The 57,157-nt window shown below is 70.1% G+C and carries 50 protein-coding genes (1 of these 50 cut by a window edge); 32 read left to right on the forward strand and 18 right to left on the reverse strand.

The features are described 5' to 3' along the window. Window positions 1-111: 111 nt before the first annotated feature. From ACIBVN_RS30995 to ACIBVN_RS31010, 4 genes are all read left to right on the forward strand, one after another. Entirely contained in the window at window positions 112-1,914 is a 1,803-nt protein-coding gene (locus ACIBVN_RS30995) for an LpqB family beta-propeller domain-containing protein (protein ID WP_397142382.1), read from the forward strand. A 358-nt stretch (window positions 1,915-2,272) separates the two neighbouring features. Continuing rightward, window positions 2,273-2,956, forward strand: a complete 684-nt coding sequence (locus ACIBVN_RS31000; protein ID WP_397142384.1) for a ComF family protein — start codon at window positions 2,273-2,275, stop codon at window positions 2,954-2,956. A 629-nt stretch (window positions 2,957-3,585) separates the two neighbouring features. After that, window positions 3,586-4,254 carry a ribosome hibernation-promoting factor, HPF/YfiA family gene (gene hpf / locus ACIBVN_RS31005; protein ID WP_397142386.1) on the forward strand — a complete coding sequence of 223 codons (669 nt, stop codon included), beginning with the start codon at window positions 3,586-3,588 and terminating at the stop codon, window positions 4,252-4,254. 171 nt (window positions 4,255-4,425) lie between these two features. Next, entirely contained in the window at window positions 4,426-5,124 is a 699-nt protein-coding gene (locus ACIBVN_RS31010) for a response regulator transcription factor (protein WP_344996617.1), read from the forward strand. 128 nt (window positions 5,125-5,252) lie between these two features. On the opposite strand, the gene ACIBVN_RS31015 is transcribed toward ACIBVN_RS31010, so the two are convergent. Further along, window positions 5,253-6,446 carry a winged helix-turn-helix domain-containing protein gene (locus ACIBVN_RS31015; protein WP_397142389.1) on the reverse strand — a complete coding sequence of 398 codons (1,194 nt, stop codon included), beginning with the start codon at window positions 6,444-6,446 and terminating at the stop codon, window positions 5,253-5,255. A gap of 416 nt (window positions 6,447-6,862) precedes the next feature. Further along, on the reverse strand, window positions 6,863-7,123 hold the full coding sequence (locus ACIBVN_RS31020; RefSeq protein WP_349447071.1) for an HGxxPAAW family protein: 261 nt from the start codon (window positions 7,121-7,123) through the stop codon (window positions 6,863-6,865). A gap of 222 nt (window positions 7,124-7,345) precedes the next feature. Here ACIBVN_RS31020 and secA point away from each other — a divergent pair, with 222 nt between their 5' ends. Continuing rightward, the gene (secA, locus tag ACIBVN_RS31025; protein ID WP_397142391.1) at window positions 7,346-10,135 is read left to right on the forward strand and encodes a preprotein translocase subunit SecA; all 2,790 of its coding nucleotides are present in this window, start codon (window positions 7,346-7,348) and stop codon (window positions 10,133-10,135) included. Window positions 10,136-10,199: 64 nt separating this feature from the next. Here secA and ACIBVN_RS31030 read toward each other — a convergent pair whose 3' ends face one another. The 3 genes from ACIBVN_RS31030 to ACIBVN_RS31040 all read right to left on the reverse strand — a co-directional run bounded on the left by ACIBVN_RS31030 (window position 10,200) and on the right by ACIBVN_RS31040 (window position 12,939). Then, the gene (locus tag ACIBVN_RS31030) at window positions 10,200-10,628 is read right to left on the reverse strand and encodes an Rv3235 family protein (protein WP_397142393.1); all 429 of its coding nucleotides are present in this window, start codon (window positions 10,626-10,628) and stop codon (window positions 10,200-10,202) included. A 228-nt stretch (window positions 10,629-10,856) separates the two neighbouring features. Continuing rightward, on the reverse strand, window positions 10,857-12,170 hold the full coding sequence (locus tag ACIBVN_RS31035; RefSeq protein WP_397142395.1) for a PTS transporter subunit EIIC: 1,314 nt from the start codon (window positions 12,168-12,170) through the stop codon (window positions 10,857-10,859). Window positions 12,171-12,198: 28 nt separating this feature from the next. Then, entirely contained in the window at window positions 12,199-12,939 is a 741-nt protein-coding gene (locus tag ACIBVN_RS31040) for a GntR family transcriptional regulator (protein WP_397142397.1), read from the reverse strand. Between the two features lie 114 nt (window positions 12,940-13,053). On the opposite strand from ACIBVN_RS31040, the gene ACIBVN_RS31045 reads away from it, so the two are divergent. The 6 genes from ACIBVN_RS31045 (at window position 13,054) to nagZ (ending at window position 18,163) form a co-directional block, all read left to right on the forward strand. Next, window positions 13,054-14,088, forward strand: coding sequence for an SIS domain-containing protein (locus ACIBVN_RS31045; protein WP_397142399.1), 1,035 nt, complete (start codon window positions 13,054-13,056; stop codon window positions 14,086-14,088). A gap of 32 nt (window positions 14,089-14,120) precedes the next feature. After that, complete coding sequence (locus tag ACIBVN_RS31050; protein WP_185071009.1) at window positions 14,121-14,357, forward strand: glucose PTS transporter subunit EIIB; 237 nt, start codon at window positions 14,121-14,123, stop codon at window positions 14,355-14,357. A gap of 10 nt (window positions 14,358-14,367) precedes the next feature. After that, window positions 14,368-14,808, forward strand: coding sequence for a PTS glucose transporter subunit IIA (locus tag ACIBVN_RS31055; protein WP_397142401.1), 441 nt, complete (start codon window positions 14,368-14,370; stop codon window positions 14,806-14,808). A gap of 83 nt (window positions 14,809-14,891) precedes the next feature. Beyond that, on the forward strand, window positions 14,892-15,152 hold the full coding sequence (locus tag ACIBVN_RS31060; protein ID WP_397142403.1) for an HPr family phosphocarrier protein: 261 nt from the start codon (window positions 14,892-14,894) through the stop codon (window positions 15,150-15,152). Further along, entirely contained in the window at window positions 15,149-16,816 is a 1,668-nt protein-coding gene (gene ptsP, locus ACIBVN_RS31065) for a phosphoenolpyruvate--protein phosphotransferase (RefSeq protein WP_397142405.1), read from the forward strand. Before ACIBVN_RS31060 ends, ptsP begins: the two co-directional genes overlap by 4 nt. 60 nt (window positions 16,817-16,876) lie before the next feature. Next, window positions 16,877-18,163 carry a beta-N-acetylhexosaminidase gene (gene nagZ / locus ACIBVN_RS31070; RefSeq protein ID WP_397142407.1) on the forward strand — a complete coding sequence of 429 codons (1,287 nt, stop codon included), beginning with the start codon at window positions 16,877-16,879 and terminating at the stop codon, window positions 18,161-18,163. On the opposite strand, the gene ACIBVN_RS31075 is transcribed toward nagZ, so the two are convergent. Further along, window positions 18,160-18,969 carry a F0F1 ATP synthase subunit A gene (locus ACIBVN_RS31075; protein ID WP_397142409.1) on the reverse strand — a complete coding sequence of 270 codons (810 nt, stop codon included), beginning with the start codon at window positions 18,967-18,969 and terminating at the stop codon, window positions 18,160-18,162. The genes nagZ and ACIBVN_RS31075 overlap by 4 nt on opposite strands. A 142-nt stretch (window positions 18,970-19,111) precedes the next feature. On the opposite strand from ACIBVN_RS31075, the gene ACIBVN_RS31080 reads away from it, so the two are divergent. The 5 genes from ACIBVN_RS31080 (at window position 19,112) to ACIBVN_RS31100 (ending at window position 22,446) form a co-directional block, all read left to right on the forward strand. Further along, a complete protein-coding gene (locus tag ACIBVN_RS31080; protein ID WP_397142411.1) occupies window positions 19,112-19,756 on the forward strand; it encodes an HAD family hydrolase in 645 nt (214 codons plus the stop codon). 94 nt (window positions 19,757-19,850) lie between these two features. Beyond that, entirely contained in the window at window positions 19,851-20,357 is a 507-nt protein-coding gene (locus tag ACIBVN_RS31085; RefSeq protein ID WP_397142413.1) for a DUF6912 family protein, read from the forward strand. 105 nt (window positions 20,358-20,462) lie between these two features. Further along, window positions 20,463-20,915: a DUF2690 domain-containing protein gene (locus ACIBVN_RS31090; protein WP_397142415.1), complete on the forward strand. Its 453-nt coding sequence runs from the start codon at window positions 20,463-20,465 to the stop codon at window positions 20,913-20,915. An 87-nt stretch (window positions 20,916-21,002) separates the two neighbouring features. Next, a complete protein-coding gene (locus ACIBVN_RS31095) occupies window positions 21,003-21,629 on the forward strand; it encodes an HAD family hydrolase (RefSeq protein WP_397142417.1) in 627 nt (208 codons plus the stop codon). Between the two features lie 109 nt (window positions 21,630-21,738). Continuing rightward, the gene (locus tag ACIBVN_RS31100; protein ID WP_397142419.1) at window positions 21,739-22,446 is read left to right on the forward strand and encodes an HAD family hydrolase; all 708 of its coding nucleotides are present in this window, start codon (window positions 21,739-21,741) and stop codon (window positions 22,444-22,446) included. Window positions 22,447-22,482: 36 nt separating this feature from the next. Here the strand turns inward: ACIBVN_RS31100 and ACIBVN_RS31105 are convergent, their stop codons facing one another. Further along, complete coding sequence (locus ACIBVN_RS31105; RefSeq protein ID WP_397142421.1) at window positions 22,483-24,045, reverse strand: penicillin-binding transpeptidase domain-containing protein; 1,563 nt, start codon at window positions 24,043-24,045, stop codon at window positions 22,483-22,485. Window positions 24,046-24,132: 87 nt separating this feature from the next. On the opposite strand from ACIBVN_RS31105, the gene ACIBVN_RS31110 reads away from it, so the two are divergent. Genes ACIBVN_RS31110 through ACIBVN_RS31120 form a run of 3 tightly spaced genes read left to right on the forward strand, consistent with a single transcriptional unit; the run spans window position 24,133 to window position 27,930 of the window. Beyond that, window positions 24,133-25,050 carry a LysR family transcriptional regulator gene (locus ACIBVN_RS31110; RefSeq protein WP_397142423.1) on the forward strand — a complete coding sequence of 306 codons (918 nt, stop codon included), beginning with the start codon at window positions 24,133-24,135 and terminating at the stop codon, window positions 25,048-25,050. Then, the gene (locus ACIBVN_RS31115; protein WP_397142425.1) at window positions 25,047-25,904 is read left to right on the forward strand and encodes a serine hydrolase; all 858 of its coding nucleotides are present in this window, start codon (window positions 25,047-25,049) and stop codon (window positions 25,902-25,904) included. The genes ACIBVN_RS31110 and ACIBVN_RS31115 overlap by 4 nt, the downstream gene beginning before the upstream one ends. Before the next feature lie 58 nt (window positions 25,905-25,962). After that, complete coding sequence (locus ACIBVN_RS31120) at window positions 25,963-27,930, forward strand: acetoacetate--CoA ligase (RefSeq protein ID WP_397142427.1); 1,968 nt, start codon at window positions 25,963-25,965, stop codon at window positions 27,928-27,930. Here ACIBVN_RS31120 and ACIBVN_RS31125 read toward each other — a convergent pair. Continuing rightward, on the reverse strand, window positions 27,911-29,572 hold the full coding sequence (locus ACIBVN_RS31125; RefSeq protein ID WP_397142429.1) for an alcohol dehydrogenase catalytic domain-containing protein: 1,662 nt from the start codon (window positions 29,570-29,572) through the stop codon (window positions 27,911-27,913). The genes ACIBVN_RS31120 and ACIBVN_RS31125 overlap by 20 nt on opposite strands. Window positions 29,573-29,660: 88 nt before the next feature. On the opposite strand from ACIBVN_RS31125, the gene ACIBVN_RS31130 reads away from it, so the two are divergent. From ACIBVN_RS31130 to rhaS, 5 genes are all read left to right on the forward strand, one after another. Next, window positions 29,661-30,614, forward strand: coding sequence for an AraC family transcriptional regulator (locus tag ACIBVN_RS31130; protein WP_397142431.1), 954 nt, complete (start codon window positions 29,661-29,663; stop codon window positions 30,612-30,614). 121 nt (window positions 30,615-30,735) lie between these two features. Beyond that, window positions 30,736-32,232, forward strand: coding sequence for a sugar ABC transporter ATP-binding protein (locus ACIBVN_RS31135; protein ID WP_397142433.1), 1,497 nt, complete (start codon window positions 30,736-30,738; stop codon window positions 32,230-32,232). Further along, window positions 32,229-33,302, forward strand: coding sequence for an ABC transporter permease (locus tag ACIBVN_RS31140; protein ID WP_397142435.1), 1,074 nt, complete (start codon window positions 32,229-32,231; stop codon window positions 33,300-33,302). Before ACIBVN_RS31135 ends, ACIBVN_RS31140 begins: the two co-directional genes overlap by 4 nt. After that, entirely contained in the window at window positions 33,292-34,275 is a 984-nt protein-coding gene (locus ACIBVN_RS31145) for an ABC transporter permease (protein ID WP_397142437.1), read from the forward strand. The genes ACIBVN_RS31140 and ACIBVN_RS31145 overlap by 11 nt, the downstream gene beginning before the upstream one ends. Further along, window positions 34,272-35,354: a rhamnose ABC transporter substrate-binding protein gene (gene rhaS, locus ACIBVN_RS31150; RefSeq protein WP_397142439.1), complete on the forward strand. Its 1,083-nt coding sequence runs from the start codon at window positions 34,272-34,274 to the stop codon at window positions 35,352-35,354. Before ACIBVN_RS31145 ends, rhaS begins: the two co-directional genes overlap by 4 nt. Window positions 35,355-35,357: 3 nt before the next feature. Here the strand turns inward: rhaS and ACIBVN_RS31155 are convergent, their stop codons facing one another. Both ACIBVN_RS31155 and ACIBVN_RS31160 read right to left on the reverse strand, forming a co-directional pair. Continuing rightward, window positions 35,358-36,023 carry a response regulator gene (locus ACIBVN_RS31155; RefSeq protein ID WP_397142441.1) on the reverse strand — a complete coding sequence of 222 codons (666 nt, stop codon included), beginning with the start codon at window positions 36,021-36,023 and terminating at the stop codon, window positions 35,358-35,360. Next, window positions 36,020-37,309 (reverse strand): sensor histidine kinase, encoded by a 1,290-nt coding sequence (locus ACIBVN_RS31160; RefSeq protein ID WP_397142443.1) that lies wholly within the window; start codon window positions 37,307-37,309, stop codon window positions 36,020-36,022. The genes ACIBVN_RS31155 and ACIBVN_RS31160 overlap by 4 nt, the downstream gene beginning before the upstream one ends. A 134-nt stretch (window positions 37,310-37,443) precedes the next feature. On the opposite strand from ACIBVN_RS31160, the gene ACIBVN_RS31165 reads away from it, so the two are divergent. The 4 genes from ACIBVN_RS31165 (at window position 37,444) to ACIBVN_RS31180 (ending at window position 41,672) form a co-directional block, all read left to right on the forward strand. After that, window positions 37,444-38,361, forward strand: coding sequence for an ATP-binding cassette domain-containing protein (locus ACIBVN_RS31165; RefSeq protein ID WP_397142445.1), 918 nt, complete (start codon window positions 37,444-37,446; stop codon window positions 38,359-38,361). After that, a complete protein-coding gene (locus tag ACIBVN_RS31170; protein WP_397142447.1) occupies window positions 38,358-39,932 on the forward strand; it encodes an ABC transporter permease subunit in 1,575 nt (524 codons plus the stop codon). Before ACIBVN_RS31165 ends, ACIBVN_RS31170 begins: the two co-directional genes overlap by 4 nt. Further along, entirely contained in the window at window positions 39,929-40,705 is a 777-nt protein-coding gene (locus ACIBVN_RS31175) for an ABC transporter permease (protein WP_397142449.1), read from the forward strand. Before ACIBVN_RS31170 ends, ACIBVN_RS31175 begins: the two co-directional genes overlap by 4 nt. 151 nt (window positions 40,706-40,856) lie before the next feature. Further along, entirely contained in the window at window positions 40,857-41,672 is an 816-nt protein-coding gene (locus ACIBVN_RS31180; RefSeq protein WP_397142451.1) for a L,D-transpeptidase family protein, read from the forward strand. Here ACIBVN_RS31180 and ACIBVN_RS31185 read toward each other — a convergent pair. The 5 genes from ACIBVN_RS31185 to ACIBVN_RS31205 form a co-directional block, all read right to left on the reverse strand. Next, a complete protein-coding gene (locus ACIBVN_RS31185; protein WP_397142453.1) occupies window positions 41,669-43,090 on the reverse strand; it encodes an FAD-binding oxidoreductase in 1,422 nt (473 codons plus the stop codon). The genes ACIBVN_RS31180 and ACIBVN_RS31185 overlap by 4 nt on opposite strands. Before the next feature lie 88 nt (window positions 43,091-43,178). Further along, window positions 43,179-44,765 carry an NADH-ubiquinone oxidoreductase-F iron-sulfur binding region domain-containing protein gene (locus ACIBVN_RS31190; RefSeq protein WP_397142455.1) on the reverse strand — a complete coding sequence of 529 codons (1,587 nt, stop codon included), beginning with the start codon at window positions 44,763-44,765 and terminating at the stop codon, window positions 43,179-43,181. Window positions 44,766-44,910: 145 nt separating this feature from the next. Further along, the gene (locus tag ACIBVN_RS31195) at window positions 44,911-45,744 is read right to left on the reverse strand and encodes a ferric reductase-like transmembrane domain-containing protein (RefSeq protein ID WP_397142457.1); all 834 of its coding nucleotides are present in this window, start codon (window positions 45,742-45,744) and stop codon (window positions 44,911-44,913) included. 67 nt (window positions 45,745-45,811) lie between these two features. Next, window positions 45,812-47,305 carry a DUF1996 domain-containing protein gene (locus ACIBVN_RS31200; protein ID WP_397142459.1) on the reverse strand — a complete coding sequence of 498 codons (1,494 nt, stop codon included), beginning with the start codon at window positions 47,303-47,305 and terminating at the stop codon, window positions 45,812-45,814. Further along, entirely contained in the window at window positions 47,302-47,946 is a 645-nt protein-coding gene (locus tag ACIBVN_RS31205; protein WP_397142461.1) for a DUF4142 domain-containing protein, read from the reverse strand. Before ACIBVN_RS31205 ends, ACIBVN_RS31200 begins: the two co-directional genes overlap by 4 nt. A 108-nt stretch (window positions 47,947-48,054) precedes the next feature. Between ACIBVN_RS31205 and ACIBVN_RS31210 the strand changes: the two genes are divergently transcribed. The 4 genes from ACIBVN_RS31210 (at window position 48,055) to ACIBVN_RS31225 (ending at window position 54,608) form a co-directional block, all read left to right on the forward strand. Then, window positions 48,055-48,609 carry a sigma-70 family RNA polymerase sigma factor gene (locus ACIBVN_RS31210; protein WP_344996504.1) on the forward strand — a complete coding sequence of 185 codons (555 nt, stop codon included), beginning with the start codon at window positions 48,055-48,057 and terminating at the stop codon, window positions 48,607-48,609. Further along, window positions 48,609-48,806, forward strand: a complete 198-nt coding sequence (locus tag ACIBVN_RS31215) for a zf-HC2 domain-containing protein (RefSeq protein WP_397142463.1) — start codon at window positions 48,609-48,611, stop codon at window positions 48,804-48,806. The genes ACIBVN_RS31210 and ACIBVN_RS31215 overlap by 1 nt, the downstream gene beginning before the upstream one ends. Before the next feature lie 85 nt (window positions 48,807-48,891). Beyond that, a complete protein-coding gene (locus ACIBVN_RS31220; protein WP_397142465.1) occupies window positions 48,892-49,695 on the forward strand; it encodes a tryptophan 2,3-dioxygenase in 804 nt (267 codons plus the stop codon). A gap of 38 nt (window positions 49,696-49,733) precedes the next feature. Next, a complete protein-coding gene (locus ACIBVN_RS31225; RefSeq protein ID WP_397142467.1) occupies window positions 49,734-54,608 on the forward strand; it encodes an NAD-glutamate dehydrogenase in 4,875 nt (1,624 codons plus the stop codon). Here ACIBVN_RS31225 and ACIBVN_RS31230 read toward each other — a convergent pair. The 3 genes in view from ACIBVN_RS31230 to ACIBVN_RS31240 are tightly spaced (at most 4 nt apart) and all read right to left on the reverse strand, a layout consistent with a single transcriptional unit that may run on beyond the window. Continuing rightward, on the reverse strand, window positions 54,605-55,756 hold the full coding sequence (locus tag ACIBVN_RS31230) for a DUF418 domain-containing protein (protein ID WP_397142469.1): 1,152 nt from the start codon (window positions 55,754-55,756) through the stop codon (window positions 54,605-54,607). The two genes, ACIBVN_RS31225 and ACIBVN_RS31230, sit on opposite strands and share 4 nt — an antisense overlap. Window positions 55,757-55,760: 4 nt before the next feature. Further along, window positions 55,761-56,606, reverse strand: coding sequence for an ABC transporter permease (locus ACIBVN_RS31235; protein ID WP_397142471.1), 846 nt, complete (start codon window positions 56,604-56,606; stop codon window positions 55,761-55,763). Beyond that, window positions 56,603-57,157, reverse strand: the 3' portion of a protein-coding gene (locus ACIBVN_RS31240; protein WP_397142473.1) for an ABC transporter ATP-binding protein. 348 nt of this gene lie beyond the right edge of the window; 555 of the gene's 903 nt are visible here — the last part of the coding sequence; the start codon falls outside the window, past its right edge; the stop codon is at window positions 56,603-56,605. Before ACIBVN_RS31240 ends, ACIBVN_RS31235 begins: the two co-directional genes overlap by 4 nt.

Here is a 57,157-nt window from a genome sequence, read left to right on the forward strand (position 1 = left end):
AACTGTGATCTTGGTCGACACTGTTCTAGCAGGGGCTCTGTTGCTGTTTCCGCCGATTTGACGACACCACGAAATCGCTAACTAAGTGGTCTTGGGACTAGGCGGCTCGCGATGGTCTGGTGGCACGACGCCGTCGCGGCAAGGGGGCGGCTCGCGACGGTGTGGTGGCTCGGCGCCGCCGCGGCAAGGGGGCGGCGGGTGAGAGCGCGGCGGCTCGGCGCGGTGGCCGCGATCGTGGCGGCCATGGTGCTTGCGGGTTCCGGCTGCACCGTGATCCCCGTGACCGGCCCGCTCACCGTCAACGAGACGGGCAGCAGCGACCCGCTGAGCAAGCCGTTCCAGCGCATGATCGCCATCCCGCCCCAGCGCACCTGGGGCCCGGAGGACACCGTCAGGGGCCTGCAGGCGGCCATGGCCGCCTACGCCGACGACCCGAGCATCCTGCCGAAGTACCTGACCCCCGAGGCGCGGGCCAAGTGGAACGCCTCGGGCCCGGTGACGGTGATCGAGGACGGGTACGAGTTCGCGCCGCGCGACGGGACGGGCTCGGTGGAGAAGGTCACGCTCAAGGGCCGATGGGTGGCGAAGATCAAGGAGGACGACTCGTACGTCCCCACGGCCGCCCCGTGGGAGGGCACGTTCGAGCTCGTGAAGGTCGAAGGGGAAGGCTATCTCGTCAAGAGCCTGCCGAACGGGCTGCTCCTCACCAACTCCGACGTGACGCGCGCGTACCGGGCCACGAACCTCTATTACGTGGCGGGACCCGCGCACGACCGGCTGGTCGTCGACCGTGTGCGCCTGCGGCTGAAGCCGACGGAGACCTACGCGCAGACCATCCTGGAACGCCTGCTCAAGAGCCCGACCGCGGCCCTGCAGGGAGCGGTGACGACGAGCTTCCCGCCCGGCACCAAGATCGAGTCGATCAGGTCGGAGGAGCGCGTGATGATCAACCTCTCAGGACCCATCGACATTCTGGACCTGACCGCCGAGGCCGCCCTGAAGGCCCAGATCAGGTACAGCCTCAACAAGAACGAGATCGCCAAGGGCCGCGTCATCGAGATCCAGGTGGACGGGGAGCCGTACTCCATCGACCGGCCCGACTCCGACGACGACTGGCTGGCCGGCGGCAGCGACACCGCGTACTACGTCAGCAAGGGCGCCGTCCACTACATGGGCAAGGACGGGCCCGCGGGCACCGTGCCGGGTCCGGCGGGGGAGCAGCGCGAGGGTTACTCGGCTTTCGCCCTGTCCAAGGACGGGTCGCAGATCGCCGCCAGGACCTCGACCGGCATCTCGGTGGCCGGGCTGGCGGCGGGGGGACGCTGGCAGGAGGTCATCCCGGGCGCGAAGCTGACCCCGCCGACCTGGCACCAGGACGGCTCCCTATGGACCTATGACCAGCAGAATGCCGTCCTGCTGCGGTACAACCCGTCCAGCGGGAGAGGCCCAGAACGGGTGGCGGCCCCCCAGCTGAGGGGGCTGGACGTCACCCAGCTCAGGATCGCCAGGGACGGGGTGCGGGTGGCGGTGGTGACCGCGAAGAACACCGTCCAGATCGGCGCGCTGACGGGCGGGGCGGCGGGGACGATGCTGGGGAACTTCCAGTTCCTGACCACCACTGAGGTGGGGAACAAGATCCGCGACATCGCCTGGAGCGATTCCGAGCACCTGCTCGTGCTGGTGGAGAGCAAGGCCGGGCAGATGCAGCTCAACGAGATCAACGTGGGGGACGGGGAGGTTGTGGGGGTGCCCTTGAAGGATGAGCTGCAGTCGGTGGCGGCGCTGGACGATCGGGTGCTGGCGGCGGCCACGACGGACCAGGGCACCAAGATCATCGAGCTCAACCAGGACCGCCAGACCTGGACCGTCAAGATCGAGTCCGACGCCAGCTCCCCCCTCTTCCCCCTCGGCTGACCCACCTCCCGCCTCCCTGCGCCCTGCGACCCTGTGCCTGAGCCCTGCGCTCGCGCTCCGGTGCCCGCGCTCGCGTCCTGTGCCTGCGTCGCTCCCTCGCGCCCTGCCCGTGCGCCGGTGACCTGCACTCGCCCACGCCGCCGCCTTGCCTTGGGTCTGCGGTTGCGCCCTGCGCCTCTGCTTGCGGCTAGCCCGTGCTTGAACCTTGCCCTGTGCGCTCGCCCACGCCTTGCCCCACAACCGACCGCCCCGTGCTTGCCGGCTCCCCAGCGGGCGCGTGGAACCCTTCGGTGGCGGCGCAGTGGAAGGCGCTGGTGGTGCCGGGAAATTGTCGGTCGCGGGCGGCATCCTGGGTCGCGTGCTGAGCGCCGTACTCGATCTCGTCCTGCCTCAAGCCTGCGCCGGGTGCGGCGCCAGAGGGGCGCGGTGTTGCCCGGCGTGCCTGGCCGAGCTCATCGGCGCCCCGGCGCGGCGGCTGCCTGAGCCGGTACCGCGCGGTCTGCCCGACTGCTGGTCCGCGGCCCCCTACGACGGCGCGGTGCGCAGGGCGATCGTGGCGTACAAGGAGCGCGGCGCGGTGGCGTTGGCGGGGGTGCTGGCGGAGGCGGCGGCGTTCACCGTCGTGAGGGCGATCACCGGCACCGGGGCGTCCTGGGCGGACCGGCCGTTCGCGGTGGTGCCGGTGCCCAGCGGGCGGCGGGCGCGGCGGCATCGGGGGCACGATCCGGTCGGGCGGTTGGCGGTGCTGGTCACGGCGCAGCTGCGGGCGTTCGGCGTGCGGGCCGAGACCTGGTCCGCCCTGAGCCAGGGGAGGCGGGTCGCCGACCAGGCGGGGCTGAGCTCCGCTGAGAGGAGCTCCAACCTCGCGGGGTCACTCCAGGTCCCGGAGACCGCGAAAGGCCCTCCAGCGGCCTGTGCGCTCCTCCTGGACGACATCGTGACGACCGGCGCGACCCTCGTCGAAGCCGCCAGGGCGCTGCGGTCGGCAGGGGTGCGGGTGCCGCTGGCGGTGACCGTGGCCGCGACACGCCGAAGATCTTGAAAAGGATTACGGTCACGGTGCGTAAAGAAAGATCCAAATCATGACCCTCACCTGGAGGTCACATGTCACTTGCCCGAGGGCCGGGGTGGCGCTGTTCAACGGACAGGAGTCCCGCACCCATAAGGGTTGCCGATCGGTTAAATAGGGCATAGAGGGCCATCCGAAGACCTCGGGAAAGTCACGGTACGTGATCCTTTGGCCGATCCTCCGGCTGACATTCTTCCTGGATACGGATAGCGTTCTGACATGGCACCCGTTCGGGTCCGTGGTTGCGCAGGGTCGGGGATCCCGGCTCTGCTAGCCGATGCCAGCCGCAGGCAAAACGGTCCACGTAAGGCGACTCTTTGTCGACCGATCACGGTGCGGCTTAGGGGTAAGTCCTGCCTTCCCGAGGGTCCAGATGTCCCTCGCCAGAAGAGAAGGGCAGTAGTGGCGACAGAGCTGCGAAACCCTCAGCAGGCGGATGTGGGGTCGAAGACCAGGTCGGCCGGGCGGGTGCCGCCTGAGTTCCCGGGGACGCAGAGTCGGAAGAGGGTAACGGTGACAGAAAGGCAGACAGAAGACCTCGTCCGACATGCACGTCGTCGGACGCTCTTGCTCAGTCGTTAGACCGAAAGGGGGGCTGTTGCATGGACATCATCGTCAAGGGCCGGCACACAGGAGTTAGTGATCGGTTCCGAGACCACGTGACGACCAAGCTGGCCAGGATCGAACGTCTGGACAACAAACTCATCCGAGTCGATGTGGAGGTGTCGAAGGAACGCAATCCGCGCCTCGCGGACCAGCGCGAGCGCGTCGAGCTCACCATTCACTCCCGAGGACCGGCCATCCGCGCCGAGGCCTCGGCCGACGACCGATTCGCAGCCCTCGACATGGCACTCGACAAGCTGGAAGGCCGCCTCAGGCGACTGGCCGACCGGCGCAAGGTTCATCACGGCAACCACTGCCCGCCCTCTGTGGCGGAGATCACCGCGACGCTCCCCGACGTCGCCGACCTGGCGCCACGGACGGAGCCCACCGCCGCCAAGCAGCAGGCCGAGCCCGACGAGGACGAGCTGGTGCAGCGCGACCAGCGCTACGACGACATCGTCCCGATAGAGATGGACGGTGAAGGGCCGCTCGTCGTACGGGAGAAGTTCCACAAGGCGGAACCCATGACCATCGACCAGGCCCTCCTTGAGATGGAGCTGGTCGGACACGATTTCTACCTGTTCCGTGACAAGGAGAGCGGCCAGCCGTGTGTCGTTTACAGCAGACGCGGCTACAACTACGGCGTGTTGCGGCTCGTAGAGCCCTGATCGCGCGCTAAAAGATCTTCTCGACCACCCGAGAACCGCGGCCACGTGCCATCATGGCGGTTCAACGGCTCTGGCCCCCCGACGAGGAGGAGACGTGAGCGAGCTCAGTCAGGTTCAGATGAGCGAGCGAAGCGAGGGTAAGGCGGTCGCGAGGCACCCCAAGGAGGCCTCGTGACCGAGTCCGGCGAGGCTCGCCCGTCAGCGAGCGAGCCGATCCGCGTGCTGATCGTTGACGATCACGAGCTGATCCGGCGGAGCCTGGCGCTCGCGCTGGCCGCTGAGCCCGACATCGAGGTGGTCGGTGAGGCGAGCGACGGGCAGGAGGCGGTCGAGTTGGCCGATCGTCTCATGCCCGACGTCGCGCTCATGGATGTTCGCATGCCACGGCAGGACGGGATCGAGGCGACGAAGGGCATCAAGGCCTCCGTCCCGAGCACCCGCATCATCATGCTGACGGTGAGCGACGAGGAAGAAGATCTCTTCGAGGCCATCAAGGCGGGAGCCACCGGCTACCTGCTCAAGGACGTCCAGATCAACGACGTGCCGGCCGCTGTGCGGGGCGTCCACGAGGGCCAGTCGTTAATCAACCCGGCGATGGCGGCCAAGCTCATCAGCGAGTTCGCGAACATGAGCCGCAAGGAGGCCGAGCGCCCGCCCCAGCTTCCCGTGCCCCGGCTGACCGACCGCGAGATGGAGGTCCTGCGGCTGGTGGCCAAGGGGATGAACAACCGCGAGATCGCCAAGCAGCTGTTCATCTCCGAGAACACGGTGAAGAACCACGTGCGCAACATCCTCGACAAGCTCCAGCTGCATTCGCGGATGGAGGCCGTCGTGTACGCCGTGCGGGAGCGCATGCTGGAGATCACCTAGCCGCGTTACGGGCGAAGCCGATCCCAGTCCAGCCGGATGCGGATCGGCCCGCTGCCCAGTGTTTCCTCGCGCACCCAGTCGAAGATCTCGGACATGGCGCCACTCCTGGACTCGGGAGCGAACTCACGTCACCGTACTGGCTGAGCCAAGTATGGGACCAGCTCCGGCGGGTCGGCCCGTTCGACGCGTACCGCCTCGCAGCCCACCCACTCGGCGGCCGACCACAGGGCGTCCCTTAAGTCGTCGGCCCGCTTGACGGCAGAAAGGCCCGGCTCCAGGTGGAGCTGCTTGATGACCAGGGTGGTGCCCTCGCGGGCCGGGTCGACGCGGCCGATCAGGCGGCCGCCGGCCAGCACCGGCATCGTGAAGTAGCCGTGGACGCGCTTGTGCTTGGGGACGTAGAGCTCGAGCGTGTACTGGAAGCCGAAGACGCGCTCGGTGCGGCCGCGGTGCCAGATGAGGGAGTCGAACGGCGACAGCAGCGTCGTGCGGTGACGGCCGCGCGGCTCGGACTCCAGGGCCGCAGGATCCGCCCAGGCGTTGGGTTTGCCCTTCTTGCCCGGCCAGCCCGTGACCGTCACGGGCACCAGGCCCGCGGCGCCGCTGAGGAGGATCTCGTCGAGCATGGCCGCCTGCTCGCCCCGCAGCCGGAGGAAGTCGAGCAGATCGGTCCGGTTGGCCACGCCCAGCGAGCGGCCCGCCACGGCGGCCAGGCGTGCGATGCACTCCTCGTCGGAGAGGTCCTCGGCCAGCAGGTCGGCGGAGACCACGCGCTCGGCCAGGTCGTAGACCCGCCGCCAGCCGACGCGGCGGCTGCAGACCAGCTCGCCGATGTCGAGCAGCCACTCCAGCCCGATCTTGGAGTCTGACCAGTCCCACCACGGGCCGCCGTTCTTGGCGCCGCCGACGTCGGAGGTCGTGAGCGGGCCCTGCTCGCGGACCTGCGCGAGCAGCTTGTCGACGCCGTCGGGGACCTCGTGCCAGCGGTAGCGCCGCTTGAGGTATGCCCGGCGCCTGAACGAATAGAGCGGCCAGTGCTCGATGGGCAGGATGCAGGCGGCGTGGCACCAGTACTCGAAGCTCTGGGCGGGGTTGTGCCAGTAGGCCCGCTCGATCTTGGGCCTGCCCACCGCGCCCAGGCGGGCGTACGCGACCAGTTCGTGGGAGCGGGCCAGGACCGAGATCGTGTCGAGCTGCACGGCGCCCAGCCTGCGCAGCATGGCGTGCACGCCGCCCTTGCGGGCGTCGGCACCGATCAGGCCCTGCGAGCGCAGGATGATCCGGCGCGCCTCGTCGGGGGTGAGGTCGGTGACACCGGTCATGGCTGCGATTCCGTACGGCGATGCATACGGGCAATGTAGCGGCGACGACCGACAAGAACGGGCGCTCGTACCGGGGCCCTGCGCTCAGTCGTCCGCTCAGGGGGCAGGCATGTGGACATCCCCGGCACGCCCGGCGCGGCGGCATGTGGACGCCCGCGCCGGGGGCGACGGCGGGCAAAGCATGAGCGCCAGGGACACGCCCGGGATCCGGAGCCGAGGTCGGGGTCACGCCCCAGGGCCCGGAGCCGGGATCCGGAGCCGGGGTCGGGTCTACGCCCCGGGATCCGGAGCCGGGATCCGGGTTAGGGTGCGCGTCCCGGGATCCGGAGCCGGGTCAGGGTGCACGCCCTGGAATCCGGGCCGGGATCAGGGGCGGGGCACCCGTTGGGGCGGGTGCCCGCTCGGCGATGCCTGCGTCAGCGGTGATCTTCAGAGCGCATGCCCACGCGGGGCGCGTCGATCACGACGTCGGTGAAGATGTCGAAGACGAGGGCCAGGACGCCGCCCACGACGAACACGCCGGCGCCGATCCAGACGAGCGTCCAGTTGGCGGCCGTCAGGCCGAAGCCGGCCACCACGGTGCCCACCAGCATCACGGTCACCGCCAGCCACGATGACGCGCGACCGCCGTGGCTGCCGAGATTCTCCGAATGCTCCGACTTCGTCTCCTCAACCATGGCTAATCCTTCCTTTGCCGGTTATCGCGCTTATTGGTGCGAGCCGGCCTCAACCGGCATACCCTCTGCCTTGCCCCATTCTCCCAGACAGGTCAGGCGCCCTCGTCGTCACGGTGGCTGTGTCTGGTTGCGGAACCGCCTACGATGGCAACGGGGAAGTTTGTCTCGGCCTCTCCTCCTGGCGGCGCCGCCGGGGTAGACCTGCGAGGAGCTTTACATAAAGTGGCAGCCATTCTCGACAAGATCCTACGTGCCGGCGAAGGTAAGACCCTGCGCAAGCTCAAGCGGATCGCAGACCAGGTCAACTCCATCGAGGACGACTTCACGAGCCTGTCCGACGCGGAGTTGCGTGCGCTGACGGACGAATTCAAGCAGCGCCATGCCGACGGCGAAACGCTCGACGATCTGCTTCCCGAAGCGTTCGCGGCCGTGCGCGAGGCCGCCCGCCGCGTGCTCGGCCAGCGGCCGTACGACGTGCAGATCATGGGCGGCGCCAATCTCCACCTCGGCAACATCTCGGAGATGAAGACCGGCGAGGGCAAGACGCTCACCTGTACGCTGCCGGCGTACCTCAACGCGATCTCCGGCAAGGGCGTCCACGTCATCACGGTCAACGACTACCTGGCCAAGCGTGACGCCGAGACCATGGGGCGCATCCATCGTTTCCTCGGTCTCGAGGTGGGCTGCATCATCGCCGGGCAGCAGCCCGACGAGCGCCGCAAGCAGTACGAGGCCGACATCACGTACGGCACCAACAACGAGTTCGGCTTCGACTACCTCCGCGACAACATGGCGTGGTCGCTCGAGGAGTGCGTGCAGCGCGGTCACAACTTCGCGATCGTCGACGAGGTCGACTCGATCCTGATCGACGAGGCCCGCACGCCGCTGATCATCTCCGGCCCCGGCGAGCAGTCGGGCAAGTGGTACCAGGAGTTCGCCAAGATCGTGCCGCGGCTGCGCCGGGGCGTCGAGGCGAAGAACCCGGGCGAGGAGAGCACCGGCGACTACATCGTCGACGAGAAGAAGCGCACGGTCGGCGTCCTGGAGGCGGGTGTCGAGAAGGTCGAGGACTGGCTCGGCATCGACAACCTCTACAAGCCCGAGCACACCCACCTGGTCGGCTTCCTGAACAACGCGCTCAAGGCGAAAGAGCTGTTCAAGAAGGACAAGGACTACATCGTCGCCGACGGCGAGGTGCTGATCGTCGACGAGTTCACCGGCCGCATCCTCCACGGGCGCCGCTACAACGAGGGCATGCACCAGGCCATCGAGGCCAAAGAGGGTGTGAAGATCAAGGACGAGAACCAAACTCTCGCCACGGTCACCCTGCAAAACTACTTCCGCCTGTACAAGAAGCTCGCCGGCATGACCGGTACGGCCGCCACCGAGGCCAACGAGTTCCACCAGACGTACAAGCTGGGCGTCGTCCCCATCCCCACCAACCGGCCGATGGTCCGCAAGGACCAGGCGGACGTGGTCTACAAGACCGAGGACGCCAAGTTCAACGCGGTGGTCGAGGACATCAAGGAGCGCTACGAGGCCGGGCAGCCGGTCCTCGTCGGCACCACCTCGGTGGCGAAGTCGGAGCGGCTGTCCAAGGCGCTCAAGCGCCGCGGCGTGCCGCACGAGGTGCTCAACGCGAAGAACCACGCGCGTGAGGCGTCGATCATCGCCGAGGCCGGGCGCAAGGGCGCGGTCACCGTCGCCACCAACATGGCCGGTCGAGGCACCGACATCATGCTCGGCGGCAACTCCGAGTTCCGCGCCGACCTGGAGCTGCGCCAGCGCGGGCTCGACCCGGTCGAGACGCCGGAGGAGTACGAGAAGGCCTACCCGGAGGCGCTGGAGAAGGCCAGGGCGGCGGTCAAGGCCGAGCACGACGAGGTCACCGCGCTCGGCGGCCTCTACGTCCTCGGCACCGAGCGGCACGAGTCGCGCCGCATCGACAACCAGCTCCGCGGTCGTTCCGGCCGTCAGGGTGACCCCGGCGAGTCGCGGTTCTACCTGTCGCTCGGCGACGACCTCATGCGCCTGTTCAACTCGGCCAGGGTCGAGATGATCATGAACAGGCTCAGCATCCCCGACGACCAGCCGATCGAGTCCGGCATCGTCTCCAAGGCCATCGCCTCCGCCCAGCACCAGGTCGAGCAGCAGAACTTCGAGATCCGCAAGGATGTTCTGAAGTACGACGAGGTGATGGACCGCCAGCGCAAGGTCATCTACGCCGAGCGCCACCGCGTCCTGGAGGGCGCCGACCTGCACGAGCAGGTGCGCGGCTTCATCGGCGAAGTGATCGAGGGCTACGTGCAGGGCGCCACGACCGAGGGCTTCGCCGAGGAGTGGGACCTCGACAAGCTGTGGAAGGCGTTCGGCGAGCTCTACCCGGTCTCGGTCAGGATCGACGACCTCGTCGAGGAGGCCGGCTCGCGCGAGGAGCTGTCCGCAGAGCTCATCACCGAGAAGGTCAAGGCCGACGCGCTCGCGGCGTACGACAGGCGCGAGGAGGAGTTCGGCCCCGAGACCATGCGCGACCTGGAGCGCCGCGTGATCCTCTCGGTCCTCGACCGGAAGTGGCGCGAGCACCTCTACGAGATGGACTACCTGCGCGAGGGCATCGGCATGCGGGCCTACGCGCAGAAGGACCCCAAGATCGAGTACGCCCGCGAGGGCTTCGAGATGTTCGCCGCGATGCTCGACGGCATCAAGGAGGACTCCGTCGGGTTCCTGTTCAACCTCGAGGTGGAGGTCCAGGAAAACCCGATCGTCGAGGAAGAGGACGCGGTCCTCGCGGAGACTCGTTCGATCATCGCGCGCGGGTTGCGCGGGCCCGAGCGGCCCGCCGAGCTCGAATACTCGGCGCCCGGCGAGCAGGGCGAGGTCGAGCACACCCGCGTCCGCACGACCCAGGCGGAGCGCGCGGCCTACGGCAACGTGGAGCGTAACGCGCCTTGCCCGTGCGGCTCCGGCAAGAAGTACAAGCGCTGCCACGGCGATCCCAAGAACGCGGCCTGACAGCTCTTCTGAGACCCCCACCTCGGGTGGGGGTCTCTCTTTTTGCCATTGCCGCTTCGAAGTTCTATGCCGTTTCGAAGTCTGTGCAGAGCCATTGGACGCCTCTCCGTTCGAGGCGTACGGCGAGCACGTGGTTGCGCTCGCCGCAATGGATGAGGAGGCACATTTCCACCGCGCCGTCCCGGGGCTCCTTGACGTGCACGCTTCCGGCGAACGGCGGCCTGGCCGTCTGTATCATCTGCCCCGCCCGGACGAGCTCGCGGTAGGCGCGGACCGTGAGCTTGTCCGCCACGGTCTCCGGCGGACGCCGCCCCGCCAGGACCTCGGCGAGGGCCTGTCCCAGGTGGCGCAGCTTGCGCTCGTCGGGGATGGCTCCTGGCGGTCCCCACACCAGGGGGCGCGGGTCCAGGGCCAGGGCGCCGTGGGTCTCGGGTGGCTGCTCTACGTCGTTCGAGGGCTCTGGGGTGATGCCGAAGCGGGGGGCTGGTGACACGCATCCTCCAACTCTTGGGCGAAGAAACAATCGCTTCAAGGAGTTTTCGGTCTGGCTGAGGAATACAAATGCCGCCAACTTCTCCGAGCGTCTCCGGAGTTCGTCCGGGTTTGGTGGGGAAGGTTGCCGGAAGTTGGATCCCTGGTGTGGGGCTTGTATGGCGGTTTCAGGCGTGATCCGGCCGTCTGAGGGCCGCCCCAAACCGTTCAGGTCGAGCAGAGGTGGCGGTTATGTTTCGCCCGAATCGACGTCCGGCTCGGGCTCGCGGCCCGGGGTCATGATGTTGAGCTTGCGGATGAGGAACGTGAAGACCACGTAATACACCACACCGTAAACGACACCCAATATCAGGATTCCAGGCAGATTTTCGGTATTCGACTTGCTGGCGTTCAGGAGCATGTCCAGCAGGCCCGCGGAGAAGCCGAACCCCAGCTGGCCGCCGATCAGGGTGGTCAGGGCCATGGCCAGGCCGGTCAGTACGGCGTGCACCACCAGCAGCAGGGGCGCCACGAAGATGAAGGCGAACTCGATCGGCTCTGTGATCCCGGTGACGAACGACGCCAGGGCGGCAGACAGCATGATGCCGCCCACCGTGGCCCGGCGGTGCGCCGGGGCCGCGCGCCACATGGCCAGCGCGGCGGCGGGCAGGGCGAACATCATGATCGGGAAGAAGCCGGCCATGAACTGGCCGGAATGCGGGGCGCCGCCGAAGTAGCAGTTCCAGTCCCCGCCCAGCACCCGGCCGCCGACCTCGCACTGCGGCACCACGTACCAGACGACCGAGTTGACGAAGTGGTGCAGGCCGAGGGGGATCAGGAGGCGGTTGACCAGGCCGTAGATGCCGGTCCCTATCGGGCCGATCGAGGTCAGGGCCTCGCCCGCGTGGCGGATCCAGTCGCCGAGCACCGGCCAGAGCCAGCCGAAGAGCACGCCGATGACCAGCGCCACGATGGAGGTGATGATCGGTACGAACCTGCGTCCGCCGAAGAAGGCCAGCCAGGACGGCAGCTTGATGCGGTGGAAACGCTGCCAGAGCAGTGCGGTGACCAGGCCCATGACGATGCCGCCGAGGACCTTGGTCGGGTTCTGCATGCCGTAGTCGATGACCTCCTTGACGCCCTGGGCCTGGACCTCCTTGATGAGGACGGTGTCCCTGATGTCCGAGCCGAAGAACATCACCTTGCTCACCCGGTCGAAGACCAGGTAGCCGACCACGGCGGCGAGCGCGGTGGAGCCGTCGGACTTCCGGGCGAAGCCGATCGCCACCCCCACGGCGAACAGCAGCGGCAGGTTCTCCAGCAGCGCCGCGCCGGCCGCGGCCAGCACCTCGGCGACCTGGTTCATCCAGGCGAACCCGGCCACGTCCGCGAGGCCTCCCGGCTCGGCGCCGTTGGAGCCCAGCATGTCGGGCTGCCCGAAGCGCAGCAGCAGAGCGGCCGCGGGCAGGGCGGCGATGGGCAGCATCAGGGAGCGGCCCAGCCGCTGGAGCACGGTCATCACGCGAGCGAACGGCGAAGGCCGGGCGGCGGTGGTCTCGTTCACCGGGCGTTCCTCCGAGCCGGGTGAGGCCTCAGCCCCGTCTTACGGGCATTTCCAGGATGGTGCGTAGCTGGTAGCGGTCCGCACGATACGTGGACACGCCCAGCTCCGCACAGACGCCCCCGGCGAACGATCTGCGCTGCAGCAGCAGTACGGCGCCGCCGCGGGGCAGCTTCAGCAGGTCGGCGTCGCTCGGGTCGGCGATGCCGCCGTCGATGGTGAGCTCGCCGGCGTCCATGACCAGGCCGTAGCGGCTCTCCAACAGCTCATACAGCGATTTATCCGACAGATCCAGGGAACCGAGGTCGGGCGCGAGCTTGACCGGGATGTGGGCCCGTTCGATGGACAGTGGCTCCCCGTCGGCCGTCCGCAGCCGCTCGATGAAGTGCACCTCCTCGCCCGGCTGGATCCCCAGTTCCTTGGCCAGATGGGCGCTGGCCCGCACGATCCGGCGGTCGAGGTCGCGCGAGCCCGGGACCATGCCTCGCGCCCGCATGTCGTCGGTGAACGACGTCAGCTGGAGCGCCAGCTCGATCTTGGGCCGGGCGACGAACGTTCCCTTGCCGGGCACACGGTGCAGGCGGCCCTCGGACACGAGGTGGTCGACGGCCTGCCGCACGGTCATCCTGGACAGTCCGAAGCGCTGGCAGAGCTCGCGCTCGGACGGGATGGCCGCCCCGATGCTGAGCTCGTCGCTGTCGATGAGGTCCAGCAGGATCTCGCGAAGCTGGAAGTACTTGGGCACCGGGCTGTCCGGATCGATGTGCGCCACGGATCCTCCCCTCGTATCTGACCTGGGCAATGGGTTATGGTTCGTACTGGTCTAGTCCGGACTAGACCACATGTCGCGAAAGACGGTCAAGTCCGCACAAGGAAAGAGCCCGAGATGACCACGAAGATGCGCAGCGAGATCGCCGAGCAGCCGGCCGCGCTGCGGGCCACGCTGGACGCCCTGCTGCCGAGGGTCGGCGAGGTGAGAGCGGTGGGCGAGCAGACTCGCCAGCTGCTGTTCATCGCGCGGGGCACCTCCGACAACGCAGCAGTGTACGGGCGCTACCTGGTCGAATCGCACGCGGGCCGCCTGGCCGCGCTGGCCGCACCCTCGATCGCGACGACCTACAAGCGCCGGCTCGACCTGGACGGGGTGCTGGCCGTCGCGATCTCGCAGTCGGGGCGCACTGAGGAGATCGTCGAGACGCTGGCCTGGGCCAAGGACTGCGGGGCCAGGACCGTCGGCATCACGAACGGGGGCGAGGAGAGCCCTCTCGCGCAGGCCGCCGACGTCGCTCTGTGCACGGTCGCCGGGGAGGAGAAGGCCGTTCCCGCGACCAAGACGTACACGACGCAGCTCGCCGCGCTGGCCGTGCTCGCGCTGGGCCTGGGCGCCGACGTGGACGCGGACGACCTGCGGCGGGTGCCTGAGGCGGTGGAGAAGCTGATCACCGAGCCGGGCGATCTGGACGCCGTGGTCGAGGGGCTGTTCGACAAGCCGGGCGTCGTCGTGTCCGGGCGCGGGCTGGCGTTCTCGACGGCCCTGGAGACGGCGCTGAAGCTCAAGGAGGCGTGCTACCTGCACGCCATGGGCCTGTCCTACGCCGACCTGCTGCACGGCCCCATCGCCGTGGTCGACGCCGACACCCCGGCGCTGCTGGTCGCCGCCCAGAACAGCCCGACGCTGCCCGGCACGGTCGCGCTGGCCGAGCGGGTGGTGGCCGCGGGCGCCGCGGCGTACACGATCGGGGGCGGCGAGGCGCTCGCACGGGCGGGCACGGCCGCGCTGAACGGCCCCGACCTGCCCGAATGGGTGGCGCCCATGGGCCTGATCGTGCCGGGCCAACTGCTCACCGAGGCGCTGGCCCGCAGGCTCGGCATCGACCCTGACGCGCCGCGCGGACTGAACAAAGTCACCCAGACCGACTGATTTAACCTGGTCACAAAAGCTAGGGAGGCCGGATGGCGGCGGATGCGAACGCGATCATCGCCGGGCTCGGCGGGGCCGACAACATCATCGAGATCGAGCCCTGCATCACCCGGTTGCGCACGGAGGTGCATGACGCGTCCAAAGTCGACCAGGCCGCGCTCAGGGCGGCGGGCGCGCACGGCGTGATGGCCGCGGGAAACGTGGTCCAGGTCGTCGTGGGGCCGGAGGCGGACACCATCGCCAGCGACATCGAGGACATCATCGGCTAAGGGCGAGATCATGACGACTGTTCTCGCCCCGGTCGAGGGGGAGGCTGTGCGGCTGGCCGCCGTGCCCGATCCGGTGTTCTCCGCGGGGCTCGTCGGGCCGGGAGCGGCGATCGATCCGCTGAGGGGGCCGGGGAAGGCCGTAGCCCCCATAGCGGGAAAAATCATGAAACTGCATCCGCATGCGTACGTGATCGTCGGGGACGACGGCAAGGGCGTGCTGGTGCATCTGGGAATCGACACCGTCCAGCTCAAGGGCGCGGGGTTCCAGCTCCTCGCCGCCGAGGGGGACAGGGTGAGCGCCGGGCAGCCCGTCGTGGCGTGGGACCCCGCGCTCATCGAGGCGGGCGGGCGCTCTCCCGTCTGCCCCGTCGTGGCCCTCGACGCCGAGTCCGTGAGCGAGGTCGCGGAGGGGGCAGTTCATGTGGGAGACGAGCTTTTCCGATGGGACTAGCCACGGCGGCCGAGGCGTCACAATGAACGGGCGCTGTCACGAAGAAGGTCCGGCTGGTCTGGACCGGCACTGAAGGAGGAGTAATGGGTGAGCGCAAGGTCACCGTGGCCGCGGAGGTGGGGCTGCACGCCCGTCCCGCCGCGACGTTCGTCCAGCGGGCCAAGAAGGCCCCCATGGACATCACGGTGACGAAGTCCCACGGCGGGGAGAAGGTCAACGGCAAGAGCATCCTCGCGATCATGGCGCTGGACGTCAGGCAGGGTGAGACCGTCGTGATCAGCGCGGAGGGCGAGGGCTCGGAAGAGGTCCTCGACGAGCTGGCCGAGATCGCCGGTACGCCATGAACCTGCGGGGGGTGGGGGTCAGCCCGGGCATCGGGCACGGCCCCGCTTACGTGCTGACCGTCTCCGTGCCCGAACCCCCCGAGGGCGCCACCTACACCGGTGAGGCGGATCAGGAGAAGGAGCGCGCGATGGTCGCGCTCACGCAGGTCGCGGGCGAGCTGGAGGCCCGCGGCAACCGGGCGGGCGGCGAGGCGGAGGAGATACTCAAGGCCCAGGCGCTGATGGCCGAGGACCCCGGGCTGGTCGTCAAGGTGCGAACACTGATCGACCGCGGCCTGGCCGCCCCCAGAGCGATCTTCGAGGCTTTCACGAAGTACCGGGACGTGCTGGCCGGTTCCGGCGGCTACCTGGGCGAGCGCGCCGCCGACCTCGACGACATCAGGGACCGCGTGATCGCGCTGCTCTACGGGCACGCCATGCAGGGGCTCCCGATCGCGCCCGCGGAGCCGTACGTGCTGGTCGCCAGGGACCTCGCCCCCGCCGACACGGCGCTGCTGCGCAAGCAGGACGTCGCCGCGTTCGTCACCGAGGAGGGCGGGCCCACCAGCCACACCGCGATCATCGCCAGGGCGATGGGCGTGCCCGCCGTCGTGGCCTGCGGGGGCGCGACGGCCATCCCGCCGGGCGTGCGGGTGATGGCCGACGGCACCTCGGGAGACGTGCGCGTGGAGCCCGCCGAGTCCGACGTGGCCGAGGCGGTCGGCGCGGACACCGCGAGGCAGGCCGCGTTCGCCGCGGTGAAGGGTCCCGGCAGGACCGCCGACGGGCACGCGGTTCCGCTGCTTGCGAACATCGGTGGCCCCGCCGAACTCGACGACGCCGTCAGCGCGGGCGCCGAGGGCGTCGGGCTCTACCGGACCGAGTTCCTCTTCCTCGACAGGACCGAGCCGCCCTCCGCCGAGGAGCAGCGGCGTGCCTACCGGGCGGCGCTCGAGGCGTTCCCCGGCGGCAAGGTGGTCGTGCGCACGCTGGACGGCGGCGCCGACAAGCCGCTGGCGTTCCTGTCGGCGCCGGCCGAGCCGAACCCGGCGCTGGGGGAGCGGGGGCTGCGCAGGTTCAGGAGGTTCCCCAGCGTCATGGAGGCGCAGCTCGGCGCGCTGGCGGCCGTCGCGTCCCCAGGGCTCCAGGTCATGGCGCCGATGGTGGCCACGGCCGAGGAGGCCGGGTGGTTCGCGCAGGAGTGCCGGGCCAGGGGCCTGCGGGACGTGGGCGTGATGATCGAGACCCCGTCGGCCGCGCTGCGGGCCCGGGACCTGCTCGCCCGGGTGGACTTCGTCTCGATCGGGACCAACGACCTCGCCCAGTACGCCTTCGCCGCCGACCGCCAGGCCGGCGCACTGAGCGCGCTGCACGACCCGTGGCTGCCCGCGCTGCTCGACCTGGTCGCCATGACGGCGACCGCCGCCTCGCAGGCGGGCAAGCCGTGCGGCGTCTGCGGCGAGTCGGCCGCCGACCCGGCGCTGGCGTGTGTGCTGGTCGGGCTCGGGGTCTCGACGCTGTCGATGGGAGTTGCCGCGCTGCCCGCCGTACGCGCCGTGCTGGCCGCGCACACGCTGGACCAGTGCCGCCGCGCCGCCGAGGCCGCGCGGGCCCAGCCGACGGCGGCTTACGCGCGTGCGGCGGCCCGCGTGCATCTGCCCGGCCTCGACCGGCTGGGCCTGTAGAACGTCCGATCCGGGAAAGGGCGGTCTCGCCCGGGTCGTCACATGGATACCTTTGGAGGCATGCTTCGACGGATCGGTACGGCAGGCCTCCTCACGATCACTCTCGGCGCCTGCGCCGCCGGCGGCGGCTCGGCGGGCGCCACCCCCAGCGGAGGCAAGGCCGCGCCGCCCGCCCAGACGACGACCCCGCAGAGCCCGCCGCAGGCTCAGGCGGACCCCGTCGAGCGCGCCCTGTCGAAGATGAGCGTCGAGGAGAAGGTCGGCCAGCTCTTCATGCCCGTCCTGTACGGCACCGCGGCCGACACGGTGTCGGGCGAGAACCAGGCCAGGTACGGCGCCGGGACCCCGGCCAAGGTGATCGCCAAGTACCACCTGGGCGGCGTGATCCTCTTCCCGCACAACGTCAAGGGCGTCGGCCAGGTCGTCGGACTCAACAACGGCCTGCAGAAGGCGTCCAAGGAAGTCCCGCTCCTGATCGGCACCGACCAGGAGAACGGCCTGGTGGCCAGGATGTCCGCGCTCATGACCGACTTCCCCGGCGCCGCCGAGATCGGCGCCACCAAGGACCCCGACCGGGCCAGGGCCGTGGCCAAGGCCACCGGCGAGGAACTGCGCGCGCTCGGCGTCAACCTCGACTTCGCCCCGGTCGCCGACGTGAACGTGGACCCGGACAACCCCGTCATCGGCCGCCGGGCCTACGGCGACGACCCGGCGCGGGTGGCGAAGATGGTGGCGGCGGCGGTCAAGGGGTTCGGCGAGGCGAAGGTGGCCGCCACCGCCAAGCACTTCCCCGGCCACGGCGACACCAACGTCGACAGCCACACCGGGCTGCCTGTGATCAAGCACACGAGGGCCCAGTGGGAGAAGGTCGACGCGCCGCCGTTCAAGGCCGCGATCGGCGCGGGCGTGGACGCCGTGATGAGCGCCCACATCGTCTTCCCCAAGCTCGACCCGTCGAGGGACCCGGCGACGCTGTCCAAGCCCATCCTGACCGGCCTGCTCAGGCAGAAGCTCGGCTTCAAGGGCGTGATCTCCACCGACGCGCTCAACATGGCGGGCGTGCGCAAGAAGTACAACGACGGGGAGATCGCGGTGCGGGCCGTCCTGGCCGGGGCCGACCTGCTGCTCATGCCGAACGACCTGCCCAAGGCGCATCAGGCGGTGCTGGCGGCGGTGAAGTCGGGCCGGATCTCGCAGCAGCGGCTCGACCAGTCGGTCACCCGGCTGCTCACGCTCAAGCAGAACAGGGGATTCCTGGTCAAGGCCCCGGTGGCGGACGCGGATGAGGCGGCCCGCGTGCTGCGCTCCGCGGAGCACCGCAGGCTGGCCGCCCGTGTCACGCGTTAGTGCGCGCCGCGCAGCCCACTGGCGATGAACATCCCGGCCAGCACGGCGAACAGGAACGCCTGCAGGAACTGGATGAGCATCTCGAGCGCGGTCATCACGATCGTCATCAGCACGCCGAGGACGCCGAGGCCCACTCCCAGCGGGGTGAGCCGCTCGAACAGGAACCAGAAGCCCACCGAGCTGAAGAAGGCCACGATGATGTGGCCGGCGAACATGTTCGCGAACAGCCGGACGAAGTGGGTGAACAGCGACGTGAGGAACACCTCGGCCAGGATCATCGGGGCGTAGAGCCCGTACGCCCAGCCCGGCAGACCGGGCAGGTGCACGATGCCCCTCAGGTAGCCGCGCACGCCGTGGTGCCGGACGCCGAGATAGACCTTGATGCCGTACACGGTGAGCGCCAGCACCAGGGGGAAGGCGATGTGCGCGGCGACGGGGAACTGGATGAGCGGGATGATGCCCATCAGGTTCCAGATGAGCACGGTCAGGAAGACCGTGAGGAGGAAGCCCATCCAGCGGTCTGAGTCTTTGCCGAGGTTGGGCCGGGCGATCTGGTCGCGTACGAATACGTACGCGTACTCGCCGATGCTCTGCCAGCCCCGCGGGACGAGCTTGGGCTTGGCGAATGCGGCCCAGCACACGGCGATGGCGATGACCGAGCTGAGCAGGGCGATGAGCACCGGTTTGGTGAGCCATTCCGGGCCGCCGGGGAAGATCGGCGCGAACTGGAAGAGTTCGAGTCCCGGGGCTTTCCATTCAGGGGAGGCGTTTAAGCCATTGGAGGTGATCAGGATCGTCGTCCGCACGGCGGTCCTTTCTGGGTAGCGACCTATCGCTGGAGGATCACTTTAACTAGACATTTCGGACGTTCCTTTTGTGGGGTTTTGTCGATAAATAAATGATCGGCCGGTGTAAAGGGGGCATCCGTGGCTGCTCTACCCTGGAACGGTGCTTACGGGTGTGCTCATCGACTGGGGCGGAGTCCTGACGACCGGCCTTTCCGACGCCATCACGCGCTGGATCGTGGCCGACAGGATCGACGGCGACCACTACCGCGAGGTCATGCGGGAGATGATCGACCACGCCTACCACGGTGATGGCGAGAGCGTCGTCCACGCGCTGGAGAGGGGCGAGATCGACGGCTCCTCTTTCGAGCGCGACCTCGCCGCCAGGCTGCTGACCCTGGACGGTGTGCCGCCCGAGGCTGAAGGGCTGCTTGCCCGGATGTTCGCGGGATTCGATCGAGTTGACGCAATGTACGACATGCTCCGCGACGTACGGAAAAATGGTGTCAAAACGTGTTTGCTCTCTAACTCCTGGTCGAACGAGTACCCTCGCGACGACTGGGACGAGGTCTTCGACGCGATCGTGATCTCCGGCGAGGTCGGCATGCGCAAACCCGAGCCGCGCATCTTCCATCACGCGCTCGACCAGATCGGGCTCGCCGGCGAGGAGTGCGTGTTCATCGACGACATCGAGGCCAACATCCTGGCCGCCCGCGCGCTCGGCATCGCCGGCATTCACCACAGAGACGCGAACTCGACCATCGCGGAACTCGAGACTCTCCTCCGTCTGACGTTGCGACGGGCATGATAGAGCCCTTGCAAGGCTGAGACGGAGGTCCTCGCTGCGGATCCGTCCCAGCACGCCGAGCCGAGCTCGGCCAGAAAGCATTGAAAGGTTCGTCATGCGCGTCTATCTGCCGTGCACTCTCCCGGCCCTCGCCACGGCGGTCGAGACGGGAGAGCTGGGCCCGGCCCCGCTGACCGGCTACGCGGTGACCCCCGCGCTGACCGAGTGGTACGCCTCGGGCGACACCGAGGAGCTCGAATACGTGGCGCTCATCGAAGCGGCCCGCGCCTCGCTGCGGATGCTGGCCGCCGACCTCGCCGACGGCATCCAGGCCGCGCCACGGCGCGTGGTGGTCGCGGCAGAGGTGCCCGACCGCTCGGTCTCCGCGGGGGTAGACCTGGAGGAACGGGCGCGAGTGCGTCTCGCCGACTCGATCCCGCTGGCCAAGGTGGCCGCGGTGCACATCGACGACCACGAGGCCGTCCCCGACATCGAGGCCGCCGTCGCCGCGCTGCCCGCCGCCGACGAAGGCGACGACGACGCGAGATTCACCGTGGACGGGGCCGAGGCGCACGAGCTCATGTGGTACGCGACACAGGAGATCCCCGACCTGCTGCGCTGAGTAACGATGGCGTTACTTCGATCACACTTCCTTGACCATCCAGAGGCGCGCCTCGCTAAGGTCCCGACGCAACATCGTTTGTCTGACGCAAGGAGTCGGTTCCAAGTGAAGCTTCGAGTCGTGGCCACCGCCGTGAGCGCCATGGCAGCGGTCGCGCTGGCGGTCGCCCCTGCGAACGCGCAGGCCAAGCCGCATCCGTACGACCACAAGGACCCGGCCAAGTCGGGCTGCTGGAACTCTGCCAAGGTGGTGCGGACGGCCGACATCAAGAGCCGTCTGGAGCCCACGGTCGGGACGATCAAGCTGTGGTGGTCCTTCAAGTGCAAGACCAACTGGGTGGAGATCAGGACGGCCGCGTCGGCGACCGGCTCCATCAGCGTGTACGCCAAAGACGGCCGGAGTGACACGTACCGGTTCAGCAAGGGCAACAAGGGTCGGCACTGGGGCAACATGATCGAGGCCAACAACATGTGCGCCTGGGGCAGCGCTTCCATCCGGTGGAACGGCGGCAAGGGCGGCCAGTACGGCCAAGGCACCACCGGCAAGGCCTGCAAGTAGTTTTCCAGGGGCCGTGGCCGGATGGTCGCGGCCCCTGCGGTGGGTATTCCTCGAAATGTCATGCGTGCCGTCTAAGCTTGTCGCAACATGACGAAGCACATCATCTGGGATTGGAACGGCACGCTCTTCCACGACATCGACGCCGTGGTCGGAGCCACCAACGAGGTCTTCAAGCCGTACGCGCTTCCTGCCCTGACCGCGGACGGCTTCCGCGCGGTCTACACCCGGCCCATCTGGGTCGCCTACGAACGCCTGCTCGGCCGCCCGCTCGCCGAGGGCGAGTGGGAGTTGCTGGACGACGGGTTCCACGAGCACTACTTCCGGCTGAGCGAGGTGTGCGGGCTGGCCGACGACGCCGAGTCCGCCCTGGCGAGCTGGACGGGCACCCAGTCGCTCTGCTCGATGGCGCCCCACAGCCACCTGGTGCCCAAGGTCGAGTCGTTCGGCATCACGGGGCACTTCAACCGGGTCGACGGGTTGCTCGGCACCACCGGCGGCGAGAAGGCCGCACACATGGTGGCGCACATCGAGGCCATCGCGGTGGACCCCGGCGAGATCCTGGTGATCGGCGACAGCGTGGACGACGGGCTCGCCGCCAAGCACGTGGGTGCCAGGGCGGTGCTCTACACGGGCGGGATGACCACCAGGGCCGAGCTGGAGGGCACCGGTCTCCCCGTGGTCGACACGCTCTCCGACGCGCTCGACTACGCGTAATGCCTTCGTGCCGGCCCATGCTTTAATCGCTCAGGCCCCGACCTGAGCGGCGGTGCCCGTCGTACGCTATGCAGCGTCACCCCCCCAGGAGGCCGCCATCAACCGCCTTGTGCTGTGGAACGTCGACCTGACGCTGGTCGACGTCGCCATCGTGACCAGAGACGCCTACGCTGAGGCGTTCCGCTTCGTGACCGGGCGACCGCTGGTCAAGCTCGTGCCCCCGATGGGCCGCCCGGACTCCGAGATCGTCTTCGAGACGCTCGCCGTCAACGGCATCCAGGCAGAGGACGATCATCTGCCCAAGTTCCTGTCGGCGCTCGCCGTGGCCTTCGCCGACCGGCGCGGGCGGCTGGCCAAGGAGGGGCGGATGATGCCGGGGGCCAAGGATGCGCTGAAGGCGGTGTCCAGGCTGGACGGTGTGATCCAGACGGTGCTGACCGGCACCATCAAGAGCAACGCCGTGCACAAGCTCAAGGCGTTCGGGCTGGACAAGTACATCGACTTCGCGCTGGGGGGATATGGCGAGGAGGTCTACCCCAAGGCGACGCTGCTGCAGGTGGCGCAGTCGCGCGCCAAGCAGCGCCTGGGCACGCCGTTCACCGCGGCCAACACCGTGGTGATCGGGGACTCCACGCGTGACGTGCAGGCCGCCAAGATCGGCGGAGCGGGGATGATCGGGGTCGCCTCGGGGCGCTCCATGGCCGCCGAGCTGCGCGACGCGGGCGCCGACGTGGTGCTGCCCGACCTCTCCAACGCCTCCGAAGTGGTGGCCGCCGTGGCCTCCCTCACCTCCTCCGTCGGCCGCGCCGTCCTCTGAACACCCTTCCAGCCCCGACCGGGAGCCGGGGCGAGGCTAGGGGAGGGCGTTGAGGAAGCGGGCGGCGGCTGGGGCGGCCACGGTGGCGCCTGTGCCGGCGCCCTCGGCGATGACCGCGAAGGCCAGGTCGCCTCGGTAGCCGATGAACCACGAGTGGGTCGGTGGTTCCTTGCCGGAGCCGTATTCCGCCGTGCCCGTCTTGCCGGCCGTGCCCTCGGGGAAGCGGACGGCGTGGGCGGTGCCTTCGGTGACGACGGCGGGCATGAGCTTGCGCAGGGCGGTGATCACGCCCTGCTCCAGCGGGCGCGGATTGGTCGGCTGGGCGCCGGGGATCAGCTCCTCCTTGACGAGGCTGGGGGCGATCCACGCGCCCGATGCGATGGCCGCCGCGACCGAGGCCATGTTGAGCGGGCTCGCCAGAACGCGGCCCTGGCCGATCGAGGCGGAGGCCAGGTCCGTGTCGTCCTTCGGGTCGGGGAACTCGGCACGGACGGCGGGGACGCCCGGGGTGATCGGGGTGCCGAAGCCGAAGCTGCGGGCGACCTCAGCCAGCCGGCCGCCGTTCAGCCGGTCCACGCTCATCTCCCCGAACGTCGTGTTGCACGAATGCGCGAACGCCTTCTCGAACGGCAGCGTGCCGAAGTCCTCGAAATCCGCGTTGTGGAACGGGAAGCCGCCGATGTTCTTCTCGGCGGGACACGTGACCTGGCGGGACGGCTCGATCCCGTCCGCCACCAGCGCGGAGGCCGTGACGACCTTGAACGTCGAACCGGGCGGGTACTTGCCGAGCAGCGCCCGGTTGAAGCCTCCTGGCTTGTTCACCACCGCGAGGATCTCGCCGGTCGAGGCGCGGAGGGCGACAAGAGAGGCGGGCTTGGAGACGCCCTCCAGGGCCTTGGCTCCCGCCCGGTGGACCTTCAGGTCGATGGTGGTCTGGAACGGGCGATATCCGGCCGCGCGGACGACCGTCTGGATGGGTTCGCCGCCCTCGTAGAGGTCGATCCGGTTGCGGGCCGGCGACTTGAAACGTTCGGGGAACATCTGCTTGATGCCCTCCACCAGCTGCTGCACCGAGCCGGGCGCGGACGGGGTGTTGATCGGGGTGCCGTCGGCGGCCAGGACCTGCAGGGGGTCGCCCTGCTGGCTGATGACGCGCAGCGAGCGGCCCTGCTTGAGCAGCGGGTGGATGGTCGCCGGCGTCCAGGCCACCTTCCAGGCGCGGTCGCGTTCGACGAGCTTGAGCTCCCCGCCGTAGTCCCAGTCCTGCTGGCCGGTCAGCTTCGCCGCGAAGCCGATCTCGTCTCCGTAGGAGGCGAAGACCCCCGACGCCGTGGGGACGTGGAACCGCGCCTCGGTGACCTTGAGGTCGGTGCGGAAGCGGCGATGCCAGGTCTCGAAGTCGGCCGGCGGGTCGGCCACCAGGGCGCGCATCCCCGCATAGTCCTGTGCCGACCACGCCGCCAGATACTTGTCGGCCGTCTCTTTCGGCGAGCCCTCCGTGCGCAGCGCCCAGATGACGCCTCCCGCCGCGACGACCGGGACCAGAAGTCCCGAAAGGAGCCACGGCCAGCGGCGCTTTTTCCCCCGTTGTGGTGCCATGAGGCAGAGGACACCAGAGGGATGGCCTGGGTGTCCAATACTGATATGAGGGCTTTAAAGATATAAATGTGGATATAGTGGCTGGTCGTGGACCTCGTCCGGCATCTACGCTACTTCACCGTGGTCGCGGAGGAACTCCACTTCGGCAACGCCGCGATCCGCCTCGGCATGGCGCAACCGCCCCTCAGCCAGCGCATCAAGCGCCTGGAGGAGGAGCTCGGCGTGCGGCTGTTCGACCGCTCCGCCCGCCAGGTGCGCCTCACCGAGGCAGGCCGGCTGCTCCTCGGCGAGGCCCGCGAGATCGTGGCCAGGGTGGACCGGCTGCACGAGCTGGCCAGGCAGGGCGAGGGCGCGGTGCTCAAGGTCGGCGTCCCGCCCGACCTGGCCGCCGCCGTGATCGCCGCCCTGGTCGCGGGGTTCCGCGAGACCAATCCCGAGGTACGCCTCGCGCCCGCCGAGATCTGGACCGCCGACCAGGTGACGGCGCTGGCGGAAGGGGCCATCGACGTCGGCCTGGTCCGCCATCCGGTCTCCGCGCCCGGCCTGAGGTTCGGCCAGGTGCTCGTGCAGGCGCAGGGCGTGCTGCTGGCCGAAGGCGACCCGCTCACCGGTGTCGGCGAGGTGCATCTGGCCGACCTGGCCGGACGCGAGTTGCTGATGCCGCCCCAGGAGGGGGAGCCGGGTCTCTACGCGGAGATGCTCTCGGAGTGCCGCCGCCACGGCTACGTGCCCGTGCAGGTGCACGAGGGCGCCGGGCTGGGGCTGGTGCTGGCGGGGGCGGCAGTGGCGTTCGGCCCGAAGGTGGAGCTGCCGGGGCTGGCCTGGCGGCCGCTGCTAGGCTCGCCGATCACGTGCCGGGTCTCCACCGCCTGGCGCGTGGCGGCGAACGCGGTCGACGACTTCTCGGCCGTGGCCGTACGTACGTTGAAGGAGAGCGCCGGGATGACGGACGAGGCCGCCGTGTCCGTGCGGCGGGTCAGCCGCCGGCCGGGGATGCTGGCATGAGCCCGCCCGATTTCGACTCACTGTTCCGCGCGGCGGGCGTGACCGGCTGGCTGTATGCCGCCGACATCGACTCGGGGCGAGATGTGGGGCACAGGCAGGACGAGCCGGTGCCCACGGCGTCGATGTTCAAGGTGCCGCTGCTGGTGGCGCTGTGCCGGCAGGCCGAGGCCGGGCTGCTGGACCTCTCCGACCGGGTGACCGTGACGGCCGGCGACCGGGCGTCGGGGCCGACGGGGATCTCGGCGATGCTCGACGACGTGACGATCTCGCTGCGCGACCTGGCGTACCTGATGATCACGGTGAGTGACAACACCTCGGCCGACGTGCTGCTGGGCCGGGTGGGGTTCGACGCGGTCAACGCCATGCTGGCGGGGTTCGGGCTCGACGGGACGCGGGTGACACACAGCGCCCGGGAGCTCCTGGACAGCATGAGCATCGACGCCGGGCATGGGTGGCCGTTCGTGGATCCCGAGGACATCGCGCGGCTGAGCGTGCTCGACCCCGCGCGGACGAACCGGTCCACCCCCCGCGAGCTGGCCAGGCTGTTCGGCATGATCTGGCGGGACGAGGCGGCCTCGGAGCAGTCGTGTGCCTGGATGCGCGGCGTGCTCAACATGCAGGTGTGGCCGCACCGGCTGGCCTCCGGCTTCCCGTACGACGACGTCGCCGTCAGCGGCAAGACCGGCACGCTCCCCACGCTGCGCGCCGAGTCGGGGGTCGTCGAATACCCCGACGGCCGGCGCTACGCGGTGTCCGTGGTCACCCGCTCCTTCAGCACCGCGCTCAACCAGCCGCGCGCCGACGCGGTGATCGGCACGGCCGCGCGTATGGCGGTGGACCACCTACGGAGATAGCAAGTTATGTGGAAGGTCGGGTATGACTTTCCCCCGAACGGGCGACAGGATGGGTCACATGGTTGCTGAGGGCGAGCTTCTCTGGGAGCCGAGCGAAGAGGTGGTCGCGAAGGCCAGGCTGACTCACTACGTGGAGTGGCTGGGGCGGTCGGGCCCCTATGAGGACGTGTGGCGGTGGTCCGTCGAGCACCCGGAGGAGTTCTGGACGTCGGTCTGGGACTACTTCGACGTGATCGGCGAGCGCGGCGACGGGCCCGTTCTCTCGGGGACGATGCCGGACGCCAGGTGGTTCGAGGGCAGCTCGCTCAACTACGCCGAGAACGCGCTGCGCCGGTCGGAGGGCACCGCCGTGGTGTTCGTGTCCGAGGACGGCGCCCGCCAGGAGCTGACCTGGGGCGAGCTGCGCGAGGAGGTGGCCCGCGTCCGGGCGGGGCTGGTCCGGCTCGGCGTGCGGCGCGGCGACCGGGTGGCGGCCTACCTGCCGAGCATCCCGCAGGCCCTGATCGCCTTCCTGGCCACCGCCTCGCTGGGCGCGATCTGGTCGGCCGGCTCGCCCGACTTCGGGGTGCCGAGCATCGTCGACAGGTTCAAGCAGATCGAGCCCAAGGTGCTCATCGCGGTCGACGGCTACCACTACAACGGCAAGACGTACGACCGCTCCGACGCCGTCAACGAGATCGCCGCGCAGCTGCCCACGCTGCGCGCGACCGTGTGGATCCCGTACCTGGCCGCGCTCGACGAGGGCCGTGCGCCCCAGCAGGCGCAGCCCAGCGAGGCGCACACCCGGGAGGTGCCGCACGGCGAGGTGATCGGCTGGGAGGGGCTGCGATCCGAGGAGGGGCCGCTGGAGTTCGAGCGGGTGCCGTTCGACCACCCGCTGTGGATCCTCTACTCCAGCGGCACGACCGGGCTGCCCAAGCCGATCGTGCACGGCCACGGCGGCGTCGTGCTGGAGCATCTCAAGTCGCTCGCCTTCCACCAGGACGTGGGCGAGGGCGATGTGTTCTTCTGGTACACCACCACGGGCTGGATGATGTGGAACTACCTCATCGGCGCCCTGCTGGTGGGGGCCACGCCGGTGCTGTACGACGGCGCGGCCACCTATCCCTCGCCCGCCGCGCTGTGGCGCATCGCGAGTTCCGAGGAGGTGACCTACTTCGGGGTGGGGGCGCCGTACATCATGGCCTCGCTGAAGGCCGGGATCCATCCCGAGGGGCTGGAGCGGCTGCGCGGCATCGGCTCGACCGGGTCGCCGCTGCCGCCGGAGGGGTTCGAGTGGGTGGCCGCCGAGCTGCCGGGGGTCCCGCTGGGGTCCTTCTCCGGGGGCACGGACGTGTGCACGGGGTTCGTCGGGGCGACCGCGCTCCATCCGATCAGGGCGGGGATCATCCCGTGCCGGTCGCTGGGTGCGAAGGTGGAGTCGTACGACTCCGCCGGCAAGCCGGTCGTCGGCGAGGTGGGCGAGCTGGTGCTGACCGCGCCGATGCCGTCGATGCCGGTGAAGTTCTGGAACGACCCCGACGGCCGGCGCTACTTCGAGAGCTACTTCGACGTCTACCCGGGCGTGTGGCGGCACGGCGACTGGATCAAGATCAACGAGGACGGCAGCTGCGTGATCTACGGCCGCTCCGACTCGACGCTCAACCGGGGCGGCGTCCGGATGGGCACCAGCGAGTTCTACCGGGTGGTCGAGCGGTTCGAGGAGATCGCCGACAGCCTCGTGATCGACACCGGGCAGCTCGGGCAGGAGGGGCGGCTGCTGCTGTACGTGACGCTCGCCGAGGGCGCGACGCTCACCGAACCGCTCGAACGCGCCCTCTGCGACGCCCTGCGCAAGGAGCTGTCACCGCGTCACGTGCCCAACGAGATCCACGCCGTCCCCGGCATTCCGCGTACGCTCTCCGGCAAGAAGCTGGAGGTGCCCGTCCGCAAGATCCTGCTGGGCACGCCCGTCGAGCAGGCGGCCAACCCCGACGCCATGGCCAATCCCGAGGTGCTCCGCCACTTCAGGCCGGAAGCAGGATGATCTTTCCGCGGGTGCCGCCCTCCTCGGCCCGGCGATGCACCTCGTGCAGCTCGGTCAGGGGGAGCGACTCGGCGATCTCGAGCGTGAGCTCGCCCCGGTCGATGAGGGCGGCGAGCTCGGCCAGCTGAGCCGGGTCGTTGCGGGCCACGAAGTGGGTGCCGCCCTCGATCGGGGTGGCGATGGTGATCACCGTGCGCCCGAGTCCGGCCAGGGCGGCGGCGTCCTCGCCGGGGAGCGCGGCCAGGTTGAGCAGCACGTCCATGCCGCCGGGCAGCGGTGTGGTCGTGTAGTCGATCACCTCGTCGGCGCCGTACCGCCTGACCGCGGCCGCGCTGCGCGGGCTCGCCGTGGCGAACACGACCGCCCCTGCCAGTTTGGCGAGCTGGACGGCGAACATCCCGACTCCGCCGCCCGCGCCGTTGATCAGCACGCGCTGCCCCCGCGTGAGGCGGGCGTGCTCGTGGACCGCCTGCCAGGCGGTGAGCCCGGCGACGGGGACGGCGGCCGCGTGGGCGAGCGGCACGCTCCGCGGTGCTCTGGCCAGGAGGCTCGCGGGCACCACGGCGTACTCGGCCGCCACGCCGCCCACCAGGCCGAACACACGATCACCTGGGGCCAGCCCGGTGACGCCCGGGCCGAGCTCGAGGACCGTGCCGGAGACGTCCGAGCCGAGCGTGCACGGCAGGTCCACGTGGAGCACGTCGCGCAGCAGGCCCGCGCGCAGGCCGAGCTCCGACGGGTTGAACGAGGTCGCGGCCACCTCGATGAGCACCTCCCCATGGCCAGGACGGGGTGTCGGGATCCGGTCGTAGCGGATCTCACCTCCGTATTCGTGGATGCGGGCGGCCGACATGGTCTCGGGTTTGGGAACGGCGCTGAACTCCGCCGCGTGCTCCGCCACCCAGGTGGCGAACGTTCGTGGCGGGGTCTTGGTGACCTCCTCGACCGTCGCCGTGCGGGGAGCGGGGTGGGCGACCAGGTCTGCCTGGGCTCGGAGGACGCCGTCCACCGCCTGTGGGGGCCAGCCCCTGGCCAACAGCTCCTCGCGGGTGTGCTGCGGGGGGACCTCCTCCCAGCGGGCCGGGAATTTCGTGATTTCGGAAATGATGCGTACCTGATCGGCCTGGGTGATCGACTCCGGGCCGGTCAGCTCGTGGACGGCGCCGTGGTGCCCGCCGTCCAGCAGCGCTCGTACGGCTACCGCCGCGATGTCCCCCTCGTGCACCACGGGCATGGCGGCCCCGCCGTACGAGCCGCGCACCACCCCCGCCCGCACCTGCGCCGCCCACCGCAGCGCGTTGGCCGCGAAGGCGTGCGGGCGCAGGAACGTCCACTCCAGGCCGGAATCCTCGATCAGCCGCTCGACCTCGCGTTCGTGGTCGCGTACCGCGGCGGAGGAAAGGTAGACCACGCGGCGGGCCCGGCGCGCGATCGCGTCGATCACCGCCTTCGCCCCGTCCGCCGTGGCGAACGGCCACACCAGGAACACCGACTCCACCCCGTCGAGCGGCAGCGAGCCGGGGTCCGTCAGATCGCCCGTGGCCCTGGTGAAGGGCCGGACCTCGGCCCCTGCCTCCCTCAGCTGCGCCGCCACCTGGCTGCCGACCGTGCCCGTCGCGCCCGTGACCAGTACTGTTCTCATGCAGGCCACCGTAGAGGTCCGCCACGAGACAACCAATGCGTCATCGACGTTGATTTCATACGCGATCGTCTTCCTCTAGGCTTCCTCCATGGATGTGCTCAGCGACGTGATCGCTCTCATGCGCACGGGCAGCCCCCGATCGGCCCGTGTCGAATGGCAGGCGCCCTGGGGGCAGCGCTTCCCCTCCGTGCCAGGCTCCGCCGGGTTCCAGGTGGTCCTGCGGGGATCGAGCTGGCTGATCCCGCCGGACGGCGAGCCGGTCGCGCTGTCGGTGGGCGACGTGGTCTTCTTTCCGCACGGTCACGGCTACGCCATGGCCGACTCGCCGTCCACCCCGGTGGCCGAGCCCGACTGCGACCCGCTGGACGACGGGCTCGGCCTGTTCGCCTCGGCGTCGATCGACGGCCCCGTGTCGGCCGTCCTGCTGTGCGGGGGCTACCGGCTCGACCCCGGCCGGGCCCATCCGATCCTGCGCGAGCTGCCCGACATGATCCACCTGCCTGCCCGGCTCGGCCTGCACACCGAGCTGCGTGCCGCCGTCGAGGCCCTGGGCGCGGAGATCCAGCGTCCCAGGCTGGGCGCTGACACGGTGGTGTCGTCGCTGCTCGACCTGCTCCTGCTCTACCTCCTGCGGGCCTGGTTCGAGGGGGAGCACGGCCAGTGTTCGACCGGAGGGTGGGCGCAGGCGCTGGCGGATCCCGGCATCAGTGCCGCGCTGGACGCCATCCACCGGGATCCGGCGCACCCGTGGACGGTCGAGGAGCTGGGTGCGCGGGCGGGGCTGTCGAGGGCCGCCTTCTCCCGCCGCTTCGGCGCGCTGGTCGGCCGGCCGCCGCTCACGTACCTCACCTGGTGGCGCCTGGCCACGGCGGCCCGCCTCATGCGGGAGTCCGACGCCCCGCTGGGTCAGATCGCCGCCAAGGTCGGTTACACCTCGGAGTTCGCCTTCGCCAACGCCTTCAAGCGGGAGTACGACGTGGCGCCGGGCAGGTACCGCCGCGAGGGCTGCTCTTTGCCCGCGAAAGAACTCCTTAAAACGTAACAATTTCCACACGACTTTGAGTGCGGGAAAACTCGTATTCCGCAGCCATTGACGCTCCACCCTTCGGTGATTTACCGTCGCCGCATTGCTTAAAACGATTTTGCCGGGGGAGCCGCGGCAAATGGATGAGACTCCCGTTCTGTCCCTCTCACAGGTCAGCAAGGCGTTCGGTGCGGTGCGCGCCGTACGCGAGGTCTCTCTGGAGCTCTTCCCCGGCGAGGTGCACGCGCTCGCCGGGGAGAACGGCGCGGGCAAGTCGACGATCGTGAAGATCCTCTCCGGCGTGCACCGCCCGGACTCGGGGCGGATCCTGCTGGACGGCGAGCCGGTGGAGTTCGGCGGGCCCGCGGACGCGCAGCGAGCCGGGGTCGCGGTCATCTACCAGGAGCCGACCCTCTTTCCTGATTTGTCGGTCATGGAGAACATCTTCATGGGTCGCCAGCCCCGTGGCCGGCTCGGCATCGACCGGCGGGCCATGCGCGCGAGCGCCGCCGAGCTGTTCGCCAGGCTGGGCGTGCACCTCGACCCCGACCAGCCGGCCCGCGGCCTGTCGATCGCCGACCAGCAGCTCGTGGAGATCGCCAAGGCGCTCTCGCGGCAGGCGCGGGTGCTCATCATGGACGAGCCGACCGCCGCCCTGTCGGGCACGGAGGTCGCCCGGCTGTTCGGCGTCGCGAGGGCGCTGCGCTCGCAGGGGTGCGCTCTGCTGTTCATCTCGCATCGGCTGGAGGAGATCTTCGAGCTGTGCCGGCGGGTCACCACCCTGCGTGACGGCGCGTACGTGGCCGGGGACCTGATCGCCGACCTCACCCCCGACGACCTCGTACGCCGCATGGTCGGCAGGGAGCTGGACGCCCTGTTCCCCAAGCAGGAGACGTCCCGCGGCGAGGTGGCGCTGAAGGTGCGCCGGCTCACTCGCGAAGGCGTCTTCGCCGACGTGTCCTTCGAGGTGCGGCGGGGCGAGATCGTCGCGCTGGCCGGGCTGGTCGGGGCCGGGCGCTCCGAGGTGGCCAGGGCCGTGTTCGGCATCGACCGGTGGGACGCGGGGAGCGTGGAGGTCGACGGCGAGCGGCTGCGGCCCGCCAGCCCCACGGCGGCCATGGCGGCAGGACTGGCGCTGGTGCCCGAGGACCGGCGGCAGCAGGGGCTCGTCATGGACCTTTCCATCGAGCGCAACATCGGGCTCGCCGGGCTGGCCGCCGTACGCCGGGGGCCGCTGATCTCCCGGCTCGCCGAGCGGGAGCGGGCCAAGGACTGGGCTGTGCGGCTGCGGCTGAAGTTCGGGCGGCTGACGGACCCCGTGAACGTGCTGTCCGGCGGTAACCAGCAGAAGGTGGTGCTGGCCAAGTGGCTGGCGCGCAAGCCGTCGGTGCTCATCGTGGACGAGCCGACCCGGGGGATCGACGTCGCCACCAAGGCCGAGGTGCACCGGCTGCTGTCGGAGCTGGCCGGGAGCGGGGTGGCCGTGCTGATGATCTCGTCCGAGCTGCCCGAGGTGCTGGGGATGGCCGACAGGGTGCTGGTCATGCACGAGGGACGGCTGGTGGCCGAGATCGCCCGTGCGGACGCGACCGAGGAGAGCGTGATGGCCGCCGCCACCGGAAGGAGCCTCGCGTGACCGTGACCGCCGCGAGGCCCGAGACAACCAGGCGCAACGGCGGCCGGCGGCTCGTGGACCGGGTCGCGCGGGTGCGGGAGCTGGGCATCGTCGTCACGCTCGCCCTGCTGTTCGGCGTCACGGGCGCCGTCAATCCGTCGTTCCTCACCTACGCCAGCCTCCGCGACATCCTGCTGAACTCCGCCATCGTCGCCATGCTCGCCGTCGGCCAGACACTTGTCGTCATCACCAGGAACGTCGACCTGTCCGTCAGCTCCGTGGTGGGCCTGTCGGCGTTCGGGGGCGCGCTGATCCTGGCCGACCACCCGGGCGTACCGGTCGCGGTCGTGATCGCCGGGTGCGTGCTGCTCGGCGCCCTGTGCGGGGCGGTCAACGGGCTGCTCGTCGGGGCGGCGAAGGTGCCCGCGCTGGTCGCCACGCTCGGCACCCTGTACGCCTTCCGCGGCATCGACTACGCCTGGGCCGGCGGACGCCAGGTGAACGCGGCCGACATGCCCGAGGGCTTCCTGTCCCTCGGGACGCGCTCGGTGCTCGGCGTGCCGCTGCTCGCCCTGATCGCCCTGGTCGTGCTGGCGGTGGTCGGCTGGATGCTGGGCAACCTGCGCTCCGGCAGGGAGCTGTACGCCATCGGCTCCAACCCCGAGGCGGCGGTGCTGGCCGGGATCCGGGTACGGCGCAGGATCGTCGCGGCGTTCGTGGCCAACGGCGCGCTGGCGGGGCTGGCCGGGGTCATGTGGGCGGCCCGCTTCGGCACCGTGGACGCCACCGTGGCCACCGGGAAGGAGCTCGACGTGGTCGCGGCCGTTGTGGTGGGCGGGGTGGCCATCTTCGGCGGCAGCGGCACGGTTTACGGGGCGGCGCTCGGGGCGCTGCTGCTGGCGAGCATCACCAGCGCGCTGGCCGTGCTCAGGGTGGACGCCCTCGCCCAGACCGCCATCAACGGCGCCCTGCTGATCGCCGCCATCGTCCTCGACCGCGTGCTCGCCCTGCGCGTCGCCGCCGCCCTCCGCCGCCGCAGGTTCCACGATGTCGCCGACCCCGCACCTGGGAGGCCCGACGATGGCCGTTGATCTCGCCCGGACGGCCCGCCGGTGGGAGGGGCTCATCCTCGTCCTGCTCGTCGGCGTGGTCGTGTGGGCCTCGCTGGGCGTGGACGGGTTCGCCAACGGGTCCAACATCTCCTTCCTGCTCCTCGACACCACCGAGATCGCCCTCATGGCCCTGACCATGACGCTCGTGATCGTCGCGGCCGAGATCGACCTGTCGGTGGCCTCCACGCTGGGCCTGTCCTGCGCGGTGCTCGGCTGGTTGTGGAACTCGGGGCTCCCGATCGAGGCGATCATGCCGATCTGCCTGCTGGTGGGCGCCGCGTGCGGGGCGTTCAACGGGCTGCTCGTCACCCGGCTCGGCCTGCCTTCGCTGGCGGTCACGATCGGGACGTTCGCGCTGTTCCGCGGCCTGGCGTACGTGATGCTCGGCGACCAGGCGGTGGCCGACCTGCCGCCTGGCTACACGAGCCTGGCGACGGCCTCGCTGGGGCCGATCCCGCTCGCGACCGTGCTGGTCGCGGTGCTGGCGGCGGTGGCAGCCGTGGTGCTGCACGCGACGGGGCTGGGCCGGTCGATCTTCGCGCTCGGCTCGAACGTGGAGGCGGCCTTCTTCGCGGGCGTCCGGGTCAAGCGGATCAAGCTCTGGCTGTTCGTGGCCTCCGGGGTGATGGCGTCGCTGGCGTCCCTGGTCTACACGTTCCGCTATGCCAGTGCCAGGGCGGACAACGGCGTCGGGCTCGAACTGGCGGTGGTGGCCGCCGTACTGTTCGGCGGGGTGTCGATCTTCGGCGGGCGTGGCACGCTGCCGGGGGTCCTGATGGCGGTGCTGCTGCTCGGCGTCGTGCGCAACGCGCTCATCCTCGCCGACGTGGCCAACGAGGTCCTGAACTTCGTGACGGGCCTGCTGCTCGTCGCATCCGTGCTCGCGCCGAACTTGGGGGCGGTGTGGCGGCGGCGCACAACACCACAAGTGGAAGGGAAGTCCGCTTCATGACAACGCGCACCCCTTGGCGGCCCACGGCGCTCCTTGCGGGACTCGTCCTGCTGACGGCCGCCTGCGGCGGCACCACCAAGAGCGACGTGGCGCAGCAGTCCTCCGCCTCCGCCACAGCCGCCGCGTCGTCCGCGCCGGCGAATCCGAACGCCCCCATCAAGCAGGGACTGAAGATCGCGTTCCTGCCCAAGCAGGTCAACAACCCGTACTTCACGATCGCCGACGGCGGCGGCATCGCGGCGGCCAAGGAATTCGGGGGCGAGGGCAAGGAGGTCGGGCCGTCCGAGGCCAGCGCGTCCTCCCAGGTGTCCTACATCAACACGCTGATCCAGCAGAAGCAGGACGCCATCGTCATCTCCGCCAACGACCCGAACGCCGTCGTGCCCGCGCTCACCCGCGCACGGGCCGCCGGGATCAAGGTCGTCAGCTACGACTCCGACACCACGCCCCTCGGCCGCCACGTGTTCGTGAACCAGGCGAGCGCCGAGGACCTCGGGCGCACGGAGGTCCAGCTGCTGGCCGAGCAGATCGGGCACAAGGGCAAGATCGCCGTGCTGTCCGCCACCCCCAACGCGACGAACCAGAACACCTGGATCGACTTCATGAAGGACGAGCTCAAGAAGCCCGAGTACAAGGACATGGAGCTGGTCAAGGTCGCCTACGGCAACGACGACGACCAGAAGTCGTTCACCGAGACGCAGGGACTTCTCCGCTCTTATCCGGACCTGGCGGGCATCATCTCGCCCACGACCGTGGGGATCGCCGCGGCCGCCCGTTACCTGTCGGACTCCCCGTACAAGGGGAAGGTCAAGCTCACCGGGCTCGGGACCCCCAACCAGCTCAGGAAATTCGTCAAGGACGGGACCATCGAGGCGTTCGAGCTGTGGAACCCGGCCGACCTCGGCTACCTGGCGTCGTACGCGGCGGCCGCGCTCGTGTCCGGGCAGATCACCGGGGCCGAGGGGGAGAAGTTCAAGGCGGGCAAGCTGGGCGAGTACACGATCGGGGCCAAGGGCGAGGTGCTGCTCGGCAAGCCGACCGTGTTCAACAAGGACAACATCGACAAGTTCGACTTCTGACGCTCAGGCCCGGCCGCGCGGCACGACGAGGCCCGTCTCGTACGCGGCGACGACGGCCTGGGTTCTGTCGCGCAGGCCGAGCTTGCCCAGGATGCGGCTCACGTGCGTCTTGACCGTCTCCTCCGTGACCACCAGCCTGGCCGCGATCTCGGGGTTGGACAGGCCCTCGGCGACCAGCCGCAGGACCTGCGTCTCGCGAGGGGTGAGCGAGGCGAGCGCCGACGTGGCCGGCTTCGGGCCCAGCCGGGCGAACTCGCTGATGAGGCGGCGGGTGACTCCCGGGGCCAGCAGCGCCTCGCCGGCGGCGATGACGCGGACCGCGTCGAAGAGGCGCTCGGCCGTGACGTCTTTGAGCAGGAAGCCGCTGGCTCCCGCGCGCAGGGCGTCGTAGACGTACTCGTCGAGGTCGAACGTGGTCAGGATGAGCACCTTCGGCCCGCCCGCGAGGCGCCTGGTGGCCTCGATGCCGTCCATGACCGGCATGCGCACGTCCATGAGCACCACGTCGGGGGACAACTCCCGGCAGGCCCGCACCGCCTCGGCCCCGTCGGCGGCGGTGCCCGCGACCTCGAAGTCGGGCTGGGTGTCGAGCAGCTCGGCGAACCCGGTCCGCACGACCAGGTGATCGTCGGCGATGACGATCCTGACCTTGGCGTGCTCGCCGCTCATCGGGCCGTCCCCGCCCTGCCCGGCAGGCGGGCCTCCACGAGGAAGCCGCCGCCGTGGGCGGGACTCGTGCGGAGCTCGCCGCCGACCGCCGCGGCGCGCTCGCGCATGCCGGACAGGCCGTGTCCGCCCCCTTCCGCGCTCGACGGCCCCGGGCCGTTGTCGCGCACGAGCAGGCGCAGGTCCTCGCCGGTGTAGTCGAGCTCCACGTCCACCGCGGCCCCCGGCGCGTGCCGCCGCGCGTTGGTGAGCGCCTCCTGGACGATCCGGTACGCGGCCAGCTCCACGCCGGGGTCGAGCTGCACCGGCGAGCCGCGCAGGATCAGCCGGGTGCTCGTGCCCGACGCCTCGCGCGCCTCGTCGATCAGCTCGTTGAGCTCGTGCAGGCGCAGGCCGGGCTGGGGCCGCCGGGCGGCTTCGGCCTCGGCGTCCTCGCGCAGCACGCCGAGCAGCCGCCGCATCTCGGTCAGCGCCGCCCTGGCGGTGTCGCCGATCGCCAGCAGCCGCTCCGCGCCCGCCGCCGGCATCCCGGGTACGGCCACGCGGGCGGTCTCCGCCTGCACGGCCACCATGGAGATGTGGTGGGCGACGACGTCGTGCAGCTCGCGGGCGATGCGGGCGCGCTCGCCGCGGGCGGTGTGCTCGAGCAGGCTCTCGGCGACGACCTGCCGGGCGGCGGTGTCGGCCCTGGCCTTGTGCCGCGCCCGCACGGCGATCCCGGCCAGCGCCGCCGCCGGGGCCAGGAACCCCAGCAGCAGCGCCAGCCTCCGCACGTGGTCGCTCGGCCCGAGCGCCACCGCCAGCACCGGGTACGGCACGGTGACCAGCACTGCCGCCGCCTGCGACCCGTGGCGGCCGAGCCGGTAGCCGGTGACCAGCTGCGCCAGCACACCCGCCACGGTCAGCGTGTGGAACGCCGTGATCGACAGCAGACTCGCCCCGGAGGTCAGGATCGCCGCCACGGCCGGCTGGGCCCACAGCAGGGGCAGCGGCAGCGTGGTGGCCAGGGCGAGCAGGGGAAAGGCCATGAGGAACAGCGGCGCCTGACCTTCACCGGTCACCGGCGCGTCCTCGGACCGCACGGGTGAGCTGCCCACCGCGCCGTCCACTGGGGCGCTCACCGTCTCGCTGAAGGCGGGCACGTTCCCGGCGTGCGTGACCGACTCCGCCACCCCGAGCAGCGCCAGCACCACGCCGGCGACGACCGGCGCGTACGGCGCCGAGGCGACCCGGCACCCCCAGCCGTAAGCCCCCGAGGCCAGGCGCCTCCACTCGTGCGCTCGTTCCACCAGGTCATTGTCCCGGGCTCCGGCAATCCTGGCATCCCTCACAAGAGGGACGTGACGTAGCTGACGCCAGCGACGGCCCAGATCGCTCCGCCGCGTGACGACCGCGGCAGTGGCCGCTGCCTAGTCTGCCTGGCGTGGAAGCAACCATCGAAGTCACCGGACTGCGTAAACGGTTCGGCCAGACCCAGGCGCTGGACGGGATGACGTTCACCGTGCTGCCGGGCCGGGTCACCGGGTTCGTGGGGCCCAACGGGGCGGGCAAGTCCACCACCATGCGGGTGGTGCTCGGCCTGGACGCGGCCGACGAGGGCCACGCGCTGGTCGGCGGGCGGCCGTACCGGAGCCTGCGCAGCCCGCTGAGCCACGTCGGCGCGCTGCTGGACGCGGCCGCGCTGCAACCGAGCCGCACGGCGCGCAACCACCTGTTGTGGCTGGCCCACTCCCAGGGCCTCGGCGCCGGGCGGGTGGACGAGGTGATCGAGCAGGTCGGGCTGACCCCGGCGGCCCGGCGCAAGGCGGGCGGCTACTCGCTGGGGATGCGCCAGCGGCTCGGCATCGCCGCCGCGCTGCTCGGCGATCCGCCGGTGCTCATGCTGGACGAGCCGTTCAACGGGCTCGACCCCGAGGGCATCGTGTGGATCCGCGGCTTCCTGCGGTCGCTGGCCGCGGAAGGCCGCGCCGTGCTGGTGTCCAGCCATCTGATGAGCGAGCTGCAGGACACCGCGGGCCATCTCGTGGTCGTGGGCAGGGGCCGGGTCGTCGCGGACACCAGCGTGGCCGATCTGATCACCACAGCCTCGCGCGACCGGGTCACGCTGCGCACGACGGCCCGCGCCGAGGCGATGTCGGTGCTGGCCGGCGCGGACGCCATCGTGACCGTCACCGAGCGGGACACGCTCGTCGTCTCCGGGCTGGCCGCCGAGCACATCGTGCGGCTGCTCGGCGCGCAGGGGGTGCCGTTCTCGGAGGTCGCCGCCCACCGGGCGACGCTGGAGGAGGCGTACCTGGATCTCACCAGGGACGCGGTCGAGTTCAGAGGAGCGGCACGATGACCGCCCTCACCCCCTACCGCTCCGGGGCGCGGACCGGCAGGGACGGCTTCGCGCAGCTGCTGCGTGCCGAGTGGATCAAGCTCCGCACGGTCCGCGGCTGGATGCTCGGACTGGCGCTCGCGGCGCTGCTCATCGTCGGGCTGGGAGTGCTGTTCGCGACCGGCAGCCGCTCCTCGTGCATGAACGGGCCGATCGAGGTGCCCTGTCCCGCCCCTCTGATCGGTCCCGGCGGCGTGGCCGTGGAGGACCGCTTCTACTTCGTGCACCAGCCGCTGGACGGCGACGGCAGCATCACCGTACGCGTGAGCTCCATGACCGGGCAGCTCCGCAAGCCCGACGTCACCCCCGGGGTCAGGAACGTCGTTCCCGGCGTCACACCGTGGGCCAAGGCCGGGGTCATGATCAAGCAGAGCGTCCGGCAGGGGACGTCGTATGCGGCTCTGATGGTCACCGGCAGCCACGGGGTGCGCATGCAGCACAACTTCACCGAGGACGTGGCGGGGCGCCCCGGCGGCGTCTCGGAGGCGTCGCCGCGCTGGCTGCGGCTGACCCGTACCGGCGACACGATCATCGGCGAGGAGTCGGCCGACGGCTCGCACTGGACCACGGTGGGCACCGTCCGTCCGCCAGGGCTCGCCGGGAAGGTGCAGATCGGGCTCTTCGCCGCCTCTCCCGGCGACCTGACCGTGAGCCCCAATGTGATGTTCGGGGCCGCCACCGCCTCGCGCTTCGCCGAGGTCACCGCCGTCATGGACCAGGTCGGCGTGCGGGGCGTGGCGGCCGGGGGCGCGTGGAGCCGTGACGACATCGGCGTCACGATGGAGCCGGACGGCGTCACCCCGCACCACCCGGGCGGGCTCGTCCGGTCGGGCGGCACGTTCAAGGTCACGGGGGTGGGCGACATCGCGCCGTCCGCGGAGGGAATGCCGGTCGAGCGCGTGCTGGCCGGGGTGCTGGCCGGGCTCGTCGCGGTGATGGTGGTGGCGGTGATGTTCGTCACCGCGGAGCACCGGCGGGGGCTGATCCGCACCACCCTGCTCGCCAGCCCGCGGCGCGGCCGGGTGCTGGCGGCCAAGGCCGTCGTGATCGCCGCGGCCACCTTCGCCGCCGGGCTGGTCGCCACGGCCACCACCGTGCCGGTCGGGCGGTCGATCCTGGCCGCGAACGGGAACGTGCTCGCCCCGGTGACGACGCTCACCTCGCTGCGGGTGATCGCAGGCACCGCCGCGCTGCTCGCCGCGGCCGCCGTCTTCGCCCTCGCCGTGGGGGCGCTCTTCCGGCGCAGCGCCACGGCCGTCATCGCGGTCATCGTGGCGATCCTGGTCCCGTACGTGCTCGCGACCGCGTCCATCCTGCCTGACGAGGCGTCGCGGTGGCTGCTGCGGCTCACTCCGGCGGCGGGGTTCGCGATCCAGCAGAGCATGCCCACATACGCGCACGTGACCGTCCGCCACGCACCCGTGGAGGGCTACTTCCCCCTGCCGCCCTGGGCGGGCTTGGCGGTCCTGTGCGCCTACGCCGCACTCGCACTCGCCCTGGCCGCGTACCGGCTGCGCAGGAGCGACGTATGAGGCGGGAAGTGCACGCCGAGTGGAGCAAGCTGCGTACCGTGGCGGGGCCAGGGTGGCTGCTGGGCGCGCTCGTCGCGCTGACCGTGGCCGCGGGCGCGGTGGCCGCCGCGGTCGTGCCCTGCGCGGCGGCCGGGTGCGGACAGGACGCCGCCAGGATCAGCCTCGCCGGTGTCCAGCTGGGCCAGGCGATGGTCGCCCTGCTGGCCGTGCTGGCGATCTGCGGCGAGTACAGCACCGGCATGATCCGCACCAGCCTCACCGCGATGCCCCGCAGGGCCACCGCCCTGGCCGCCAAGGCGGTCGTGGTGGGCGGGCTGACGCTGGCCGCAGGGACCGTCGCCGTGCTCGGGTCCGTGCTGGCCGGTCGGCTCCTGCTGCCGGGCAGCGGCTTCACACCCGCGCACGGCTACCCGCCGCTGTCCCTGGCCGATGGACCCACCCTGCGCGCCGCCGTCGGCTCGGTGCTGTATCTGGTCCTGATCTCGCTGCTCAGCCTGGGCCTCGCCACTGCCGTACGCGACTCAGCGGCGGCCGCCGGGGTGGTGCTCGGCCTGCTCTACGTGTTCCCGCTCGCCGTCCTCATGGTCTCCGACGAGGAGGTGCGGCAGGTGCTCTGGACGATCTCCCCGACGAATGCGGGGCTGGCCGTCCAGGCGACCGAGGATCTCGCCGATCTCCCCATCGGCCCGTGGGCCGGCCTCGGCGTGCTGGCCGCCTGGGCTGCGGCGGCCCTCGCGGGCAGCGGCCTGCTGCTACGGCTACGTGACGCGTGACCTTTGCGAGCGTGCGTGGTGATCCCGTGTGCATAAAAGCGGAATAGCGGCATTTAGCGGGGTTCGCTGATTATTCGGGAATTTGCTTGGCTAAATTTGTGGCCGGAGATGAATTCTCGGCGTTCTGGGTACGCGTCGTTTCATGACGACAATGCTTCGCGCAATTGCGGCTCTGGTCGCAGGATGTGCTCTGCCGCTGCTCGCGGTGGTGCCCGCCATGGCGGAGGACCCGCCCGTCCCGGCGGAGCGGCCGTCGGTCCTGGCGGAGCAAGCGCCTGGACCGGCGGCGCAACCGCCGGTTCTGGCGGAGCAACCGCCGGTACAGGCGGAGCGCCCGCCCGCCGAGGCGGAGGAGGAGACCGTCACCATTCTGCGCCCGGGCGCCCGCGGCGATATGGTGAAGCTGCTCCAGCAGCGCCTGCGCGACCACGGCTTCTACTACGGCGCCATGAACGGAAAGTACGACGTCCAGACGAGGTACGCCGTCTGGGCCTTCCAGAAGACCCGGCGGATGAGGCCGATGAACGCCGTGGGGCCGAAGGTCTGGCAGGAGCTCGACCGGCCGAGACGGCTGCGCCCGCTGGTGCCCGACGGTCCCGCCGACCGGGTCGAGATCAACCTGACCGACCAGCTGCTCACCGTCTACCGCCGTCGCCGCCCGGTGCTGACCTCGCACGTCTCGACCGGCGCCAACGTGCACTACTGCGAGGCGGGCCGCTGCGGCTACGCGATCACCCCGGTGGGGGACTTCCGTGTCTACAGGCGGGATCCCGGCTGGACGAAGAGCCCCCTGGGCATGATGTTCAACTCGCTCTACTTCACCGGCGGCATCGCGATGCACGGCTCGTCGGTGGTGCCCACCAAGCCCTCCTCGCACGGCTGCGTGCGCGTCCCGGTGCCCACCGCCGTGCGCCTGTACAAAATGGTGGGAATAGGAGAGCCGGTGTACGTGCGCGGAAAGTCCTAAACGCCCTGCGGAAGCCGGAACAGCCGGTCGGGGTCATAGGTGGACTTCACCTCGGCGAGCCGGGTTGCGTTGGGCCCATAATACGCATTTCGCCAAGTCTTCAAATCGGGGTCAATGTAATTCACATACGCGTGATCCCCGAAATATGGAGACATGTCGGAATGTAGGCCACGCAGCCACGCCCGATCCGTCCCCTCCTCGTAATACTGAACGCTGAAGAGCGCCGCCCGATGTGGAAACGCCGTGGCCGCGGGGCCGACGCGGCCGATGGCCCCGCCCATGGCGTCCAGCAGCACGGAGTGCCGCCCGCCGCGCGCGACCCCGTTCACCAGTGCCCGGACACCGGCCGCCGGCAGCTTCCCGTACGACATGTGCGACTTGGCCGAGAACGCCTCCCGCGGCATCCGCCGGCACTCGGCGACCGACTTGGCCGCGCAGCCGCCCATGACCTTCATGCCCTCCAGGTAGGAGACTGTACGGACCGAGCGGGACGACGGCCGCCCGACCTTGGCGACGAGCGGGGCCAGCAGCCGGTCGAGTGCGGCTTTGCCGCCGACGTAGGTGCCGATGACGGAGGCGTCCAGTCCGCTCGCCGAGCGGTCCAGATGGAGGGACGACCACAGCTCGTCCGGCGCGGAGGGCCCCCACGACTGCCATGCCTTGACCACGGCCTCCGCCTTGGTCCACGGCCAGTGCAGGAAGAACACGGTGACGTCGCGCGCCTCGAACGTCCTGAACGTGAAGGACACCGCCACGCCGAAGTTGCCGCCGCCACCGCCCCTGCAGGCCCAGTAGAGCCCGGAGTTACGCGCGGCGTCGCAGGTCAGTACCCTGCCGTCGGCCGTGACGACGCGTACGGACTCGAGGGTGTCGCACGTGAGCCCGTACTTCCTCGACACCACGCCGATGCCCCCGCCCAGCGTGAGGCCGCCGATCCCGACCGTGGGGCAGGAGCCGGCGGGGATGCTCACGCCGTGGCGCGAGAGCTTGTCGTAGACGTCGATCAGCTTCGCGCCCGCGCCGATCGTGGCCCGGCCGCCCGAATATGCGACCGAGCTCATCCTGGACACGTCGATCACCAGCCCCGTGCCCGTCGACCAGCCCGCGTAGGAGTGGCCTCCGGAGCGGGTGGTGACCGGCACGCCGCTGGTGCGCGCGAACGTCAGGCACGCCGACACGTCGGCCGGGTTCGCGCAGTAGGCGACCCCGCCCGGCCTGATCCGGTCGAAGGCGGGGTTGTAGAGGCGGCGCGCGGTGTTGTAGCCGGCGTCGCCGGGCAGCACGAGCGTGCCCGCCAGCTGCCTGCGCAGCCGCGCCCAGTTGGGCGGCGGCGCGGAGATCTCGAGCGCCCCTGGCCGGGACGCCGCGGCGGCCAGCGGCGCCAGCGCGGCGACATGCAGAAAATCCCGGCGCTTCATGGACATCTCCCAGCTGGTCGGTGTTCGGCCGATCGGTGAGACGTCAGGATGACCCGCCAGGTTGGTCACATCTTCATCACTTCGGGCCTCACCCGGCCGTCCCGCCGAACGCGTTCCGGGTGGGTACGGCGCCCACCCGCGTGAGCCGGGGCGCGCTCGCCCCGGCCTTCTTGAGCACTCCGTCCTTGACCAACCGCAGCGGCGACCCGACCGGCTGCGGCCCGTCCCCGGTGGTCTGAACGAGCCGCAGCGCCAGCGCCGGGCACATTTCGACGGTACGCCGCGCCTCCTTGGCCATCCACCCGGGGACGTTCCTGAACGACGGGAACCCGTAGTCGTCCAGGTCCACGAACTCCGGCAGCAGATGCGCGCACAGCCCGTGCCCCTGGCAGCGGGACCAGTCGACCTCCAGCCGGTACTCGACGTCCGCCTCGCGCTCTGGCATGGGCAGCACGCCGCGCACCGGCCGTCCGCACGAGCCGTGCTCCAGGTGGAGCGCGATCTCGCTCTCGAACGCGTCCAGCGCCGACAGCACGAACTTGGCCGTGCCGTCCGGGTGGAAGCAGGCTCCGCGCCGCTCCACGCCGCGTACGCAGCGCCGTACGGCATCCACCGAGCCGGTGCCCTCGACCAGCGCGCACATGGCCCTGGCGATGTCCGGCAGGCCGAGCCGGCACGGGCCGCACTGGCCCGCCGACTCGGCCGCCAGATAGGAGGCGACCCTGGCGGCCTCGCCCAGGGAACACGTGGATTCGCCGAGCGGGACGATGATCCCGGCGCCCAGGGTGGCGCCGGCCTGCTTCATGCCCTCGCGCGAGATCACGGCCGTCTGGACCGCCTCCGCCGACAGCCACGCGCCGTGGTAGCCGCCGATGAGCACCCCGTCGCCGACCTCGGCCTCGGTCAGCGCGAGCACGTCGGCCAGGTAGGTGCCGGTGGGCGCTTCGATGACCGCGCCGCTGGCCGCGCCGCCGCTGACGGTGAGCAGGATGGTGCCGGGCTCCTTGCTCGTGCCGACCTCGGCGTACCGCTCCGGGCCGAGCTCGGCGAGCAGCGCGAACTGTGCGTACGTCTCCGTGTTGGACAGCAGGGTCGGCAGGCCGTCCACGCCGCTGATCGCGGCCCGCCGCTTGCGGCCGGGCGGAATGCCTTCCTGGCCGTTGACGGCGTTGACGAGCGCGCCGCCCTCGCCGGAGATGAACCTCTCCTTGATCCCGACCACCCGGATCGGGACGCGGCTCTCCGCGCCGCCCGACACGTTCGCGGCTCTGCGCTCGGCCACGGCGGCGGCGACGGACGCCTCGGCCACCTCGCCCCCGGCCGTGGCGACGACCACCTCGCGGGCACCCAGCGCCTCGGCCGCCAGCACCGCGCCGTCCAGCACCAGGTGCGGGTTGCGGGTGAGCAGCATGGCGTCCTTGGAGCTGGCGGGCTCGCCCTCGGCGCCGTTGACCAGCACGACGCTCTCGCCCGAGCCGGCCGAGTCGGCGACGGCCCGCAGCTTGCGCGCGAACGGGAACGCCGCGCCGCCGCGGCCGCGCATGTCCACCTCGTTGGCCTGCGAGATGAGCTCGCCGAGCTCGCGCGGCTCGGGAGCGCCGTGGAGGGTGCGGTGTGCGGGAAGATCCAGCCGCCGGGTGTGGTCGAGCCCGGCGGTCAGCCGGGCAGGTCCCATGCGTAACACCCGCGGCACTCGGGCCGGAATCACAATTGCTCCTGTGGGGTTGCGGGGGTCATCCGGCCTCCTGATGTGCGTGCCGGGCAGGTCTCGGTCGGGATCATCCAGCCTGATGCGCGTGCCGGGCAGATCTCGGTCGGGATCATCCGGCCTCCCGGTACCTGCGCCGGGCGTCGGCGAGGCTCACCGGCGCGTTGACCCTGGCGGCCGCCTGAGCCGCCGCCACCGGCGCCGCTGTCTTCTGCGGCCGCGCTATGGGCACGTTCGCGGTGACGGCCGAGCTCACCACTGGCCCTTCGACCCTCTCAGGTACGATCGGCGGCCGGCGTACCGTGGCCAGCACGCGCACGACCAGCGCGGAGCCGACCGCCGCGAGGCAGGCCACGTAGGACCAGGCCACCCAACCGGCCGGCGGGCGGCCGGCCGTGAGTCCATGCATGATCGCGACCGGCCAGGCGATGTACGCGGCGGAGTGCAACATCCGCCACATCCACGGCCTGCTCCGCACCGCGAAGCGCCCCCTCAGCATTCCCGTGGCCACAGCCAGGATCATGAGATCGAAGGCCAGCGTGCCGAGCCCCACGTAGATCCCCGCCACGGGCACGACCGCCGCCCCCAGCGGCACGTGCCCGAGGCTGATCATGAGTGTGATGTGCGTGACCAGGTAGGCCAGTCCGATGAGCGCGGTGGCCTTGTGCGCGAGCTGCGCCCTGACCCGGTTGGCCGGCGACAGGAAGACGCGTTCGGTCGTGAGCAGACCGAGCGCCACTGTCGCGGTCAGCAGCACCAGGGCGAACACGCCCGCGTAGAACTCGAGGAAGCTGACCCCTCGGCCGAGCAGCGCGACGCCGCGTTCCGTCCTGGTCAGCGCGAACGCCGACAGCAGGATGGCCGTGATCGAGGCGCTCGCCCCCAGCCGGACGTTCCTGGAGTCCAGCTTGGTGGGGGCGTGCCGGGGGTGTCGTCTGTGGAGCATCTATGTTCCCTCCAAGGTCGGGTGAGGGTGCGACTCGGAAGGCTGGGTGCCCGTGAGGGCTTTCAGATCAGCAACGGCGCCCCCGGTTGATGCATGAGACGACGAACTGCATCAGCCGATCGGGCATCACGTTCGCGAAGTCCGCGTGGTCGGTGACCGGGTTGTGCTTCTGTTCAGGGAAGGCGTCCACGGCGAAGGACGGGCCCTGCGGCACGGAGTACGTGAGGGTCATGCGCAGTGCCGGAATCGCCCTGGTGCCCTGTGGGCAGGCGCCGCCCTGACCGGGGAAGACCACGTGCGTTCTGTGATTGGCGCTGTCGGTGTTCTGGCCGTCCCAGCAGCTAGGGAAATCCAGGATACGAACGACCTGGCTGCCGCGCGGGCAAAGCGGATATTTGTCGGGACTTATGCGATTTTGGAATCCCGTGCAGGTCCAGGCGGCCCTGGCGTTGGCGCCGCCGTTGGTGGCCGCCTTGGCGTCACCGGTGATCAGCCTGAGGAACCTCGGCATCGCGACGACCCTGGAGGTGGCGTTGCCGCGGAACTGGAGCGTCACGGAGCGGGCACGCAGCACCTGGCCGACGTTGCCGTCCGGGTCCTCGGTATTGACGTCCACCTTGCGGTCTCTGAGGACCGGCCAGAAGTAGGTGGATTTGTCGCCCAGCCGGCACGTGGTGCCCGCGGCGGCCAGGCTCTCGTCCGTGGAGAAGCCGTCCGTTGACAGGTTGCCCACGTAGTCGTGGAGGTGGTGGGCGCCGTTGCTGACGCCGGGGGCGACGATGAAGTTGTCCGGGTTGTTGTGGCCATTGCGGTTCGTCCCGCACTGGGAGACGAAGGAGCCACGCGAGCCGTTCCTGCCGATGCGGGCGTCAAGCTGACGCGGCGCCACCTGGCGGATGTCGACGAAGTCCTCGACGAACGGACCGAGGTCGGCGCACTCGTTGTGGTCGCCGTCGGACGCCGTGGGCGAGGCGGTGGGGGAGGCGGTTCCGTCCGGGTTCTGGCCCTGCCCCTGGCTCTGGCTCGGCACCGGCGTGGCGGTCCTGGTCGGGCGGTTGCGGCGGAACGTCGAGGCGGTCTCCTCCGGGTCGGGAGCCTGGCCCTGGTCGGGCGCGGCCGTCTGGTCCGCCTCGGGGTCCTGAGCCGGGTCCAGCACCGCGGCGCCGCCGCCCTGGGGCGCCTGGTCCTGCTGGTCGGCGTTCTGCTGCTGGTCGCCGTTCTGCTGGTCCTGCTGCTGACCTTGGCCCGGGTCCTGCTGTTGCTGGTCCTGGTTCTGACCCTGCTGATCTTGATCCTGCTGCTGGTTCGGGTCCTGCTGGTTCGGGTCCTGGTTCTGGTTCTGGTCCTGGTTCGGGTCCTGATTTTGGTTCTGGTCCTGGTCCTGGTTACGGTTCCGCTGCCGCTGCGGCGTCTGGGTTGCCTGCGGCGTCCGGTTGGCCTCGGCCGGGTCGCAGTGGTCGGCGCGTGCGGGGCCGACGCCGATGACGGCCGCGGACACCAGTCCGCTCGCCGTCACGGCCAAGGCGGACATGGCCGCGGCCATGCGTCTGGATCTCCTCATGTGTGTCTCCTCTTTTCGACCGCCATCGCGACGGGTGGAGCTGGTGAGGGCATCGGCGGTTCGGGCAACTGGGTGTGGTCGACCAGGCCGGTGGACTCCAGGTACGCCATGTGGCGCATGACGAAGTTGATGCCTTCCTGGGCGAACTTCCTGATCTCCGAGTTGCGCGTCCCGGACCGTACGCTCGCCACGACGGTGAAGACCTTGCCGTGCGCGGCACGCAACAGGTTCGCGTAGTCCTTGTCGAAGGCGGGGCCGCTCTCCGAGGCCAGCTGGGCCAGCCAGCGCTGCTGGTCGGCGTTGGGCTCGTCGGGCAGTGCCACGCCGAGCTTCTTGGCCGCCTGCCGGGTCATCAGGTCCAGCTTCATGTGTTCCTGCATGATCAGCTTGCCGACCTCCTTCACGCGTTGGGACTCGGCGCGGGTCTCGGCGTACTGGCCCGCGGGCATCTCCCAGAGGCCGGCCTGGCGCACCTTGATGAGCAGGTCGCGGTCGGCGGCCGTGAGCGGTCCTGAGGACGTCTGCGTCCATGTCGCGGCCGCGGGATCGATCGAGGGCGGCATGACCAGCACGATCGTCACCGCGGCTGCGACGACAAAGCCACCGAGCATGAAGAGCTCGCCGCGCAAAAGCCTGTGCATGGTCGGAGGTACGCGGGCTTCCCGGGCCTGGTTCACTCATGGCCGGAGATAGTTAGAAATGACTGGAGTTATCGGAGTGGCTACCGGACTGATAACGAAGGTGTAAAGATGTGCCCCGTGCTAGGTCACCTCGACGGCAGGTTCGAGAGTGCGGATGCCGAGGCGGAGCACCGCATCGCGGTGCTTTACCAGGAGTTCGGCGGCCCTCTGCTGCGCCACGTACGCAAATCGACAGGTAACGACCTTCAATGGGCCGAAGACGTCGTGCAGGAGACGCTCGTCAGAGCCTGGCGAAACTCGGCAAGACTGCAATGGGAACCAGGCCTCATATGGGCGTGGCTACTCACCGTAGCCCGCCGAATCGTTATCGACGGACGTCGACGGAAAAGCGTCCGGCCTCACGAGGTCGAGCCGCCCGAAGTCGACATGATGGCGGTGCCCGACGGCTCGGAGCGGGCTCTCTCGGCGATCGTCGTCGCCGACGCGCTCCGCAGCCTCTCTGAAGAACACCGCGAAGTCATAGAGCAGACCTACCTCAGAGACCGTACGATAAATGAAGCGGCGGAGATTCTGGGGATCCCGCCGGGCACGGTGAAGTCCCGGCTCTACTACGGGATCCGGGCTCTCCGTGAGCTGTTGCGGGACAAGGGGGTAGCCGGCTGATGCACGACGGGGTGGCCGCCTATGTCCTCGGCGTCCTCGACCAGGAGGAGCACGAGGCGTTCGAGCGCCACCTCGACACGTGCGAGAGATGTCAGGCGGAGTTGGTTGAGCTTGCCGAGCTTCCAGAGGAGCTCGACGAGCTCAAGAACGCCCCCTCAGCCTCCGACGACGACCCCCCGATGTCGATGTCACGTTGACGTCTATGCCCTTTTCGGGTGATATCGGTACGGCGAGGCTTCGCGTCCGGTGAAGCAGTGACCGGGCGACAGGGGGAGGTGTTCGGTGGGCATCGACGGTGATGCGCCCGTTCCCCCGCATCGGCGGTTCGGCGAGGAAGGCGGCCGGCTGTCGTACGGCGGCTACCTTCGCCTGCCCGCACTTCTCGCACAGCAGCAGCCTCAGTCGGAGGCCCCCGACGAGCTGCTCTTCATCACCATCCACCAGGTCTATGAGCTGTGGTTCAAGCTGCTGCTCCACGAGTTGGAGAACGCCCGCGAGGCCATGTTCGAGGGCGAGCTCTGGCAGGCCAGGCACCTGTTCCAGCGGGTGCACACGGTAGAGAAGGTGCTTATCGGGCAGGTGGAGGTCTTGGAGACGATGACGCCTCAGGACTTCCTCGAGTTCCGGGCGAAGCTGGAGCCGGCCAGCGGCTTCCAGTCGGTGCAGTTCCGGGAGCTGGAGTTCCTGTCGGGGCTGAAGGACGAGCGCTATCTCGGCACCTTCAGGCACGCCAGCGACACGGAGCTCGCGCGGCTGCGCCGCAGGCTGGAGGAGCCCACGCTGTGGGATGCTTACCTCACCGCCCTCTCCCAGCGTGGTCTGCCGGTCTCCGACGACGAGATCATGGACTCGCTGCTGGCCGTGGCGAGGGACCGCAGGTCCTACGACGACCTGTGGCAACTGGCCGAAGATCTGCTGACGCATGACGAGAACGCCGCGCATTGGCGGATGCGTCACGTCCAGATGGTCGAACGCCAGATCGGCACCAAATCGGGCACGGGAGGCTCGACCGGTGCCCCATATCTGCGCGGTAGAACGCGTTTGCACTATTTCCCGCTGTTGTGGGAACTAAGGGCCTGGCTATGAATGGCTATGGCAAACCCTCACAAAGGAGTGAGACCGAAATGCCCCTCGACGAGGCCAAGGATGAGCTGCTCCAGCGAGCCGCGGAGAGTTGCGCGGTCAGCAGCGAACATGTGAGTCCCGAGGAGGCACTGTCCTTCCTCCGGGTCTACTACCGGCATGTCGCGCCCGAGGACCTGCTCGACCGCAACCCCGTTGACGTTTACGGCCCTGCGATGTCGCAGCGGCAACTGGCCGAGGTCCGCCCCCAGGGCAGGGCGGTCGTCCGTGCCTACACCCCCACGCTGGAGGAGAACGGCTGGGACCCGGGGCACTCCGTCGTCGAGGTGGTCACCGACGACATGCCGTTCCTGGTGGACTCGGTGACGATCGAGCTCGACCGGCACGACCTGGGCATCCATCTGGTCGTCCACCCGCAGATGCGGGTGCGCCGCGACATGACGGGCCGCATGCTCGGCCGCGGCCAGGAGGACGTGACCGGCCAGATACTGGTCGAGTCGTGGATGCACATCGAGATCGACCGGCAGTCCGACCCCGAGGCGCTCAGGCGGATCGAGGCCGACCTGCAGCGGGTGCTCAACGACGTGCGCCACGCGGTCGAGGACTTCAGGAAGATGCGGGCGCTGGCCGTGCAGACCGCGGAAGACCTGAGCATGAGCCCGCCGCCGCTGGAGCCCGCGGAGGTCGAGGACAGCCTCGACCTGCTGCGCTGGCTCGCCGACGGGCACTTCACCTTCCTGGGCTACCGCGAGTACCGGCTGGAGCACACCGACGAGGGCGAGACGCTGCGGGCGCTGCCGGGGGCGGCGCTGGGCATCCTGCGCGACGACAAGGTGGGCTCCGAGAGCTTCTCCGCGCTGCCCGCCGAGGTGCGCGCCAAGGCGCGGGAGAAGCAGCTCCTGATCATCACCAAGGCCAACTCCAGGGCCACCGTCCACCGGGCGACCTATCTCGACTACATCGGGGTCAAGCTGTTCTCGCCCGAGGGCGAGGTGATCGGGGAGCGGCGCTTCCTCGGCCTGTTCACGCACGTGGCCTACAACGAGTCCATCTCCAGGATCCCCGTGCTCCGGCGGAAGCTGGCCGACGTGCTGGAGCGGGCCGGGCTGGCGCCCGACAGCCACGACGGCAAGGACCTGATCGAGATCCTCGAGACGTTCCCCCGCGACGAGCTGTTCCAGACCTCGATCGACCAGCTGCTGCCGATCGCGCTCGGCGTGCTGCGGCTGCGTGAGCGCAAGCAGGTCAAGCTGTTCCTGCGGCGCGACGACTACGGCCGCTACATCTCCTGCCTGATCTACCTGCCGCGCGACCGCTACACCACCAAGGTGCGGCTGAAGATGCAGGAGGTGCTGCTGCAGGCCCTGGGCGGCAAGTCGCTCGACTACAGCGCGATGATCGGCGAGTCGGTGCTGGCCCGGCTGCACGTGGTCGTGCGGGGCGAGCGCGGCAGGCAGCTCCCGCCGCCGAGCGTGGACGTGGAGGAGCTGGAGGCGCGCCTGGCGGCCCTCACCCGCTCCTGGGAGGACGACCTGGCCGCCGCGCTGGGCGAGATGACCTCGGAGGAGGAGGCGCCCGCGCTCATCCGGCGGTACGCGTCCGCGTTCCCCGAAGGGTACAAAGCGGACTTCCCGCCCAAGGTGGCCGTCGTGGACCTGCGCCGCCTGGAGGAGATCGTCGCCGCGGGCGACGGCGAGGAAGTGGGCATCAACCTCTACGAGCCGTACGACGCGAGCGAGGGGGAGCGGCGGCTCAAGATCTACAAGGTCGGCTCGCCCATCTCGTTGTCCCAGGCGCTGCCGCTGATCCAGCGGCTCGGCGTGGAGGTCGTGGACGAGCGGCCGTACGAGATCGACCGCGACAACGATCCGGGCACCAAGAACGCCTGGATCTACGACTTCGGCCTGCGCTACACGCCGTCCGACGAGGTCGACAAGAACGACTTCAAGCGGCTCTTCCAGGACGGGCTCACCGCCCTGTGGAAGGGGCGGGTGCAGGCCGACGACCTCAACTCGCTCATCCTGAGTGCCGGGCTGACCTGGGAGCAGGTCGAGATCCTGCGGGTCTACGCCAAATACCTGCGGCAGGCCGGGAGCACGTTCTCGCAGCCCTACATGGAGCGGGTGCTGGCCGGTAACGTGCGGCTGGCGCGGCTGCTCGTACGCCTCTTCGAGGCCAGGCTCGATCCGCGGCGGCCCGAGGACGTGCGGATCGATCTCGCCGAAGCGCTCCACGAGGAGATCCTGGGAGCACTCGACGAGGTGGCCTCGCTGGACGAGGACCGGATCCTGCGGGCGTACCTCGAGATGATTTTGGCGACCCTGCGCACCAACTACTTCCAGACCGTGGACGGCAAGCGCAAGCCGTACATCTCCTTGAAGGTCGATCCGCAGGCGATCAGCGTGCTGCCGCTGCCCCGGCCCAAGTACGAGATCTTCGTGTACTCGCCGCGGGTCGAGGGCGTGCACCTGCGCTTCGGGAAGGTGGCGCGGGGCGGCCTGCGGTGGTCCGACCGGATGGAGGACTTCCGCACGGAGATTCTCGGCCTGGTAAAGGCGCAGATGGTGAAAAATACCGTCATTGTGCCCACTGGGTCTAAAGGCGGATTTGTCGTAAAGCAGCCGCCTGTGTCCGGATCGCGGGAGGACATGCTCGCCGAGGGCGTGGCCTGCTACCGGACGTTCATCTCGGGGCTCCTGGACGTGACCGACAACCTCGAGGACGGCAAGGTCGTGCCGCCGCCCGACGTGGTCAGGCACGACGGCGACGACACCTACCTCGTGGTCGCCGCCGACAAGGGCACCGCCACCTTCTCCGACATCGCCAACGGCGTGGCCAAGGAGTACGGCTTCTGGCTGGGTGACGCGTTCGCCTCCGGCGGCTCGATCGGCTACGACCACAAGGCCATGGGCATCACCGCCCGCGGCGCGTGGGAGTCGGTCAAGTACCACTTCAGGACCATGGGCGTGGACGTGCAGGCCACCGACTTCACGGTGGCCGGCATCGGCGACATGTCCGGCGACGTGTTCGGCAACGGCATGCTGCTGTCCAGGCACATCCGGCTGGTGGCCGCGTTCGACCACCGGCACATCTTCATCGACCCCTCGCCCGACGCGGCTCGCTCGTTCGAGGAGCGCCGGCGGCTCTTCGAGATGCCGCGCAGCTCCTGGGAGGACTACGACGCCAAGCTGATCTCGGCCGGCGGCGGCGTCTTCCCGCGCACGGCCAAGTCCATCCACCTCACGCCGCAGATGCACGAGGCGCTCGGCATCCCGGCAGGCGTCAAGTCCATGGCGCCGAACGACCTGATCAGCGCCATCCTGCGGGCCCCGGTCGACCTGCTGTGGAACGGCGGCATCGGCACGTACGTCAAGGCCGCCTCCGAGTCCCACGCGGACGTGGGCGACAAGGCCAACGACGGGCTGCGGGTCAACGCGGGAGACCTGCGCTGCAAGGTCATCGGCGAGGGCGGCAACCTGGGGCTAACGCAGCTCGCCCGGATCGAGTTCGCCCTGAACGGCGGGCTGGCCAACACCGACTTCATCGACAACTCGGCCGGCGTGGACACCTCCGACCACGAGGTGAACATCAAGATCCTGCTCGACCAGGTCGTACGCGACGGCGAGTTGACCGACAAGCAGCGCAACCAGGTCTTCACCTCGATGACCGACGAGGTCGCCGACCTGGTGCTGCGTGACAACTACGCACAGAACGTGGTCCTCGCCGCGGCCCGTGCCCAGGCCGTGGAGATGCTCCACATCCACTCCCGCTACCTGCGGCGGCTGGAACGGGACGGGCTGGTCAACCGGGAGCTGGAGTTCCTGCCCTCAGACAAGGTGCTGGCCGAGCGCCGCCAGGCCAGGCTGGGCCTGACCGCGCCGGAGTTCTCCGTGCTGCTGGCCTACACCAAGCTGGTGGCCGACGCCGAGCTGCTGGGCTCCGACCTGCCCGACGACCCGTACCTCGCCTCGTGGCTGGTGTCGTACTTCCCCTCGGCGCTGCGCGAGCGCTTCAGGGGATACATGGACAACCACCCGCTGCGGCGGGAGATCATCACCACCCGCGTGGTGAACGAGCTGGTCAACTCCATGGGCACCACGTTCATGTACCGCTTCGGCGAGGAGACCGGGGCCTCGACGCCGGACATCGTGCGTGCCTACCTCGTGGCGCGCGAGGTGTTCGACCTGGCCAGCTTCTACCGGGCCGTGGAGTCCCAGGACAACAAGATCGGCACAGAAGTACAGATCGCCATGCTGCTGGAGGCCCGCAAGCTCGCCGAGCGCGGCACCCGCTGGCTCCTGGTCAACCGCCGCCCGCCGCTGGACCTGTCCGGGGCCGTCAACTTCTTCGTGAAGGGCGTCAACGGCCTGCTGTCCCACATCCCCAAGCTGCTGACGGGGCCCGACCTGGCGGCCTACGAGGAGCGCCGTGACTCGTTCGTGGCCAGAGGCGTGCCGCAGGAGTTGGCCGAGCGGGTGGCCGCGATGGTGCCGGCGTACTCGATGCTGGACCTGATCGAGGTCGCGTCGGTGACGGGCCGCCCGGTCAACGAGGTGGCGGAGGTCTACTTCGACCTGGCGGACCGGCTCCAGCTGGCGCGTCTCAGGGAGCGCATCATCGCGCTGCCCCGGGACAACCGGTGGAACTCGATGGCCCGCTCCGCCCTGCGCGACGACCTCTACGCCGCGCACGCCTCGCTGACCCGCGACGTGCTGGCCCACAGCACGCCGGGGCTGTCGCCGGAGGAGCGCCTGGCCAGGTGGTCGGAGGCCAACTCGGCGGCCGTCTCCCGGGCCCGCCAGACGCTGTCGGAGATCTGGGAGAGCGACCACTTCGACCTCGCCACCCTGTCGGTCGCCCTCCGTGCCATCCGCACGCTGGTGGCGGCCAGCAACCTGCCGCACACGGATTCCTAAGGGGCCACGCTGCTGCGGCGGCCAGACCGGCGGTAGGTCAACCGCCGCAGCAGCACCTCCAACGGGCCGCGGTGACCGACGCGGCGCATCCAGTCCGCGAGCAGGACCGAGACCGCCCAGATCGCGACCGCGATCCCGAGCGCGGCGGCGAAGCCCAGGTCGTCGCCCAGGTCCAGGGTGAACGGATAGAACAGCAGGAGGAAGACCACCGACTGGAACAGGTAGAACGTCAGCGACCGCTGGCCGAGCGCGGCCAGGGCGGTGGTGAACGGCCCGTGTCCGGCGCTGGTGGTGCGACGTGCGCGTTCGGCTCGCGTCGCGACCAGGCCGATGAGGGCCGCCAGGCCGATCCCGCCGGCGTAGCCGGTGAGGGTGTGCGCGAGGACGACAGCCGAGGGCACGGCGGGCATCCACGCGCCGGCCATCAGCAGGGCCCCAGGGAGCCTGCCGACGAGCGCGACGCCGAGGCAGATCACGGCGACGCGGCGCAGCAGGGTCCGGTGGCGCTCGGGCTCGTCCAGGATCCGGCGGCGGGCGGCCCAGATGCCCAGCAGCATGCCCGGCACGATGTCGATCGTGCCCAGCACCGTCTTGAGTGGCCACGTCTGGAGGCCGGACAGCAGGTGGGAGCCGAGGTCGGACGGCATCATCCCGGCCCCCGCGATGTCCACGGCGCCGGCGAACGCCAGCATGATCGGCGCTGAGACCACGAGCGCCGCCGGGACGAGGGTCAGGGCGGCCGTCCAGCACAACACCGAGTCGCGGGCCCGCACCAGCGGGGCGAGCACCAGCAGCGTCAGCCCGTACACCGCGACGATGTCCAGCGGCACGAGCACCCCGTGCACGAAGCCGATGACGATCAGCCACAGGCTCCTGCGCCGCAACAGCTTCCTGAGCGAGACCCAGTCGCCGCCCCGCGTATGGTGCCGGTACGCGAGCTGGCCCAGCGCGTAGCCGAACAGGAACACGAACATCGGCCTGGCCTGGTTGTGGGCGAGCAGGTGATCGAGGAACGCGGCGACGCCGTCGAGGACGCCGGGAGAGCCGGAGACGAACACCGGCGCGTGTGCCAGCGCGATCGCCAGCAGCATGAAGCCGCGGGCCAGGTCGGGCGCCAGGGAGCGGCCGCGCAATGTCGTGACGGTCACGTCGTCACCCGACCCGCTGCAGGGCGCGCTCGCGGCGCGCGGCCACGGCCGACCCGGACTCACCGCGCGCCATCCCGCGCAGCACCATCGGCGCCACCAGCAGTCCGAGCACCGCCCAGGCGCCCAGCACGCCGGCGGTCTCCAGGTGCCGCCAGGACTCGCCGATCTCGACGCCGACCGCCGCGTCCGGCAGCAGGGCCGAGCGCATGCCGAGCCCCATCCAGTAGATCGGGAAGATCTGGGCGATCCACTGGAGCCATTCGGGCAGCGCCGTGACGGGGTAGAAGATGCCGGAGATCCCGATCAGCGCGAGGACGGGCAGTTGGATCAGCCCTTGGGCGCGGGCGCTGCCGAGCACCGAGCCCAGGACCGCGCCGATGGGCAGCGTGGCCACCAGGCCCAGGGCCAGCACCCAGGCCAGCGTCGGCCAGGAGCCCGGGCCGATCCGCAGGCCCTGGACGATGAGCATGCCGGGGATCAGGAAGATCGCCAGGTCGGCGAGCAGCCCGCCGGCGACGGAGACGACCTTGCCGATGAGGTAGGCGGGCATCCCGTGCGGGGTCGCCTTGGCCCGCAGCAGGGTGCCGTCCTCGCGGTCGGCGGTGAGCTGCTGGCTCATGCTGACCAGGCCCATGCCGGCGTTCATGCCGAGGATGCCCGGCAGGGCCAGGGTGCCCAGCAGCAGGCCGCTGGATCCGAACGACCTGTCCCGCAGGAAGAACATCGCGGCCAGCAGCAGCACGGGCCAGAGGAAGTGCGAGAGCAGCTCCGGGCCGTTGGTGAACGACTGCCGCAGCTCGATCAGCCCGCGGGACCAGCCCGCGCGCAGTGCCGTCGTGGCGGGGTTCATCGGGCCCCCTCCATGGCCGATTCGGCCTGGCGGACCAGGGCCAGGTACGTCTGCTCCAGCGAGGCCCGGTGGACCTCGAGCTCGCGGATCCGGTCGCCGTACCGGTCGAACAGGCCGCGGGCGAACCCCGTCGAGTCGGTGGTCTTGTGCGTGTGGCGCCGCCCGTCGCGCACCCAGCGCACCTCGTCCTCGCCGGCGATGCGCCGGGCCAGCTCGCCGGCGGTGCCGTCGGCGACGATCCGCCCGCCGTTCAGGATGAGGATGCGGTCGGCCAGCTTCTCCGCCTCGTCCAGGTCGTGGGTGGTGAGCAGGACGCTGATCTCCCGGGTGTCGACCAGGCCGCGGACGAGGTCGTGGAACTCGTGCCGGGCCTGCGGGTCGAACGCCGCGGTCGGCTCGTCGAGGAACAGCAGCTCGGGGCGGCCCACGAGGCCGATCGCCACGTCCAGCCTGCGCCGCTGCCCGCCGGACAACGTCTTGATCTTCTTGTTCGCGTGCCCGGTCAGGCCGACCGCCCCGATCAGCTCGTCGGCGTCCCACGGCCGCCGGAT

Origin of the sequence: Nonomuraea sp. NPDC049400, from assembly GCF_044466425.1 — a bacterium.
Classification (GTDB): domain Bacteria; phylum Actinomycetota; class Actinomycetes; order Streptosporangiales; family Streptosporangiaceae; genus Nonomuraea.

Bases quoted from the DNA above. Each gene is read 5' to 3' on its own strand.
- ACIBVN_RS31125 (WP_397142429.1), bottom strand. From the start codon at position 29,572: ATGAGAACAGTACTGGTCACGGGCGCGACGGGCACGGTCGGCAGCCAG.
- ACIBVN_RS31120 (WP_397142427.1), top strand. From the start codon at position 25,963: ATGGTTGCTGAGGGCGAGCTTCTCTGGGAGCCGAGCGAAGAGGTGGTC.
- ACIBVN_RS31020 (WP_349447071.1), bottom strand. From the start codon at position 7,123: ATGGTTGAGGAGACGAAGTCGGAGCATTCGGAGAATCTCGGCAGCCAC.
- ACIBVN_RS31105 (WP_397142421.1), bottom strand. From the start codon at position 24,045: ATGGCACCACAACGGGGGAAAAAGCGCCGCTGGCCGTGGCTCCTTTCG.
- ACIBVN_RS31130 (WP_397142431.1), top strand. From the start codon at position 29,661: ATGGATGTGCTCAGCGACGTGATCGCTCTCATGCGCACGGGCAGCCCC.
- ACIBVN_RS31045 (WP_397142399.1), top strand. From the start codon at position 13,054: ATGACCACGAAGATGCGCAGCGAGATCGCCGAGCAGCCGGCCGCGCTG.
- ACIBVN_RS31060 (WP_397142403.1), top strand. From the start codon at position 14,892: ATGGGTGAGCGCAAGGTCACCGTGGCCGCGGAGGTGGGGCTGCACGCC.
- ACIBVN_RS31170 (WP_397142447.1), top strand. From the start codon at position 38,358: ATGACCGCCCTCACCCCCTACCGCTCCGGGGCGCGGACCGGCAGGGAC.
- ACIBVN_RS31215 (WP_397142463.1), top strand. From the start codon at position 48,609: ATGCACGACGGGGTGGCCGCCTATGTCCTCGGCGTCCTCGACCAGGAG.
- ACIBVN_RS31235 (WP_397142471.1), bottom strand. From the start codon at position 56,606: ATGAACCCCGCCACGACGGCACTGCGCGCGGGCTGGTCCCGCGGGCTG.
- ACIBVN_RS31085 (WP_397142413.1), top strand. From the start codon at position 19,851: ATGCGCGTCTATCTGCCGTGCACTCTCCCGGCCCTCGCCACGGCGGTC.
- nagZ (WP_397142407.1), top strand. From the start codon at position 16,877: ATGCTTCGACGGATCGGTACGGCAGGCCTCCTCACGATCACTCTCGGC.
- ACIBVN_RS31015 (WP_397142389.1), bottom strand. From the start codon at position 6,446: ATGACCGGTGTCACCGACCTCACCCCCGACGAGGCGCGCCGGATCATC.
- rhaS (WP_397142439.1), top strand. From the start codon at position 34,272: ATGACAACGCGCACCCCTTGGCGGCCCACGGCGCTCCTTGCGGGACTC.
- ptsP (WP_397142405.1), top strand. From the start codon at position 15,149: ATGAACCTGCGGGGGGTGGGGGTCAGCCCGGGCATCGGGCACGGCCCC.
- ACIBVN_RS31095 (WP_397142417.1), top strand. From the start codon at position 21,003: ATGACGAAGCACATCATCTGGGATTGGAACGGCACGCTCTTCCACGAC.
- ACIBVN_RS31210 (WP_344996504.1), top strand. From the start codon at position 48,055: ATGTGCCCCGTGCTAGGTCACCTCGACGGCAGGTTCGAGAGTGCGGAT.
- ACIBVN_RS31115 (WP_397142425.1), top strand. From the start codon at position 25,047: ATGAGCCCGCCCGATTTCGACTCACTGTTCCGCGCGGCGGGCGTGACC.
- ACIBVN_RS31175 (WP_397142449.1), top strand. From the start codon at position 39,929: ATGAGGCGGGAAGTGCACGCCGAGTGGAGCAAGCTGCGTACCGTGGCG.
- ACIBVN_RS31200 (WP_397142459.1), bottom strand. From the start codon at position 47,305: ATGAGGAGATCCAGACGCATGGCCGCGGCCATGTCCGCCTTGGCCGTG.
- ACIBVN_RS31180 (WP_397142451.1), top strand. From the start codon at position 40,857: ATGCTTCGCGCAATTGCGGCTCTGGTCGCAGGATGTGCTCTGCCGCTG.
- ACIBVN_RS31195 (WP_397142457.1), bottom strand. From the start codon at position 45,744: ATGCTCCACAGACGACACCCCCGGCACGCCCCCACCAAGCTGGACTCC.
- ACIBVN_RS31190 (WP_397142455.1), bottom strand. From the start codon at position 44,765: ATGGGACCTGCCCGGCTGACCGCCGGGCTCGACCACACCCGGCGGCTG.
- ACIBVN_RS31145 (WP_397142437.1), top strand. From the start codon at position 33,292: ATGGCCGTTGATCTCGCCCGGACGGCCCGCCGGTGGGAGGGGCTCATC.
- hpf (WP_397142386.1), top strand. From the start codon at position 3,586: ATGGACATCATCGTCAAGGGCCGGCACACAGGAGTTAGTGATCGGTTC.
- ACIBVN_RS31050 (WP_185071009.1), top strand. From the start codon at position 14,121: ATGGCGGCGGATGCGAACGCGATCATCGCCGGGCTCGGCGGGGCCGAC.
- ACIBVN_RS31225 (WP_397142467.1), top strand. From the start codon at position 49,734: ATGCCCCTCGACGAGGCCAAGGATGAGCTGCTCCAGCGAGCCGCGGAG.
- ACIBVN_RS31055 (WP_397142401.1), top strand. From the start codon at position 14,368: ATGACGACTGTTCTCGCCCCGGTCGAGGGGGAGGCTGTGCGGCTGGCC.
- ACIBVN_RS31135 (WP_397142433.1), top strand. From the start codon at position 30,736: ATGGATGAGACTCCCGTTCTGTCCCTCTCACAGGTCAGCAAGGCGTTC.
- ACIBVN_RS31185 (WP_397142453.1), bottom strand. From the start codon at position 43,090: ATGAAGCGCCGGGATTTTCTGCATGTCGCCGCGCTGGCGCCGCTGGCC.
- ACIBVN_RS31205 (WP_397142461.1), bottom strand. From the start codon at position 47,946: ATGCACAGGCTTTTGCGCGGCGAGCTCTTCATGCTCGGTGGCTTTGTC.
- ACIBVN_RS30995 (WP_397142382.1), top strand. From the start codon at position 112: ATGGTCTGGTGGCACGACGCCGTCGCGGCAAGGGGGCGGCTCGCGACG.
- ACIBVN_RS31155 (WP_397142441.1), bottom strand. From the start codon at position 36,023: ATGAGCGGCGAGCACGCCAAGGTCAGGATCGTCATCGCCGACGATCAC.